51 protein-coding genes, 1 tRNA gene and 2 pseudogenes (1 of these 54 cut by a window edge) are annotated in these 57,671 nt (G+C 52.3%); 21 read left to right on the forward strand and 33 right to left on the reverse strand.

What is annotated here, in order from left to right; all coding sequences use genetic code 11:
• Positions 1-708, reverse strand: partial view of a LysR family transcriptional regulator gene (locus tag N7E69_RS10325; protein WP_000354962.1) — the 5' portion only. Its footprint begins 180 nt before the window's first position; 708 of the gene's 888 nt are visible here — the first part of the coding sequence; the start codon lies at positions 706-708; its stop codon lies beyond the left edge, outside the window.
• A 103-nt stretch (positions 709-811) separates the two neighbouring features.
• Between N7E69_RS10325 and N7E69_RS10330 the strand changes: the two genes are divergently transcribed.
• Together N7E69_RS10330 and N7E69_RS10335 are read left to right on the forward strand one after the other, a co-directional pair.
• Complete coding sequence (locus N7E69_RS10330; RefSeq protein ID WP_000257347.1) at positions 812-1,222, forward strand: CidA/LrgA family protein; 411 nt, start codon at positions 812-814, stop codon at positions 1,220-1,222.
• The gene (locus N7E69_RS10335) at positions 1,215-1,904 is read left to right on the forward strand and encodes an LrgB family protein (protein WP_001067093.1); all 690 of its coding nucleotides are present in this window, start codon (positions 1,215-1,217) and stop codon (positions 1,902-1,904) included. The genes N7E69_RS10330 and N7E69_RS10335 overlap by 8 nt, the downstream gene beginning before the upstream one ends.
• Positions 1,905-1,942: 38 nt before the next feature.
• Here the strand turns inward: N7E69_RS10335 and actP are convergent, their stop codons facing one another.
• From actP to acs, 3 genes are all read right to left on the reverse strand, one after another.
• A complete protein-coding gene (actP, locus tag N7E69_RS10340; protein WP_000832535.1) occupies positions 1,943-3,592 on the reverse strand; it encodes a cation/acetate symporter ActP in 1,650 nt (549 codons plus the stop codon).
• Complete coding sequence (locus N7E69_RS10345; RefSeq protein WP_000999620.1) at positions 3,589-3,903, reverse strand: DUF485 domain-containing protein; 315 nt, start codon at positions 3,901-3,903, stop codon at positions 3,589-3,591. Before N7E69_RS10345 ends, actP begins: the two co-directional genes overlap by 4 nt.
• Before the next feature lie 239 nt (positions 3,904-4,142).
• Positions 4,143-6,101, reverse strand: a complete 1,959-nt coding sequence (acs, locus tag N7E69_RS10350) for an acetate--CoA ligase (protein WP_000083868.1) — start codon at positions 6,099-6,101, stop codon at positions 4,143-4,145.
• Positions 6,102-6,532: 431 nt separating this feature from the next.
• Here acs and nrfA point away from each other — a divergent pair, with 431 nt between their 5' ends.
• From nrfA to gltP, 7 genes are all read left to right on the forward strand, one after another.
• A complete protein-coding gene (gene nrfA / locus N7E69_RS10355) occupies positions 6,533-7,969 on the forward strand; it encodes an ammonia-forming nitrite reductase cytochrome c552 subunit (protein ID WP_000101775.1) in 1,437 nt (478 codons plus the stop codon).
• A gap of 111 nt (positions 7,970-8,080) precedes the next feature.
• Positions 8,081-8,647 (forward strand): cytochrome c nitrite reductase pentaheme subunit, encoded by a 567-nt coding sequence (gene nrfB, locus N7E69_RS10360; protein ID WP_000115065.1) that lies wholly within the window; start codon positions 8,081-8,083, stop codon positions 8,645-8,647.
• Entirely contained in the window at positions 8,644-9,315 is a 672-nt protein-coding gene (gene nrfC / locus N7E69_RS10365) for a cytochrome c nitrite reductase Fe-S protein (RefSeq protein WP_001278035.1), read from the forward strand. Before nrfB ends, nrfC begins: the two co-directional genes overlap by 4 nt.
• Entirely contained in the window at positions 9,312-10,268 is a 957-nt protein-coding gene (gene nrfD / locus N7E69_RS10370) for a cytochrome c nitrite reductase subunit NrfD (RefSeq protein WP_000199624.1), read from the forward strand. The genes nrfC and nrfD overlap by 4 nt, the downstream gene beginning before the upstream one ends.
• Positions 10,261-12,483, forward strand: coding sequence for a heme lyase NrfEFG subunit NrfEF (gene nrfEF / locus N7E69_RS10375; RefSeq protein ID WP_000551708.1), 2,223 nt, complete (start codon positions 10,261-10,263; stop codon positions 12,481-12,483). The genes nrfD and nrfEF overlap by 8 nt, the downstream gene beginning before the upstream one ends.
• Positions 12,480-13,100, forward strand: a complete 621-nt coding sequence (gene nrfG, locus N7E69_RS10380; protein ID WP_000083223.1) for a heme lyase NrfEFG subunit NrfG — start codon at positions 12,480-12,482, stop codon at positions 13,098-13,100. The genes nrfEF and nrfG overlap by 4 nt, the downstream gene beginning before the upstream one ends.
• A 344-nt stretch (positions 13,101-13,444) precedes the next feature.
• Positions 13,445-14,755, forward strand: coding sequence for a glutamate/aspartate:proton symporter GltP (gene gltP / locus N7E69_RS10385; protein WP_000793278.1), 1,311 nt, complete (start codon positions 13,445-13,447; stop codon positions 14,753-14,755).
• Positions 14,756-14,912: 157 nt separating this feature from the next.
• Here gltP and yjcO read toward each other — a convergent pair whose 3' ends face one another.
• The 6 genes from yjcO to N7E69_RS10415 all read right to left on the reverse strand — a co-directional run bounded on the left by yjcO (position 14,913) and on the right by N7E69_RS10415 (position 20,942).
• Complete coding sequence (gene yjcO / locus N7E69_RS10390; RefSeq protein ID WP_000771454.1) at positions 14,913-15,602, reverse strand: Sel1 family TPR-like repeat protein YjcO; 690 nt, start codon at positions 15,600-15,602, stop codon at positions 14,913-14,915.
• Between the two features lie 176 nt (positions 15,603-15,778).
• The gene (locus tag N7E69_RS10395; protein WP_001575298.1) at positions 15,779-17,926 is read right to left on the reverse strand and encodes a formate dehydrogenase H subunit alpha, selenocysteine-containing; all 2,148 of its coding nucleotides are present in this window, start codon (positions 17,924-17,926) and stop codon (positions 15,779-15,781) included.
• 365 nt (positions 17,927-18,291) lie between these two features.
• Entirely contained in the window at positions 18,292-19,200 is a 909-nt protein-coding gene (lpxO, locus tag N7E69_RS10400) for a lipid A hydroxylase LpxO (RefSeq protein WP_000457029.1), read from the reverse strand.
• Between the two features lie 257 nt (positions 19,201-19,457).
• A complete protein-coding gene (phnO, locus tag N7E69_RS10405; RefSeq protein WP_001674343.1) occupies positions 19,458-19,892 on the reverse strand; it encodes an aminoalkylphosphonate N-acetyltransferase in 435 nt (144 codons plus the stop codon).
• Positions 19,893-20,043: 151 nt separating this feature from the next.
• Positions 20,044-20,487, reverse strand: coding sequence for a VOC family metalloprotein YjdN (yjdN, locus tag N7E69_RS10410; protein WP_001131305.1), 444 nt, complete (start codon positions 20,485-20,487; stop codon positions 20,044-20,046).
• 119 nt (positions 20,488-20,606) lie between these two features.
• Positions 20,607-20,942, reverse strand: a complete 336-nt coding sequence (locus N7E69_RS10415) for a zinc ribbon domain-containing protein YjdM (RefSeq protein ID WP_000056482.1) — start codon at positions 20,940-20,942, stop codon at positions 20,607-20,609.
• A gap of 467 nt (positions 20,943-21,409) precedes the next feature.
• Between N7E69_RS10415 and proP the strand changes: the two genes are divergently transcribed.
• Both proP and pmrR read left to right on the forward strand, forming a co-directional pair.
• A complete protein-coding gene (gene proP / locus N7E69_RS10420) occupies positions 21,410-22,912 on the forward strand; it encodes a glycine betaine/L-proline transporter ProP (RefSeq protein ID WP_261743244.1) in 1,503 nt (500 codons plus the stop codon).
• A 69-nt stretch (positions 22,913-22,981) separates the two neighbouring features.
• A complete protein-coding gene (gene pmrR / locus N7E69_RS10425; RefSeq protein ID WP_000844399.1) occupies positions 22,982-23,071 on the forward strand; it encodes an LpxT activity modulator PmrR in 90 nt (29 codons plus the stop codon).
• A 7-nt stretch (positions 23,072-23,078) separates the two neighbouring features.
• Here pmrR and pmrB read toward each other — a convergent pair whose 3' ends face one another.
• The 7 genes from pmrB to melR all read right to left on the reverse strand — a co-directional run bounded on the left by pmrB (position 23,079) and on the right by melR (position 32,569).
• Positions 23,079-24,149 carry a two-component system sensor histidine kinase PmrB gene (gene pmrB / locus N7E69_RS10430; RefSeq protein WP_077906656.1) on the reverse strand — a complete coding sequence of 357 codons (1,071 nt, stop codon included), beginning with the start codon at positions 24,147-24,149 and terminating at the stop codon, positions 23,079-23,081.
• A 9-nt stretch (positions 24,150-24,158) separates the two neighbouring features.
• Complete coding sequence (pmrA, locus tag N7E69_RS10435; RefSeq protein ID WP_000697899.1) at positions 24,159-24,827, reverse strand: two-component system response regulator PmrA; 669 nt, start codon at positions 24,825-24,827, stop codon at positions 24,159-24,161.
• The gene (gene eptA, locus N7E69_RS10440; protein ID WP_071591187.1) at positions 24,824-26,416 is read right to left on the reverse strand and encodes a phosphoethanolamine transferase EptA; all 1,593 of its coding nucleotides are present in this window, start codon (positions 26,414-26,416) and stop codon (positions 24,824-24,826) included. Before eptA ends, pmrA begins: the two co-directional genes overlap by 4 nt.
• A gap of 184 nt (positions 26,417-26,600) precedes the next feature.
• Positions 26,601-27,938 (reverse strand): arginine/agmatine antiporter, encoded by a 1,338-nt coding sequence (adiC, locus tag N7E69_RS10445; protein ID WP_000093130.1) that lies wholly within the window; start codon positions 27,936-27,938, stop codon positions 26,601-26,603.
• Positions 27,939-28,077: 139 nt separating this feature from the next.
• Positions 28,078-28,839: an AraC family transcriptional regulator gene (locus N7E69_RS10450; protein WP_001217074.1), complete on the reverse strand. Its 762-nt coding sequence runs from the start codon at positions 28,837-28,839 to the stop codon at positions 28,078-28,080.
• A 297-nt stretch (positions 28,840-29,136) separates the two neighbouring features.
• Positions 29,137-31,404: an arginine decarboxylase gene (adiA, locus tag N7E69_RS10455; RefSeq protein WP_001669297.1), complete on the reverse strand. Its 2,268-nt coding sequence runs from the start codon at positions 31,402-31,404 to the stop codon at positions 29,137-29,139.
• A 232-nt stretch (positions 31,405-31,636) separates the two neighbouring features.
• Positions 31,637-32,569 carry a transcriptional regulator MelR gene (gene melR / locus N7E69_RS10460; RefSeq protein WP_000106992.1) on the reverse strand — a complete coding sequence of 311 codons (933 nt, stop codon included), beginning with the start codon at positions 32,567-32,569 and terminating at the stop codon, positions 31,637-31,639.
• Positions 32,570-32,837: 268 nt separating this feature from the next.
• Here melR and melA point away from each other — a divergent pair, with 268 nt between their 5' ends.
• A complete protein-coding gene (gene melA / locus N7E69_RS10465) occupies positions 32,838-34,193 on the forward strand; it encodes an alpha-galactosidase (protein WP_001520868.1) in 1,356 nt (451 codons plus the stop codon).
• Between the two features lie 83 nt (positions 34,194-34,276).
• A complete protein-coding gene (gene melB / locus N7E69_RS10470; protein WP_000028070.1) occupies positions 34,277-35,707 on the forward strand; it encodes a melibiose:sodium transporter MelB in 1,431 nt (476 codons plus the stop codon).
• 101 nt (positions 35,708-35,808) lie between these two features.
• On the opposite strand, the gene fumA is transcribed toward melB, so the two are convergent.
• The 5 genes from fumA to N7E69_RS10495 all read right to left on the reverse strand — a co-directional run bounded on the left by fumA (position 35,809) and on the right by N7E69_RS10495 (position 41,968).
• The gene (gene fumA / locus N7E69_RS10475; RefSeq protein WP_000037191.1) at positions 35,809-37,455 is read right to left on the reverse strand and encodes a class I fumarate hydratase FumA; all 1,647 of its coding nucleotides are present in this window, start codon (positions 37,453-37,455) and stop codon (positions 35,809-35,811) included.
• 95 nt (positions 37,456-37,550) lie between these two features.
• Entirely contained in the window at positions 37,551-38,891 is a 1,341-nt protein-coding gene (gene dcuB / locus N7E69_RS10480; RefSeq protein ID WP_000899153.1) for an anaerobic C4-dicarboxylate transporter DcuB, read from the reverse strand.
• A gap of 146 nt (positions 38,892-39,037) precedes the next feature.
• A complete protein-coding gene (locus N7E69_RS10485; protein ID WP_024132416.1) occupies positions 39,038-39,304 on the reverse strand; it encodes a hypothetical protein in 267 nt (88 codons plus the stop codon).
• Between the two features lie 316 nt (positions 39,305-39,620).
• A complete protein-coding gene (gene dcuR, locus N7E69_RS10490) occupies positions 39,621-40,340 on the reverse strand; it encodes a two-component system response regulator DcuR (RefSeq protein WP_000611307.1) in 720 nt (239 codons plus the stop codon).
• Positions 40,337-41,968 carry a sensor histidine kinase gene (locus N7E69_RS10495; RefSeq protein ID WP_000682896.1) on the reverse strand — a complete coding sequence of 544 codons (1,632 nt, stop codon included), beginning with the start codon at positions 41,966-41,968 and terminating at the stop codon, positions 40,337-40,339. The genes dcuR and N7E69_RS10495 overlap by 4 nt, the downstream gene beginning before the upstream one ends.
• Positions 41,969-42,323: 355 nt before the next feature.
• Between N7E69_RS10495 and N7E69_RS10500 the strand changes: the two genes are divergently transcribed.
• The 4 genes from N7E69_RS10500 to N7E69_RS10515 all read left to right on the forward strand — a co-directional run bounded on the left by N7E69_RS10500 (position 42,324) and on the right by N7E69_RS10515 (position 46,828).
• A complete protein-coding gene (locus N7E69_RS10500; RefSeq protein WP_000403491.1) occupies positions 42,324-44,753 on the forward strand; it encodes a DMSO/selenate family reductase complex A subunit in 2,430 nt (809 codons plus the stop codon).
• Positions 44,754-44,766: 13 nt separating this feature from the next.
• Complete coding sequence (locus N7E69_RS10505; protein WP_000816143.1) at positions 44,767-45,393, forward strand: DMSO/selenate family reductase complex B subunit; 627 nt, start codon at positions 44,767-44,769, stop codon at positions 45,391-45,393.
• Complete coding sequence (locus tag N7E69_RS10510; protein WP_000544927.1) at positions 45,386-46,159, forward strand: dimethyl sulfoxide reductase anchor subunit family protein; 774 nt, start codon at positions 45,386-45,388, stop codon at positions 46,157-46,159. Before N7E69_RS10505 ends, N7E69_RS10510 begins: the two co-directional genes overlap by 8 nt.
• A gap of 75 nt (positions 46,160-46,234) precedes the next feature.
• Positions 46,235-46,828 (forward strand): molecular chaperone, encoded by a 594-nt coding sequence (locus tag N7E69_RS10515; protein ID WP_001575311.1) that lies wholly within the window; start codon positions 46,235-46,237, stop codon positions 46,826-46,828.
• A gap of 83 nt (positions 46,829-46,911) precedes the next feature.
• On the opposite strand, the gene N7E69_RS10520 is transcribed toward N7E69_RS10515, so the two are convergent.
• Positions 46,912-48,312: a DUF1996 domain-containing protein gene (locus N7E69_RS10520; RefSeq protein ID WP_000773791.1), complete on the reverse strand. Its 1,401-nt coding sequence runs from the start codon at positions 48,310-48,312 to the stop codon at positions 46,912-46,914.
• A 303-nt stretch (positions 48,313-48,615) separates the two neighbouring features.
• On the opposite strand from N7E69_RS10520, the gene N7E69_RS10525 reads away from it, so the two are divergent.
• Positions 48,616-49,521, forward strand: coding sequence for an SdiA-regulated domain-containing protein (locus N7E69_RS10525; protein ID WP_001268195.1), 906 nt, complete (start codon positions 48,616-48,618; stop codon positions 49,519-49,521).
• A gap of 293 nt (positions 49,522-49,814) precedes the next feature.
• On the opposite strand, the gene N7E69_RS10530 is transcribed toward N7E69_RS10525, so the two are convergent.
• From N7E69_RS10530 to N7E69_RS10550, 5 genes and pseudogenes are all read right to left on the reverse strand, one after another.
• Positions 49,815-50,084 carry a hypothetical protein gene (locus N7E69_RS10530; RefSeq protein WP_077906657.1) on the reverse strand — a complete coding sequence of 90 codons (270 nt, stop codon included), beginning with the start codon at positions 50,082-50,084 and terminating at the stop codon, positions 49,815-49,817.
• Positions 50,085-50,091: 7 nt separating this feature from the next.
• Entirely contained in the window at positions 50,092-50,307 is a 216-nt protein-coding gene (locus N7E69_RS10535; RefSeq protein WP_001595136.1) for a hypothetical protein, read from the reverse strand.
• A 22-nt stretch (positions 50,308-50,329) separates the two neighbouring features.
• Positions 50,330-50,617 carry a transcriptional regulator RtsB gene (gene rtsB / locus N7E69_RS10540; protein WP_001269916.1) on the reverse strand — a complete coding sequence of 96 codons (288 nt, stop codon included), beginning with the start codon at positions 50,615-50,617 and terminating at the stop codon, positions 50,330-50,332.
• A complete protein-coding gene (locus N7E69_RS10545) occupies positions 50,614-51,489 on the reverse strand; it encodes an AraC family transcriptional regulator (RefSeq protein WP_108610913.1) in 876 nt (291 codons plus the stop codon). The genes rtsB and N7E69_RS10545 overlap by 4 nt, the downstream gene beginning before the upstream one ends.
• Positions 51,490-51,752: 263 nt before the next feature.
• Positions 51,753-51,975: pseudogene (locus N7E69_RS10550) on the reverse strand (hypothetical protein).
• A gap of 316 nt (positions 51,976-52,291) precedes the next feature.
• On the opposite strand from N7E69_RS10550, the gene N7E69_RS10555 reads away from it, so the two are divergent.
• Together N7E69_RS10555 and N7E69_RS10560 are read left to right on the forward strand one after the other, a co-directional pair.
• Complete coding sequence (locus N7E69_RS10555; RefSeq protein WP_001110450.1) at positions 52,292-52,585, forward strand: DUF1778 domain-containing protein; 294 nt, start codon at positions 52,292-52,294, stop codon at positions 52,583-52,585.
• Positions 52,582-53,073 carry a GNAT family N-acetyltransferase gene (locus N7E69_RS10560; RefSeq protein ID WP_000625912.1) on the forward strand — a complete coding sequence of 164 codons (492 nt, stop codon included), beginning with the start codon at positions 52,582-52,584 and terminating at the stop codon, positions 53,071-53,073. Before N7E69_RS10555 ends, N7E69_RS10560 begins: the two co-directional genes overlap by 4 nt.
• Before the next feature lie 247 nt (positions 53,074-53,320).
• Here the strand turns inward: N7E69_RS10560 and N7E69_RS10565 are convergent, their stop codons facing one another.
• Positions 53,321-54,073 carry a non-specific acid phosphatase gene (locus tag N7E69_RS10565; RefSeq protein ID WP_000842432.1) on the reverse strand — a complete coding sequence of 251 codons (753 nt, stop codon included), beginning with the start codon at positions 54,071-54,073 and terminating at the stop codon, positions 53,321-53,323.
• A gap of 556 nt (positions 54,074-54,629) precedes the next feature.
• On the opposite strand from N7E69_RS10565, the pseudogene N7E69_RS10575 reads away from it, so the two are divergent.
• Positions 54,630-54,704 (forward strand): annotated as a pseudogene (locus N7E69_RS10575) (helix-turn-helix domain-containing protein); the annotation flags it as partial.
• Between the two features lie 79 nt (positions 54,705-54,783).
• Here the strand turns inward: N7E69_RS10575 and N7E69_RS10580 are convergent.
• The 4 genes from N7E69_RS10580 to cutA all read right to left on the reverse strand — a co-directional run bounded on the left by N7E69_RS10580 (position 54,784) and on the right by cutA (position 57,613).
• A tRNA-Phe gene (locus N7E69_RS10580) sits at positions 54,784-54,859 on the reverse strand.
• Positions 54,860-54,974: 115 nt separating this feature from the next.
• The gene (locus N7E69_RS10585) at positions 54,975-55,550 is read right to left on the reverse strand and encodes a transcriptional regulator (protein ID WP_001188509.1); all 576 of its coding nucleotides are present in this window, start codon (positions 55,548-55,550) and stop codon (positions 54,975-54,977) included.
• Positions 55,551-55,586: 36 nt separating this feature from the next.
• Positions 55,587-57,290, reverse strand: a complete 1,704-nt coding sequence (locus N7E69_RS10590) for a protein-disulfide reductase DsbD (RefSeq protein ID WP_000068885.1) — start codon at positions 57,288-57,290, stop codon at positions 55,587-55,589.
• A complete protein-coding gene (gene cutA / locus N7E69_RS10595; protein WP_000887832.1) occupies positions 57,266-57,613 on the reverse strand; it encodes a divalent cation tolerance protein CutA in 348 nt (115 codons plus the stop codon). Before cutA ends, N7E69_RS10590 begins: the two co-directional genes overlap by 25 nt.
• Between the last annotated feature and the right edge of the window lie 58 nt (positions 57,614-57,671).

Consider the following 57,671-nt stretch of genomic DNA (forward strand, 5'->3'; position numbering starts at 1 on the left):
ACCGACGCCCGCTTGCACCATGGCGGCGAGAAAATCCCATTGCCCGCTGCGCACGGCAATCCGTGGTTTTACGTCATGCTGGCTAAATAAGGTCATCAACTGGCGGCTCAGGGCAAAGTCTTCGTTATAGATAAGAAGAGGATGCTCCGCCAGAGCTTCAGGCGCGATGGAGTCGCAGGTTGTCCACTGACCGGAACGGGGAACCAGCACGCACAGCGGATGGCTGAACAGCGATAATGTCGTCAGCCCGCTCGCTTCTTCCACCGGGAGCGCGGTCATCGCAACATCCAGCTCGCCATTCATTACCGCCTGCTGTACCGTCAGGCCGCCAAACTCCGAAATTTTGAGTTCAACGCCAGGGTAGCGTTGTCGAAACAAACTGATTGGCCCGGCCATCAACATGCCGACCATCGGGGGAATACCCAGCCGCAGCACGCCCTTATTGAGATGGTTAATATCGCTCAACTCGGCCTCTAACTGGCGAAACTCAGCGAGGATCGCCAGACCGCGTTCAAACACCACGCGTCCGGTATCGGTCAGCAATAACTTACGTCCGTCGCGGATCAGTAGCGTACAGTTAAGCTCATCTTCAAGATTTTTCAGCATCTTGCTAATGGTGGGCTGGGTGACAAATAACTTCTCCGCTGCGCGGGTGAAACTTTGCTGGCGCACCACCTCGACAAAATAACGCAGCGTTCTGATATCCATGATTATTCCTTCCGACTATGCCTGCAATGATTTTAATTCATTTCTGCCCGTGACGGAGGTTCTCTATACTGGCGCTCCGTATTATTTTTCAGGACATTCCCTCATGGCTGTGGCGATAAGCCGCGTTACGCCTGCCGTTGTGCAACGACTCCAGGTACCGGTTCAGGTACTGCTCTATGCAGGTTTATTCATTTTTTCCCAATATCTTGTCTCCTGGCTGCACCTGCCGTTGCCCGCGAATCTGGTCGGCATGGTGCTTATGTTGGCGCTGATCGTTTGCCGGATTATTCCGCTTAGCTGGGTACGCGCAGGCGCACGCTGGCTGCTGGCGGAGATGCTGTTATTCTTTGTTCCCGCCGTCGTGGCGGTAGTGAACTATGCCCATCTGTTACTGGTGGACGGCTGGCGCATTTTCTCGGTGATAGCGATCAGTACCTTAATGGTACTCGGCGCGACGGCGTGGGTGGTGGATAAAGTGTATCGCTATGAGATGAGCAGGCTAAACCGTGAATAACGTTCAGTTAAGCGTACTGTGCCTGGTGATTACGCTGGGAATTTACTTCGCCAATAAGCGTCTGTATCGCCGTTTTCGCAAATTGCCGTTGATGCCATTAGTGTTGACGCCGGCACTGCTGGTGTTAATGCTGGTGTTCGGTCATATCTCCTGGCAAAACTACATTGGTGAATCGCACTGGCTATTGTGGCTGCTCGGCCCGGCGACTATTGCCTTTGCGGTGCCGGTGTACGATAACCTCGCGATTATCAAACGTCACTGGATGTCGCTCACCGCGGGCGTAGTGACGGCGACGGTGGTGGCAGTCACCAGTTCCGTTTGGCTGGCGCGTCTGTTCACGTTATCGGATGAGATTCAGCGTAGTCTGGCGGTACGTTCCGTTACTACGCTGTTTGCGCTGGCGGCGGCAGAACCCCTGGGCGGGCAGCCGGATCTGGTGGCGCTGTTCGTGGTCGTCACTGGCGTGTTTGGCATGGCGGTCGGCGACGCGCTATTTTTGCGTCTCTCTATCCGGGAAGGCATGGCAAAAGGGGCAGGATTCGGCGCGGCGTCACATGGGGCGGGCACGGCGCGTTCCTATGAACTTGGTCAGCAGGAGGGCGTCGTCGCCAGTCTGGTCATGATGCTGTCCGGCGTGGTGATGGTGCTGGCAGCCCCGCTGGTGGCGAGGGTGATGTTCTGATTTTCCTCCGACCCACGGGGCCGGAGGAAACGGTAAGATTAATGCGCACGCCCTTGTTCTACGCCGAATCCCGTTTGGGAGCGAATAAACTGAGCGCGGAACTGCTCACGTTCACGGTTGCCTTCTGCCGAGTTATCGGTGGCCGAGAAAAACCAGATCCCCAGGAACGCCACGCTGATAGAGAACAGCGCCGGATACTCATACGGGAAGATCGCTTTTTCATGGCCGAGGATCTGCACCCAAATGGTAGGGCCAAGAATCATCAGCACCACCGCTGTCAGTAAACCTAACCAGCCGCCCAGCATAGCGCCGCGCGTGGTCAGTTTTGACCAGTACATGGAAAGCAGAATGATGGGGAAGTTGCAGCTCGCGGCGATAGCAAACGCCAGGCCCACCATAAAGGCGATGTTTTGATTTTCAAACAGGACGCCGAGGATAATGGCGATCACGCCCAGCACCAGGACGGTGATTTTCGACACCTTCAGCTCTTCACGTTCGGTTGCGCCTTTGCGGAACACGTTAGCGTACAAATCATGCGACACCGCCGATGCGCCCGCCAGCGTCAGACCGGCGACCACCGCCAGAATGGTGGCAAACGCCACTGCCGAAATAAAGCCGAGGAACAGGTTGCCGCCTACCGCGTTGGCCAGATGCACCGCCGCCATGTTATTGCCGCCAATCAGCGCGCCCGCGGCATCTTTATAGGCTGGATTCGCCCCCACCAGCATGATAGCGCCGAAGCCGATAATAAAGGTCAGAATGTAGAAATAGCCCATAAAACCGGTGGCGTAGAACACGCTCTTGCGCGCTTCGCGGGCATCGCTGACCGTAAAGAAACGCATCAGAATATGCGGCAAACCGGCGGTGCCGAACATCAGTCCCAGACCCAACGACAATGCCGAAATCGGATCTTGCACCAATCCTCCTGGGCTCATAATCGCCGTGCCTTTCGGGTGTACCGCCATGGCTTCGGTAAACAGATTATTGAAGCTAAAGCCGACGTGTTTCATCACCATAAAGGCCATAAAACTGGCGCCAAACAGCAACAGGACGGCTTTGATAATTTGCACCCACGTTGTCGCCAGCATCCCGCCGAACAGCACGTACATCATCATCAGCACGCCGACCAGCACCACAGCGATGTGATAGTTGAGGCCGAACAGCAGTTCAATCAGTTTACCGGCGCCGACCATTTGGGCGATGAGATAAAGCGCCACCACTACCAGGGAGCCACAGGCCGAAAGAATACGGATTGGCCCCTGTTTCAGGCGATAAGAGGCAACGTCAGCAAAAGTATAACGTCCCAGATTACGCAGGCGCTCGGCAATCAAAAACAGGATGATTGGCCAGCCGACAAGGAAGCCCAGCGAATAGATCAGCCCGTCATAACCGGAGGTAAACACCAGAGCGGAAATGCCGAGAAATGACGCGGCGGACATATAGTCGCCGGCAATCGCCAGGCCGTTCTGGAACCCGGTGATATTGCCGCCAGCCGTGTAGTAGTCGCTACGGGAACGTACGCGTTTAGAGGCCCAGTAGGTAATACCGAGCGTAAAAACGACGAAAATCAAAAACATGATAATCGCCTGCCAGTTGGTGGGCTGGCGTTCAACCGCGCCGCTAATGGCATCCGCCGCATGAGCGGCGAAGGGGAGTGCGGCGGCAAGCGCCGTCAGAACTCTCTTCATAATGCTTTCACCTCATGCAGTACGGCGTTATTAAGACGATCGAATTCGCCGTTCGCCCGCCAGATATAAATTCCGGTCAACACAAAAGAAATCACAATCACCCCGACGCCAATGGGAATTCCTCGGGTGACGCTGGTTCCCGCATGTAGAGGCGTGCCCAGCCAGCCAGGCGCGAAGGCGATCAGTAAAATAAAGCTGATATAAACCGCCAGCATGATAACCGACAGAATCGTGGCAAACCGTTGCCGTTTTTCAACTAATTCCCTGAAACGCGCACTGTCTTCTATCCGCTGATAAATTTGGTCATTCATCACAGAGCTCTCCAGAGGTCCCCCTGCGTCTTTCGCGCTACAGGCGCGTTGGCCGCACTCGCGCGCCCCAGCCACATAGTGAACTATGCTGCTGAGGGTGTGCTCGCTTGCCGCCTTCCTGTAACACGAAATCCTTTGGGGGAGGGTTTTTTATATTTCCCTCTCCCGGTTTGAGAGAGGGCAGGGGTAGGGTCGTAGGCCGGATAAAACGCTTTCGCGTTGCCATCCGGCATTTATGGTTATGACGGCATCGCGATGGCCTGCTTCTCTTCGAGCAGTTTCTCCACCACGCCAGGATCGGCGAGAGTCGAGGTATCGCCCAGATTGCTGGTATCGCCCGCCGCGATTTTGCGCAAAATACGGCGCATAATTTTGCCGGAACGGGTTTTTGGCAGTGAGTCGGTCCAGTGCAGCACGTCCGGCGTCGCCAGCGGGCCAATCTCTTTACGTACCCAGTTGCGCACCTCCGCGTACAGTTCTGGCGACGGCTCCTCGCCGTGGTTGAGCGTCACATAAGCGTAAATCGCCTGGCCTTTGATAGCGTGTGGAATACCCACCACCGCCGCTTCGGCGATCTTCGGATGCGCCACCAGCGCCGATTCGATTTCCGCCGTACCCAGACGGTGGCCGGAGACGTTTAACACGTCATCCACGCGACCGGTGATCCAGTAATAGCCGTCCTCATCGCGACGCGCGCCGTCGCCGCTGAAATACATATTCTTAAAGGTAGAGAAATAGGTCTGCTCAAAACGTTCATGATCGCCGAACAGAGTGCGCGCCTGGCCCGGCCAGGAATCGGTGATGACCAGATTGCCTTCCGTCGCGCCTTCTTGCGGATGGCCTTCGTTATCCACCAGCGCAGGCTGTACGCCAAAGAAAGGACGGGTGGCGGAACCGGCTTTCAGTTCGATAGCGCCCGGTAGCGGAGTGATCATAAAACCGCCTGTTTCAGTCTGCCACCAGGTGTCGACGACCGGACATTTTTCCTTGCCGATCTTCTTCCAGTACCATTCCCACGCTTCGGGATTGATCGGCTCGCCGACGGAACCCAGAATGCGCAGTGAAGAACGGTCGGTGCCTTCAATGGCTTTATCGCCTTCCGCCATCAGCGCGCGGATGGCCGTCGGGGCGGTATAGAGAATGTTGACCTGGTGTTTGTCGACCACCTGGCACATGCGAGCGGGCGTTGGCCAATTCGGCACGCCTTCAAACATTAAGGTGGTCGCGCCGCAGGCCAGCGGGCCATACAACAGATAGCTGTGCCCCGTCACCCAACCCACATCGGCGGTACACCAGTAAATATCGCCAGGGTGATAATCAAAGACATACTTAAAGGTGGTCGCGGCGTAGACCAGATAGCCGCCGGTGGTGTGCAGCACGCCTTTCGGCTTGCCGGTGGAGCCGGAGGTATAAAGGATAAACAGCGGATCTTCGGCATTCATCGCTTCAGGCTGGTGCTCAGGGCTGGCTTTTTCAATCAAATCGCGCCACCACAGGTCGCGGCCTTCTTGCCAGTCAATGTCGCTGCCGGTGCGCTTCAGGACGATCACATGCTCAACGCTAGTGACATTCGGGTTTTTCAGCGCGTCATCGACATTCTTTTTCAGCGGGATACTGCGTCCGGCACGTACACCTTCGTCAGCGGTGATCACCAGCCGCGAGCTGGAGTCGATAATGCGTCCGGCGACGGCTTCCGGCGAGAAGCCCCCGAAGATCACCGAATGCACCGCACCGATGCGGGCGCAGGCCAACATTGCCATCGCCGCTTCCGGCACCATCGGCATATAAATCGCTACCACATCGCCTTTTTTAATGCCCAGATCCAGCAGTGTATTCGCGAAACGGCAGACATCGCGATGCAGTTCGCGATAAGAGATATGTTTACTCTGCGACGCGTCATCGCCTTCCCAGATAATGGCGGTGCGATCGCCATTTTCCTGCAAATGGCGGTCAAGACAGTTCGCCGCCAGATTCAGCGTGCCGTCCTCGTACCATTTAATCGACACATTGCCTGGCGCAAAGGAGGTGTTTTTCACTTTTTGGTACGGCGTGATCCAATCGAGAATTTTTCCCTGTTCGCCCCAAAACGTATCGGGGTCGTTAATAGACTGTTTATATTTAGTCTCATACTGCTCTGGATTTATCAGGCAACGATCCGCAATGTTGGCGGGAATGGCGTGTTTATGTGTTTGGCTCATGCTGTTGTTCTCCTTGTAGGATGTTAATAATATGTCGCATAAACGTTAAATGTAGGGTCTTAATAAGTTTTGTTTAGTATTTGGGCGACAGATCACGCAAAAAGGGAACTGTGCAAATAAGCAGCAATCTATTTTTTGATTGTGTCCCGCAAAATTAGATAAATTTTCGGGATAACATGACGTTATATGAAATTTTTAAAAAAAGTGATCCGTGTCCGGAAATCAGAAAAGAGAGGGAGTTTTGTCCAGGTTACTAACTCTAAAGTGGTATTTTACATACACTTACAATTGATTAAAGACAACATTTTAAGTGTGGTTATTTGTTACACATAGAGGAGAGCAATGTAATAACAGTATTTGTGCGGTTGCTGTTATGGAAAACGATAAAAAATCGCCATTAAAGATAATGGCGCAATCTGGATGAGACCTCTATGGCAAGGAAAACACTACGCGCACGCCGTTTCTTCAGCCTTATATTTCCTTTTTTCTTCATTACCTCTGTTTACGCTGAGCAAACGCCTGAATCCGCAAAAACCGTTACTGTTGAAGCGAAAAATGAAACGTTCGCGCCTCAACACCCCGACCAATATCAGTCATGGAAAGCGACGTCAGAACAGTCTGCCCGTGAAGATGCGCTGGCGGAAGACCCTCGTCTGGTGATCCTGTGGGCGGGCTATCCCTTCTCCCGTGACTACAACAAACCACGCGGCCACGCGTATGCGGTAACTGACGTGCGCGAAACGCTGCGTACCGGCGCGCCAAAAACGGCGGAAGACGGCCCGCTGCCGATGGCCTGCTGGAGTTGTAAAAGCCCTGATGTCGCGCGCCTTATCCAACAAGAAGGCGAAGACGGCTACTTCCATGGCAAATGGGCGCGCGGCGGCCCGGAAATTGTCAACGATTTGGGCTGTGCCGACTGTCATAACACCGCGTCGGACGATTTCGCCCAGGGGAAGCCAGCGTTAACGTTGTCGCGCCCCTATGCCGAACGGGCGATGGAGGCTATCGGCAAACCGTTTGATAAAGCGGGACGATTTGATCAGCAATCGATGGTCTGCGGTCAGTGCCACGTGGAGTACTACTTTGACGGTAAAAACAAAGCCGTTAAATTTCCGTGGGACGAAGGCATGAAGGTCGAAAATATGGAGCAATACTACGACGCCATCGCTTTCTCTGACTGGACTAACTCGCTGTCGAAAACGCCAATGCTCAAAGCGCAGCACCCGGAATATGAAACCTGGAGCGCGGGCATTCACGGTAAGAACAACGTGACCTGTATCGACTGTCACATGCCGAAAGTACAGAACGCCGAAGGCAAGCTCTACACCGACCATAAAATCGGCAACCCGTTCGACAATTTCGCGCAAACCTGCGCCAACTGCCACACCCAGGACAAAGCGTCCCTGCAAAAAGTGGTCGCCGAGCGTAAACAGGCGATTCATGACCTGAAAATCAAGGTTGAAGATCAGCTGGTACATGCGCACTTCGAAGCGAAAGCCGCATGGGATGCGGGGGCGACAGACGCGGAAATGAAACCGATTCTGAACGATATTCGCCACGCGCAGTGGCGTTGGGATCTGGCGATTGCGTCACACGGTATTCATATGCATGCCCCGGAAGAAGGTCTACGGATGTTAGGCAGTGCGATGGATAAAGCCGCGGATGCCCGTACTAAACTGGCGCGACTGCTGGCGACCAAAGGCATTACCCATGAAATTCCGCTGCCGGATATTTCGACGAAAGAGAAGGCGCAGAAAGCGATTGGTTTGAATATGCAACAAATCAACGCGGAGAAGCAGGACTTCCTGAAAACGGTCGTACCGCAGTGGGAAGATCAGGCGCGTAAAAACGGTCTGTTAAGCCAATAACCTCACATGTGACAAATTTGCCGGATGACAGCGCAAGCGCTTTATCCGGCCTACAGAAGTCTTGTAGGCCTTAAAGCTGCGCGCCATCAGGCATTATGTAATGGAGTGAATATGAGCGTATTACGTTCGTTATTAACTGCTGGGGTGCTGGCGTCAGGCCTGTTCTGGAGCCTGAGTGGAATTACTGCCACGCCAACGCCGCAGGAGTCGGATCAACGCTGGACGGTCACCCAGCAGCGTAATCCGGATGCTGCCTGTCTGGACTGTCACAAGCCGGACACCGAAGGTATGCACGGTAAACATACGGGCGCTATCAACCCGAACAATAAATTGCCGATAACCTGTACCAACTGCCACGGTCAACCGTCGCTTCACCACCGTGAAGGGGTGAAAGATGTGATGCGTTTTAACGACCCGATGTATACGGTAGAGCAACAGAACAGCGTCTGTATGTCTTGCCACTTGCCTGAACAACTGCAAAAAGCGTTCTGGCCGCACGATGTTCATGTTACTAAAGTGACCTGCGCCAGTTGCCATTCCCTGCATCCGCAGCAAGACACGATGCAGACGCTAAGCGAGAAAGGGCGGATCAAAATATGCGTGGATTGCCACAGCGATCAGCGTACTAACCCGCACTTTAACCCGGCGTCCGTTCCGTTGCTTAAGGAGCAGCCATGAGTTGCACCCGACGTCAATTTATTACCCGCGTCGGCGCGCTGGCGGTGGTCAGTGGGATGGCAGGACGCGTTGTAGCGAACACGTTGAATATTAACGGCGTGCGTTATGGCATGGTACACGATGAGTCATTATGCATCGGCTGCACGGCCTGCATGGATGCCTGTCGGGAAGTCAACAACGTGCCGGAAGGCGTATCGCGCCTGACGATTATTCGCAGCGAGCCGCAGGGGACGTTTCCTGATGTGAAATATCGCTTCTTCCGCCACTCGTGCCAGCATTGCGACCATGCCCCCTGCGTTGACGTCTGCCCGACCGGCGCATCATTCCGCGATGCCGCCAGCGGTATTGTCGACGTGAACCCGGACCTTTGCGTCGGCTGCCAGTACTGCATTGCCGCGTGTCCCTACCGCGTGCGCTTTATCCATCCGGTCAGTAAGACGGCGGATAAATGCGATTTCTGCCGGAAAACCAACCTGAAAGCGGGCAAACAGCCCGCCTGCGTTGAGTCATGCCCGACGAAGGCGCTGACGTTTGGTAATCTGGACGATCCCAACAGCGATATTTCCCGTTTGTTGCGGCAGAAAACCACCTATCGTTACAAGCTGGCGCTGGGCACAAAACCGAAGGTCTACCGCGTTCCCTTTAACTATGGGGAGGTGAGCCAATGACATCCGCTTCTGCATTTCATTTTGCATCACTGGTGTGGGACTGGCCCATCGCCATCTATCTGTTTCTGATTGGCATCTCCGCCGGACTGGTTACGTTGGCGATTCTGCTGCGCCGCTTCCATCCGGAGGCGGGCGGTTCGGACAGCACGCTGCTGCGCACTACGCTGGTGTTAGGGCCGGGGGCGATTATCTTCGGTCTGCTGATTCTGGTCTTTCACCTGACGCGCCCGTGGACCTTCTGGAAGCTGATGTTCCACTACAGCTTTACCTCGGTGATGTCGATGGGGGTGATGCTGTTCCAGTTGTACATGGTAGTGCTGGTGCTGTGGCTGGCGAAAATCTTTGAAAAAGAGGTGATTGCCCTGCAGCAGCGTTGGCTGCCGCGGTTAGAGATCGTGCAGAAAGTGTTGGCGCTAATAACGCCGTTTCATCGCGCGCTGGAGACGTTAATGCTGGTGCTGGCGGTCCTGCTCGGGGCGTACACCGGCTTTCTGCTGTCGGCGCTGAAATCCTATCCGTTCCTGAATAACCCGATCCTGCCGGCGCTGTTCCTGTTCTCCGGCATCTCCTCCGGCGCGGCGGTGGCGCTGATCGCTATGGCGTTACGCCATCGTAGCAACCCGCACAGCACCGAGGCGCGCTTTGTACATCGCATGGAAACCCCAGTGGTATGGCTGGAGATCTTCCTGCTGGCGGCCTTTTTTATCGGGCTGGCGCTGGGCGATGACGGCAAAATGCGCGCGCTGGCGGCGGCGCTGGGCGGCGGATTCTGGAGCTGGTGGTTCTGGCTTGGCGTCGTAGGGCTGGGATTGATTATCCCGCTGCTGCTGAAACCCTGGGCAAATCGTAGCGTCACGTTTCACGGCGTGCTGGCCGTTTGCGGCGCCAGTTTGACCGGCGTGCTGTTGCTGCGCTTTTTCATTCTTTATGCGGGACAGCTAACGGTTGCATAATCTGGACATCTTCCTTCCTGAAGCCGGATTTCTGGCGCTGTTGTTGAGTCTCGGGGTCAACGTGTTGACCCCGCTGGCGACGTGGTGCGGGATGGGGCAGCACTGGCGCGGCGTCATGCGCCTGACGACCTGCGGCGCGTGGACGGCGTTCACGCTGCTGCTACTGGCGTTTGCGATTCTGGTTAGCTGTTTTCTGACCAGCGATTTTTCGGTCGTTTATGTTGCGCAGCATAGCCATAGTCAGTTGTCATGGGGACTGAAACTGGCGGCGGTATGGGGCGGTCATGAAGGTTCGCTCCTGCTGTGGGCGCTGCTTCTTTCGGGGTGGACGGCGCTATTCGCCTGGCGCTCCCGGCATGAATCTGACGCGCTTTTTCCGCTGACCCTGAGCATCTTGTCCTTCATTATGGCCTCGCTGCTGCTATTTATTGTGCTGTGGTCCGATCCGTTCCTGCGTATTTTCCCTCCCGCCATGGAAGGGCGCGACCTTAATCCCATGCTGCAACATCTGGGGCTGATCTTACATCCGCCGCTGCTCTATCTGGGTTATGGCGGCCTGATGACCGCGGCGAGCGTAGCGCTGGCTTCGCTACTGTGCGGCGGCTTTAACGCCGCAACCGCCTGGGTTTGCTGGCGCTGGGTGTTACCGGGTTGGTGCGCTCTGACGCTGGGGATCATTCTCGGATCGTGGTGGGCATATTGCGAACTGGGCTGGGGCGGCTGGTGGTTCTGGGACCCGGTGGAAAATGCCTCGTTGTTGCCGTGGCTTGCCGCCAGCGCGTTGCTGCACAGTCTGTATGTCAGCCGCCAGCGCGGGAGCTTCCGCCACTGGTCGTTGCTGCTGGCGATACTGACGCTGATCCTCTCGTTGCTGGGAACGCTGATTGTGCGTTCCGGCATTCTGCTCTCCGTCCATGCTTTTGCGCTGGATAACGTGCGCGCGGTGCCGCTGTTTATCCTTTTTGCCGCGTTAAGTCTGGCATCGCTTGCTCTGTACGGCTGGCGGGCACGGGAGCCGTATCCGGCGACGCGTTTGGGCGGCGGAAAGTGCGAAACGCTCATTCTGACGACGCTGCTGCTCTTTAGCGCCGTCTTGTTGATCGTGCTGGTCGGGACGCTCTACCCCATGATTTATGGTTTGATGGGCTGGGGAAGGCTTTCGGTGGGCGCGCCCTATTTTAATCGCGTCACGCTGCCGTTTGGCCTGCTGATGCTGGTAGTTATCGTGCTGGCGACAATCAGAAGCCGCAAAGTCTCTGTGCGTTGTCAGCTTCCGGCATTGCTGGCGCATACGGGCGTATTTATCTTCGCCGCCGGGATCATGGTTTCCAGCGGTAGTCGGCATGAAATCAGCCTTAACCTCAACCCCGGCCAGCAGGTGGTACTGGCGGGCTATACCTTTCGTTTCGAGCGTCTGGATCTGGAAGCCAAAGGCAACTACACCAGTGAAAAAGCGCGGATCACGTTGTGGCGGAATGAAAAACTCATTGGCAGCCTGCAGCCTGAAAGGCGCTTCTATGCCGCGCGTCGTCAACAGATGATGGAGCCGGGGATTCACTGGAACCTGCTACATGACTGGTACGCGGTGATGGGCGAAAAAACCGGACCGGATCGTTACGCCATGCGCTTATACGTGCAGACCGGCGTGCGCTGGATCTGGGGTGGGGGATTGTTGATGGTGTGTGGAGCGCTGCTGAGCGGATGGCGGGGGAGGAAGCATCCTGAGTTATTGCCTGATGGCGCTGCGCTTATCAGGCCTACGAGTGAAAAGCATGGTAGGCCGGATAAGGCGTTTACGCCGCCATCCGGCAAGACGATGTTACTTGTGGCTTTTCTGATTTTTCTGCCTTTTACCACCCACGCCCAGGTGGTGGATACCTGGCGCTTTGACAATCCACAACAGCAGGAAAAAGCGCTATCTATTGCCAGTCAACTGCGCTGTCCGCAGTGTCAGAACCAGAATTTGCTGGAATCCAATGCGCCCGTGGCGGTCAGTATGCGCCATCAGGTTTACAGCATGGTGGCCGAAGGTAAAAGCGAAGCGGAAATCACCGCCTGGATGACCGACCGTTATGGTGATTTCGTACGCTACAACCCGCCGTTGAATGAGCAAACGCTGCTGTTGTGGGCGCTGCCGTGCCTGCTGTTATTGCTGGTGGGCGTGGTGGTCTGGCGGGTGAGAAAGCGTCAGCACGCAGAAGAGGGGGAACAATGAGCCAGTCTGAACACTCCACTGCGCCGTTACGTCCCATGCCCGTAAAGCATCTGGCGGCTGCGGCGGTGTTGATGGTGGCTGCCTGTGTCGGCGGCTATCTGTTGACGCCGAAATGGCAGGCTGTGCGTAGCGAGCAACAGCGTCTGGCCGATCCGCTACGTGACTTTACGAACCCGCAAACGCCAGAGGCGCAGCTTTCCAGGCTGCAAGAAAAAATCCGCGCCAATCCGCAGGATAGCGAGCAATGGGCACGGCTGGGCGAGTATTATCTCTATCGCAATGCGTATGACAATGCGCTGCTGGCATATCGTCAGGCGTTGCGTCTGCGAGGCGATAACGCGCAGCTTTTCGCCGCGCTGGCAACGGTGCTGTATTACCAGGCCGGGCAACATATGACGCCTGCGACGCGTGAAATGATTAATAAAGCGTTAGCGCTGGATGCGACAGAAGTGACCGCGCAGATGCTGCTGGCGGCGGATGCGTTTATGCAGGCGGATTATGCGCAAGCCGTGTCGCTGTGGCAAACCTTACTGGATGCCAACTCGCCGCGAGTGAACCGCGCGCAGCTGGTAGAGGCCATTAATTTGGCTAAATTGTTACAAAATCGGCAGAAATAATTTTTTCTTTTTTGTGACTTTTGTCATGTGTGCTGTTTAAAAAAACGGCGAATGAGACACAAGTAAAAATTAATTACCTCAGTGTATTATTCGTTTTTGACGAAGTAAAAAACTTTCCATAACAAATAGTTATTCATCATTAACGCCATAAACTCGCGTTATTATGCATAAAAACAGCCAAAAGCCCTGTTATGAAAGGGTTGCGCAAGACGCTATGCAAATGATACTGATTATGCGCGTTAAAAAACTCTACAAACCAACGCAACACAAATCATACCCTTTCAGTATGTATTGCTCTCATGCTTTCGGCGGAGAGCAACGCTTCATCGAGGAAGTCTGTTGTTATGAAAAATTTGAAAGTCAGCCTGGCCTGGCAAATTTTGCTGGCTATGGTGCTGGGCATTCTGTTGGGCAGCTATCTGCATTATCACAGTGACAGTCGTGAATGGCTGATTGCCAACCTGCTGTCGCCTGCTGGCGATATCTTTATCCATCTGATTAAAATGATCGTCGTGCCGATCGTGATCTCGACTCTGATTGTCGGCATCGCCGGCGTTGGCGATGCGAAACAGCTAGGCCGTATCGGCGCCAAAACCATTCTCTATTTTGAACTGATCACCACGGTGGCGATTATCCTCGGCATTACGCTGGCGAATGTCTTTCAGCCAGGCTCAGGCATTGATATGTCGCAACTGGCGACCGTCGATATTTCGAAATACCAGAACACCACGGCGGAAGTACAAAGTCATGCGCATGGGCTGATGGGGACGATACTGTCGCTGGTGCCGACCAATATCATCGCATCGATGGCCAAAGGGGATATGCTGCCAATTATCTTTTTCTCGGTCCTGTTTGGGCTGGGGTTGTCGTCCCTGCCGGCAACGCACCGCGAACCGCTGGTGACGGTATTTCGTTCCATCTCTGAAACCATGTTTAAAGTCACCCATATGGTGATGCGCTATGCGCCAGTGGGCGTTTTTGCGCTGATCGCCGTCACGGTGGCGAATTTTGGTTTCGCGTCGCTGTGGCCGCTGGCGAAACTGGTGCTGCTGGTACACTTTGCCATTATCTTCTTTGCGCTGGTGGTGCTGGGCATCGTGGCGCGCCTGTGCGGGTTAAGTATCTGGATTCTGATTCGCATTCTGAAAGATGAATTGATTCTGGCGTACTCGACCGCCAGCTCCGAGAGCGTACTGCCGCGCATTATCGAGAAGATGGAAGCTTACGGCGCGCCAGCCTCTATCACCAGTTTCGTGGTACCGACCGGTTACTCATTTAACCTCGACGGCTCCACGTTATACCAGAGCATCGCCGCCATTTTTATCGCGCAGCTATACGGTATCGACCTGTCGTTGTGGCAGGAAATTGTACTGGTGCTGACGCTGATGGTGACGTCGAAAGGGATTGCCGGCGTGCCTGGCGTTTCCTTCGTGGTGTTACTGGCAACGCTGGGAAGCGTGGGCATTCCGCTGGAAGGGCTGGCGTTTATCGCTGGTGTCGACCGTATCCTCGACATGGCGCGTACTGCGCTAAATGTGGTGGGGAATGCGCTGGCGGTGCTGGTGATCGCCAAGTGGGAACACAAGTTTGACCGCAAAAAAGCGCTGGCCTACGAGCGCGACGTGCTGGGCAAATTTGATAAGACCGCCCAATAACGGATTGCCGGATGGCGCTTTGCTTATCCGGCCTACAGCGAAAGAGAATGTAGGCCGGATAAGGCGTTCACGCTGCCATCCGACAACCTGCTCCGGTTTGCCTGATGGCGCTACGCTTATCAGGCCTACAACGACTACGTTCATCCGGCAATAAACATCAGCCATTTGTTAGCGTTTCGAACTCTTCGCAACCGGTATCAAACCCTTCCAGACAGCTTAGATTCAACCAATGCAACGCCTTTTGCTTGTTCTTTTCAATAAAGCCCGGTTCTCCGTTTAAAAACATCATTCCCGCCCAGTATTCTGAATAGCCGGTACGGGAAATAGCGGAACTGCGTTTGAAATACCAGGCGGCTTTTTCATCATCGGCGGCAATGCCCACGCCGTTGGCGTAAATCAGGCCAAGCAACATTTGCGCATCCACCGCGGAGTCGTTATCCAGATCTTCAGAGGCCTTTTGCAGCAGCGAGATGGCTTTTGGGTAGTCCGGGCGCCCGGCCTGGGTGTTGACCAGGATCCGCGCCAGCGTAATTTCGCCCGCTTTACTGCCCGCGTTAGCCGCCTTTTCAGCCAGCTTTTTCGCGTCGGGATAATCCAGGCTTACCGGATTAGTGATTTTGATTTGCGCCAGTAGCGCGCAGGCGTCGGCGTCGCCACTGTCGGCGGCTTTTTGCGCCCAGTATTCAGCTTTGTTCAAATCGCCATAGCTCAACCAACTGTCGGCCAGAAAATATTGTGCGCGTCTGTCACCTGCCTCTGCTGCCTGCAAATACTGGCTACCCGGCTCAGGATCTGCGGCATGGGCAAAGAATGTCATAAACAACATCAATGCAAGAAGTAGTTTCATTTTGAATTTTATTTAGGGTACGGAAAAGACAGTATAAAGAGATCGTATGGATAAAAAAACAGCCTCCGGACGGAGGCTGTTATAGGGAAAATGCCTGATGGCGATGCTAATGCATCTTATCAGGCCTACAGTAGACGCAGGCCGAATAAAGCATTCTGATGCCGCCATCCGGCAGATCAACCCATTGCGCTTTCGCGCAGGCGGGTTTTCAGCTTGTTGTACTCATCAATCACATACTGCTCGGCGGCTCGCTGATCGGCGATCGGCTCAACGCGTACGGCGCAGTATTTGTACTCCGGCGTTTTGGTAATCGGGCTGAGGTTTTCAGTCACCAGCTCGTTACAGGCGCCAATCCACCACTGGTAGGTCATGTAAATCGCCCCTTTGTTCGGGCGATCGCTGACCTGCGCGCGGGTGATGATTTTACCTTTGCGCGAATGAACCCACACCAGCGCTTCATCTTCAATGCCCAGACGCGCGGCGTCGGCGGTATTGATTTGCGCATAGCCCGGTTCATCGGCCAGCGCGGCCAGCGCCGCACAGTTACCGGTCATTGAGCGGCAGGAGTAGTGGCCGACTTCGCGCACCGTCGACAGTACCAGCGGGTACTCTTCGGTGAGTTTATCGATAGGCGCTACCCAGTCGCAGGTGAAGAACTGCGCCAGACCGTTGGGGGTATCGAACTTCTCTTTAAAGAGGTACGAGGTTCCCTGATCGGCATCCGACGTGTCGCGGCACGGCCACTGGATATAGCCCAGCTCGCCCATTTTCTCGTAAGTGGCACCGTAGAAATCCGGGCACAGATGACGCAACTCATCCCAGATCTCCTGGGTGTTGTTGTAGTGCATCGGATAGCCCATCCGGGTGGCTATTTCACTGATAATCTGCCAGTCGGTTTTCAGGTCCCACTTCGGCTCAACGGCTTTAAAGAAGCGCTGGAAGCCACGGTCAGCCGCAGAGAAGACGCCTTCATGCTCGCCCCAGGAGGTGGAGGGTAAAATCACATCCGCCGCCGACGCGGTTTTGGTCATGAAGATATCCTGCACGATGACCAGTTCCAGATCCTCAAACGCTTTACGTACCGCAGAGAGTTCCGCATCGGTTTGCAGCGGATCTTCACCCATAATGTACGCCGCGCGCACTTCGCCATGCGCCGCACGGTGCGGCAGCTCGCTGATGCGATAGCCGGTATGCGCAGGCAGACTTTCTACGCCCCAGGCTTTAGCGAACTTCTCGCGGTTTTCCGGGAACTTAACGTACTGGTAGCCTGGATAAGTATCCGGGAGCGCGCCCATATCGCACGCGCCCTGAACGTTGTTCTGGCCGCGAACCGGGTTAACGCCCGCGCTTGGCTTGCCGAGGTTGCCGGTCAGCATCGCGAGGCTGGTCAGTGAACGCACGGTTTCCACACCCTGATAGAACTGGGTGACGCCCATACCCCACAAGATCGCTGCGCTTTTCGCGCTGGCATACATCCGCGCCGCCTGACGAATTTCCTGTGCGCTCACGCCAGTGATCTCTTCGACGGACTCCGGCGTATAGCCTTCGACAATCTTACTGTACTCTTCAAAACCTTCGGTACGGCTGGCGACAAACGCTTTGTCGTACAGGTTTTCTTCAATAATGACATGCCCCATGGCGTTGAGCAGCGCGATATTCGAGCCGTTTTTCAACGCGATATGCATGTCGGCAATGCGCGCGGTTTCAATTTTGCGCGGATCGCAGACGATAATTTTCGCCCCGTTGCGTTTAGCGTTAATCACATGATTCGCCACGATAGGGTGGGAATCTGCCGGGTTATACCCGAAGACGAACACTAAATCAGTGTTATCAATTTCATTGATAGCATTACTCATTGCGCCGTTACCGACCGATTGGTGCAGACCTGCAACCGATGGGCCGTGTCAGACGCGAGCGCAGCAGTCAACGTTATTGGTACCAATAACGGCGCGTGCGAATTTTTGCATCACATAGTTGGTTTCATTTCCGGTACCGCGAGAGGAGCCGGTTGTCTGGATTGCATCCGGACCGTACTTCGCTTTGATGGCGCTCAAACGTTCAGCGACGTAATTGAGCGCTTCATCCCAGGAAACAGATTCCAGTTTGCCGCCACGCTGGCGACGGATCATTGGGGTTTTCAGGCGCGGGGTCAGGATCTGGGTATCATTAATAAAATCCCAGCCGTAGTAGCCCTTCAGACACAGGGTACCCTGGTTGGTTTTCCCCTGCGCCGCCTCAGCCCGGACGATTTTGCCGTTATCGACCACCAGATTGATTTTGCAACCTGATGCGCAATACGGGCAAACCGTGACGACTTTTTTCATCGGTTTCGCTCCAGTTAATCAAATCGCGCATACGCGCTGTCGCCCTCAGTATGCATGTTTTATGCCACTTTTTTAGTATGGGCTTTCCCTGATATTACGGGCGAATTTTGCTCAAAACCCTGACGAAAAACAGGCTATCGTCAGTTTTGACGTGTCGAAAGAAAATGCCGCATGACATTTATTATGGGGAGAAACGCGGAGCGCAGGCCAGATAAGGCGGAGCCGCCATCCGGCAATCGACTCTGCCTGAAGTGGGGGTTTTTAATAAATTATCCGGATGGATGGACTCAAGGCCAGGGAACGCTTTGAGACTAACGCCAGGATAGAACAGGCCGCGGCAGGCAGTTTCATACCGCGGCCCGGCTTCAGAGGAGGCTGAAAAGGATTATCGCGGCAAAAATAGCGGCAATAACGAGATATTTCAGCGCGTAATAGAGAGTGCGGTTTTTCTTTTTCAGCCGTTGCCCGGCATCGCGTGCTGCATGAACGTATTTAAAGATGCGATTAATCGCACCGGTGCGATCGTTCTCGTCGTTTGGCGAACTGGCGGCGGACATCAACGATGCGCCGACCCAGTGGTTTACGCTCTGCGCCCAGCGCCATTTCATTGGACGCTCAATATCGCAAAAGAGGATAATACGCGTCTGCTCAGTTTTATTTTCCGCCCAATGAACGTAGGTTTCGTCGAAGATGACGGCTTCGCCGTCGCGCCAGCTATGGCGCTGTCGATCAACTTCAATAAAACAGCGGTCGTCATTCGGTGTGCTTAATCCAAGATGGTAACGTACTGAACCGGCATAGGGGTCGCGATGTTTTCCCAGATAGGCTCCGGGAGGCAACTCGGCGAACATCGCCGCTTTGATAGAGGGGATGCTGTTGACCAGCTTTGTCGTTATCGGGCATAACGTTTCCGCCGACGGGTGGGCATCGGAATACCATTTAAGGTAAAACCGTTTCCAGCCGCGCTTGAAAAAGGTGTTGAATCCGGCGTCGTTATTGGCCTGCGCGGCTTTTATGTGATGCTGAAGCCGTAGCGCCTCTTCACGAATCACCTGCCAGTTTTCCGTCAGCTTCTGCAGCTCTGGAAATGCCGTGGTATCAAAGTACGGCTGCTTTGCCGGTAACGTTGAGAAGCGAGTCATGAACATATTGATCGGCGCCATAAACGTCGAGTGGTCAAAGAGTTGACGGGAAAGTTTTTGTTTTTCCACACCGCGTGAATGCGCATAAATGACGCTGATAATAAAAATACCGATAATGATTGCTGCGAACATAACGTCACTGTCCTTCTAAGAAAACCTCATCCCGGGATTTTCAGGCAACCCTCCCGGTGATGCCAAAGAGAAAAGTGTAGTTCGTTGACAATAAATTTACATTTCTACAACTTAAAAGGGCCATTTTTGCTAAAGAAGCGAGTCAGCCCGTTTAACCTTTATCCAGGCTTGCCGACAGTAGAATTGAGATGGCTCCGCTACTTCACCCGGTGACGGCTGATTACGTTATGCCTTATCTCCTGATGACGGCTGCCCGATCACAATGCTTTGGTAAACCGAAAATGACTTTGCTTGTAACCTTCGCGAAGATAAAAACGGTGTGCATCGCGGCGTTTAATATTTGTGGAAAGCTCCGTTAGCTCGGCACCAGCCTGACGTGCTTCTTCTTCTGCCCAGGCCAGAAGCTGACTGCCAATTTTTTGTCCCCGCATCGGCGGTAATACCACCAGCTCCTGAATTTCGCCAATCCAGTTGGCATGATGGAGATGAAACTGCATATGCAGGCTGATCATGCCGACTACCTCTCCGTTGCGTAGCGCTAAACGATAATGAAGGTTGGGGTCCAGTAAATTAGCGGCGAACCCATCCCTGAAAGCCTGATAATCAAGCTCCTTTTTAAGTAACTCACAGATAAGCGCGTAAACAGAATCGGTATCCTCTGTTGTCGCGTGGCGTAATTCACAGACTGGCATAATGTCCTCCTGACGCTTCATCAGGATCAACCATCTTTCGCCAGACTGTAGCAAACTACCGTCATTATTTATTCTATGGCAGCTAAACGGCGGATAACGTGCAGCCAAAGATCACTCTGATGGCAAGGGGGAGGGCGAGCCTCCCGGGGAGTTAGGTGGCAGGCTGATGTTTAACCACGTTAATCATCCACGGCACCCCGAAACGATCGCTGACCTTGCCGAAACCCTGCGCCCAGAAGGTCTCCTGCCAGTCCATTTCGATTTGCCCTTGTGCGGCAAGGTTATCAAACCAGCGCTTCCCTTCTGCTACATCCTGGGTATCAAGCACCAGCGTAAAGCCGGAATAATGCGCCGTTCCCGACGGGCTGGCATCACTCATCATGATATCGCTGCCGGCAATGCGCATGTTGGCGTGGGCGATAGCAGTATCGGGAAAGCGCATTCCTGACGGGCAGCCCTCTTCGTTATCCGCCGCCGAGGGGGGCATTTCACCGAAGCTGAGTTTATAAAGCAGTTCTGCGCCTAACGTTTGTTGATAATACGCGATGGCGTCGGCACAGTTGCCGGCAAAAGAGAGATAGGGACTTAACGGCATGATGGTTACCTCAGGTAAGAGATGCTCGTTAAGTGTAGTTCGAAATTGGCACAATATTGTCGGTGGCAGGGCCGCTCAGGCCCGGTAAGCGAGGCGCTACCGGGCAATGACACGGTAAATCAGTTCTTTTTCACGAACTCGGATTTCAGTTTCATCGGGCCAAAACCATCGATTTTGCAGTCGATGTTATGGTCGCCTTCAACCAGACGAATGTTCTTCACTTTGGTGCCGATTTTCAGCATGGAAGAGCTGCCTTTTACTTTCAGATCTTTCACGATGGTGACGCTATCGCCGTCCGCCAGCAGGTTGCCGTTGGCGTCTTTGACAATCAGCTCATCGCTCTCCTGAGCGGGTTCCGCATCGTTCCATTCGTGAGCGCATTCCGGGCAGATGAACATGCCGTTATCTTCGTAGGTATATTCGGAGTTACATTGCGGGCAGTGGGGTAATGACATGTTGGTATCCTCAAAAAGTCAGCGGGGGCAAACGCGCCCAAAAATGGCAGATCGCCGAAAAAGGCCGCAATTATACACAAAATCCTTAGCGTTGTCGGGACTATTGCCGCTTTTATAAAAGGGTCTGCGCCACGCCAGTCAGCAATGGTTTACACTCGAATAACCGCTTTTTTACTGTCACCACAGCGCATTAGGGCGTCCTTATTTACACCTTTTGACCGAATTGACATATATGTGTGAAGTTGATCACATATTTAAACCCTGTTAGGGTAAAAAGGTCATTAACTGCCCATTCAGGCGTCAACAGGTTCGGTTGTACAGTCCGTAACCGGACAGTGTAAGTAAACCTGCTACGCTTGTATGAGGGATAGCGTTCGCGCCCCTCCCTCCGCTCGACGGCGACGCTGGCGCGGTATGCCAGTGCCCGCCGTATATAGCGCTACAGGGCTTAGCCTATGAGGACAGCTATGCTGAAAAGGAAAAAAATAAAACCGATTACACTGGGCGATGTGACCATCATTGATGATGGTAAACTTCGCAAAGCGATTACCGCCGCCTCGCTGGGCAACGCGATGGAGTGGTTTGATTTTGGTGTTTATGGATTTGTTGCCTACGCGTTGGGTAAAGTCTTTTTCCCCGGCGCCGATCCCAGCGTCCAGATGATTGCCGCGCTGGCCACGTTTTCCGTTCCCTTCCTGATTCGTCCGCTCGGCGGGTTATTCTTTGGTATGCTCGGCGATAAATACGGGCGCCAGAAGATCCTGGCGATCACGATTGTGATTATGTCGATCAGTACCTTCTGTATCGGGTTAATCCCCTCTTACGCGACGATCGGTATCTGGGCGCCAATACTGTTGTTGCTGTGTAAAATGGCGCAGGGCTTCTCGGTTGGCGGGGAATATACCGGCGCGTCGATCTTTGTCGCGGAATATTCGCCGGATCGTAAACGCGGATTTATGGGAAGCTGGCTGGATTTTGGTTCCATCGCCGGGTTCGTGCTGGGCGCGGGCGTGGTGGTCTTAATCTCGACGATTGTCGGCGAGGAGAATTTCCTGGAGTGGGGCTGGCGTATTCCGTTCTTTATCGCCCTGCCATTGGGAATTATTGGTCTCTACTTACGCCATGCGCTGGAAGAGACGCCAGCGTTTCAGCAGCACGTGGATAAACTGGAGCAGGGCGACCGCGAAGGGTTGCAGGATGGGCCGAAAGTCTCCTTTAAAGAGATTGCCACCAAACACTGGCGTAGCCTGTTGTCATGTATCGGTCTGGTGATTGCCACCAACGTGACCTACTACATGCTGCTCACCTACATGCCGAGCTACCTGTCGCATAACCTGCACTATTCTGAAGATCACGGCGTGTTGATTATCATCGCCATTATGATCGGGATGCTGTTTGTGCAGCCGGTGATGGGGCTGCTGAGCGATCGTTTCGGTCGTCGTCCGTTTGTGATTATGGGCAGCATTGCGCTGTTCGCGCTGGCGATCCCGGCCTTCATCCTGATTAACAGTAACGTTATTGGCCTGATTTTTGCCGGTTTGTTGATGCTGGCGGTGATTCTGAACTGCTTTACCGGGGTGATGGCCTCGACATTGCCGGCGATGTTTCCGACGCATATTCGTTACAGCGCGCTGGCGGCGGCTTTTAATATCTCTGTATTGATTGCCGGTCTGACGCCAACGCTGGCGGCCTGGCTGGTGGAAAGCTCGCAGGATCTGATGATGCTGGCGTATTATTTGATGGTCATCGCGGTGATAGGCTTGATTACCGGTATTTCCATGAAAGAAACGGCCAATCGTCCGTTAAAAGGCGCAACGCCAGCGGCGTCGGACATCCAGGAAGCGAAGGAAATTCTGGGCGAGCATTACGATAATATTGAGCAGAAAATCGACGACATCGATCAGGAAATTGCGGAGCTGCAGGTCAAACGTTCGCGTCTGGTACAGCAACATCCGCGTATCGATGAATAAATTTCGCGCTTAAGGTTCGCTTAATCTCTCGCGGGCATACTCTCCTCCATACCTTTGGAGGAGAGCGTCATGAAAAGCTATATTTATAAAAGTTTGACGACCCTGTGTAGTGTGCTGATTGTCAGCAGTTTTATCTATGTGTGGGTCACGACGTATTAAACGCCTGTTATGCCTTTTTCAACAGCACCCAGGCACGGGTGCCTGTTCTTTCCGTACGGTTTTGCAGGAAAAACTGTCCCTGATGTAGTTGGGTGATGCGGCTGACGATACTCAGCCCCAGGCCAATTCCGCCATAACGGCTGTCCATCCGCACGAACGCTTCGCTTAGCTTCCCGCATTTGCTTTCATCAATACCCGGCCCCTCGTCTTCGACCGCCATAATAGCGTCGGGGTCGGCGCTAATGTGGATAGTGATATGGGTTCCTTCAGGGCTATAGCGATGCGCGTTTTCCACCAGATTTCGCAACAGCATACGCAGTAATGTCGCGTCACCGCGCACCACCACGTCCGCCGCGCTTTCCGGCAGCAACAGAGTTTGCTGGCGCGTTTCCAGCATGGTGTTCAGCTCATCGTAGGAGGGGAGGATCACATCTTCCAGCAGTTTTACTTCCTGATAATTCCCGGAAGAGAATGACTGGCCCACGCGCGCCAGTTGCAGAAGCTGGGAGACGCTATCCATCATCTGGTCAAGACGGGCGATAAGCGGCGCGACATCAACATTGTGGGTTTTTGACAATAATTCCAGATGCAAACGCACCCCCGACAGCGGCGTGCGTAGCTCATGGGCCACATCGGCGGTAAAAAGGCGTTCATTGTCGAGCGTGGTGGTCAAACGCGTAACCAGTTGATTGATCGCCGAGACGACGGACTCAATCTCAAGCGTGGAGCTGTGAATGGCGATCGGCGCCAGATTATCCGCCGTCCGCGCTTCCAGCTCTTTTTGCAGTTCGGCGAGCGGACGGGTAATACGCCGTACCGCCTGGTAACAAATTAGCAGCGTCAGGCTAACCATAAATACGCCGGGGACGATCAGGCTGGCGACCGCCTCGCGAATTTCGTGCATGATATGGCGATCGTTATTGCGATTATCCCGCAGCGCCTGCTCGAACAATTGGATTTGCTCAGTGCTTTCATGCCATAACCAGAAGGTACTGATTAACTGGAACACCAGCAGAATAAGACCAATTGTCAGCATTAAACGCTGGCGAAGGGGCATCGCTCTTCGCTGAAAACGCATCAGGCTCACTTAGCTTTCCTCAGTGGCAACCAGCATGTAGCCAAACCCGCGAACCGTGCGAATGCGCGACTTGCCGACTTTGTCGCGCAAATTATGTATATGCACTTCCAGAGTGTTGGTCGAGGGTTCGTTATCCCAGTTGTAGATATCGTTATAAAGAATTTCCCGGTGCACCGGACTGCCTGCCTTGAGCATCAACCGTGAGAGCAACGCGTACTCCTTAGGCGTCAGGGTCAGTTCCTGTCCATCCCTCCATGCCTGATGGCGGCCTATATTGAGCGTCAGATTGCCAACCGTCAGTTCACTTTCACCCTGGTTATTATGGCGGCGCAGCAGCGCGCGGATGCGGGCGTGCAACTCCTCCAGGGCGAAGGGTTTAACCAGATAATCATCTGCGCCGACATCCAGCCCGGTAATGCGGTCATTGAGCGTATCGCGGGCGGTCAGAATGAGTACCGGCAGGGTATATTTTTTCTGTCGGATTCGCGTCAGGAAATGCAGACCATCCTCATCGGGCAGCCCTAAATCCAGCACCATCAGACTGTAATGACCAGACTCCAGACTATGCTCGGCGGCACGCGCTGTCGAAACGCCATCACACGCATAGCCTTCGGTTTGCGCGGCGAGTATTAACCCCTGTAATAATAGCGTGTCGTCTTCAACAATCAGTATCTTCATTCGCTTAGTCTCCTGCACGGTTGCAGAATATCATCTGCGGCCTGGTAATACGTCGTTTGTACGCCGGTTAATCCCAGCATGGTTGAGAAAAGATTGTCCTGTGAATAATCCAGCGTGCTCGCCCGTTTTTGCAGGCAGGCCTGATCCACCTGATAACGGTGTTGATAATCTTTAGAAAGCCAAATGAGCATCGGGACATGTTTTTGCGTATCCGGCGCAATGGAATACGGCAAACCGTGTAAATAAACGCCATTTTCACCCAATGATTCGCCGTGATCGGAAAGATAGACCAGGCTGGTGGTGAATTTATCCTGATGAGATTTCAGCAGGTTAATGGCTTTATCTACAATATAGTCCACGTACAGCACGGTATTATCATAGGTGTTGATCAACTGCTGTTGGGAACAGTTCTGAATTTCGTTAGTGTCACAGGTTGGGGTAAATTTTTTAAACTGCGGTGGATAACGGTTGTAATAGGTTGGGCCGTGGCTGCCGATGGTATGTAATACAATAACGCCATCGCCTTTCAAATGGTCGATATAGTCTTCCAGACCGTGAAATAACACTTCATCGTAGCACTCGCCGTCGATACATTGTCCGGGCAGGTTTAGCTCGGTGACATTTTGATGCGGAACGCGATCGCATGCGCCTTTACAGCCGCCGTCATTATCATTCCACAGTACGTTAATCCCCGCGCGCTGGATAATATCCAGTAGCCCTTCCTGGTGATGCGCCAGCTCTTCGTCATAATGTTTGCGCGGCATATCAGAAAACATGCAGGGAACGGAGATCGCGGTCGCCGTACCGCAAGAGGTGGTATGCGGGAAATAGATCACATCGTCTTTCGCCAGCCGCGGATTGGTGTCGCGCGGATAGCCGCCAAGAGAGAAATCATCGCCGCGCGAGGTTTCGCCAACGATGAGAATCGTCAGGTTTTTGCGATCGCCTTTCAGCATTAATGGATTGCGATGGGCATCCTCGCCAATGCGTACCAGCGGCAAATTCGCCAGCCGTTGATGCGAATACCATGACCAACTGGCGACAATACTGTTCGATGGGCTTAACGCTTTGATCAACTGTTTATTATTTCGAAATAACGAGGCGTAATCTTTATAGAAAAAGGCGGCGACCAGAATAACTAATAAAATAGAGATCAGGACGCTGGCCAGGCGGTAAAGCCCGCTACGTAAGCGCGGCGTCGCCGGACGGATTTTGACCCAGAAGGCAATCACGGCTGCCAGAACGCCGCTTAATCCCAGCGTCAGCACCATTTGCGGCGTCATCAGCGCAAAGGTTTCCGCGGGCGTGGTATCCATCATATTGGCGATCATGGAGCGATCGATGATGATGCCGTAAGTCAAAATAAAATACTGCGCGGCAGCGCCGACCAGAATAAAAACGCAGGCCAGCAGTCGGTTTAGCCAAATAAATGAGGCCAGCGTCAGCACACTATTGACCACGCTAAACGCGACGACCGGCATGGAAATAAACACCAGCACATTGCGCAGCGAGTTTAACGGTAGGTCTTGTAGTACCTGCTTGTAGAACGCAATGTTCAGGCAGACGGCAATATAAAAGGAAAAAAGCAGAAGCTAGGCGATTTGCCCAAGAACAGGTCTTTTAAGAAAGCGCTTTAACATGTTGATGCGTCCATCGATTCGGTGACGCTAATCGTGACAAAGTAAAATTAAGTGAACCTTAAGAACTTAATGTTGGTGGCGGCCGGATAACCTGCGCTATCCGGCCTGTTGCGATAACATTAACTACACGTGGTCAATCCTGTTTAACCGGCGCATCCAGCGGATACGGGTTTTTGTGAATGCGGTTGTAGTTCAACGCATACAGCGCGGTGATCACCATCAACGTGACGAACGACCACATCACTTCTTTGGCGCCGGAACCGATGACCGCCCAGATGCAATACACAAACGCGACGAAGGTAATCAGCAGATACAGCGGGCGCGCTTTACCAAAGTGACCGTGGCCCAATAGCAACAGCGCGGCACAGGTGTAAAGATAAGGCACCAGGGTGAAGATAACCGACACGGAGGAGACCAGACCAAACTCTTTCGCGGCGTTCGGCGACATACTGCTGAACTGGAAGATAGTCATCAGCACGCCGACGATAAGCAACCCAGCCACTGGCGTACCGGCTTTATTAACCCGCGCGAAGATTGGCGGGAAGAGACCATCGTCCGCCGCCGCTTTTGCGGTTTGACCGGCAAGCAGCGTCCAGCCGCCGAGAGAGCCCAGGCAGCCTGCTGCCGCACAGAAGGAAACAATAGCCCCTGCGGTATCGCCCAGCGCCATACGCGCCGCGTCACCGAAAGGCGATGCCGACACGCGCAGCGCCGCGTTGGGGATCATCCCCATAATCGCCGTTGTGGAGAGCACATAGCAGACGGCGGCGATCAGTACCCCGCCGATGGTGGCGATAGGCACGTTGCGTTTCGGGTTTTTGACCACACCGGCCGCAACGGAGGCGCTTTCTACCCCGATGAATGACCATAGCGTGACGTTCAACGTGCTTTGAATCGCGCCGAAGGTATTCATGCCGCTCACGTTCCAGGCCGCCATATAGGTTTCGCCTTTAAACCAGAACCAGCCGAAGACCGCAATCCCTACGATAGGCACCAGCGCCAGTACGGTGGCGACGGCCTGTACGCGGGTAATCATTTTCGGCCCGACGATGTTCAGCAGCACAAAAATCCACAGCACCGCGACGCAGGTAAGCGTTAATACCAGTGGATCTTTCAGAATTGGGAAGAAATAGCTCAGATAGCCGACGCCGATAACGACCATCGCGATATTACCGATCCAGCATGCCAGCCAGTACAGCACGTTCGTTTGATAGCCCAAAAACGGCCCGAAGCAGCGGCGTGCGTAGGCATAGGAACCGCCGGGACTGGGATCTAAGGACGACATTTTGGCATAAACCATCGACAGCGCCAGGGCGCCGATGATAGTGACCAGCCATCCGTAGATTGCAATCCCGCCAGTGGCCGCCAGGTTAGCAGGGAGTAAGAATACCCCTGAACCCATAATATTCCCCGATACCATTAAGGTGACGGGGATTAGGCCCACTTTGTGAGCATCAGCATCCGAAGACATAATTTGGACTCCTGAAAAGGTGACTTCGTTACGATAAATTACGTCGTATCATACCCCCTCAGAATGCCGCTGAATTATGTCGGAGACGGGTTATCGCCAATGCTGCTATTATCGTGTCTTATCGTTGAGTGTAGAAAAATTAGGCAGCCGATCGTTCCCGATGTTGGCTAACATAATGCAGGGGGGTCATACCATAAAACTCTTTAAACACGGAAATAAAGTACGATGTGCTGTTATACCCACACAGCTGTGAGACTTGAGAGATATTCTTTCCGTCCATTAATAATTGGTTTACGGCATAACGCATTCGGCAGGTCGTGATTATTTGGCTATAACTGGTATTCTCGTTTTTGAGCTTTTTCTTTAACAAGCTTGGACTCAGGCACAGGCAACTGGCAACGGCGCTCAGATTCCAGTCTTTATGAATATCGCTCTGAATGATGTGGTAAACGCTGTCACTGATGCGGCTGCGCAGCATGTGCATTAACAAAGAAATAAATTTTTTGTGGTCAAGAAAGCGGGATAAAACGGTGAAAAGGAGCGCACGGGTACGTTCACTAACAATTTCATCCGGTGCTTCCATCGCGCTGTAGCGGGCGGCGACCCTGAAGATATCCGGCGTCAGACAGTTGGCGGTCAATAAGGGATCGGCGTTGCGTTGCCAGACGGGAAGGTGTGAGAGATCTTTATTCAGGAATTGTAAATAGTCTTTAATATTATTGCGACTCACTTGTATTACTAGCACGCTATTTAATGATGAAATGTCAATAACGTTATTTTCACAAGCCAGAATGGCCATATGATTCGCTTTTAAGCTGATTGGCTCCTTACCATTTACTCGTAACCATGTATCTTTTTCGGTTAATAACACTATGCAAGGTTCGTTGCTGCAAATCCTCATACCCGAACTCCTGGAATATGAACATAAAAGACCGGATCTCGCCAAACGGGAGAGATAACGGGGACTGAGTCAATTGTGTGATGAATTGAAACTGCACTAAAATAACTTTCCTGAATAATATTACAATATTTGTACGATGAATTAGGGTGTACAAAAAGTTGTACGCGAGTGGAAACTTGTCATTTTTGTATAAAAAAAGCGCGGGATGGGGCCCGCGCAAAAAGGTATGACAGTATTATTGTTTTGCAGCAATACTCAGGGAATACATGCCATCCTCAAAAAAAAGACTCTTTGTGATTAGGCTTTCACGCACATAACGTGATATACGCCATCAATAATTTCCGTGCCTTCGGTTTCATGCTCAAAGCCAGGGAAGTGATGATCCCAAGATTGCAGTGAGCGTAAGTAACCCACCTGCGGACTGTTTTCATCGCCAAAGTTTTCGCCGGAGAGCAGCATCGGGATGCCTGGCGGGTAAGGAATAACGGAGTTCGCCGCAATGCGACCCGGTAGATTTTCAATCGCCACCATTTCAATATTGTTGTTCACAATCGCGTTGTAGGCGTCGCGCGGGGTAATCTCCGCAACCGGCAGGGTGGAATAGGCGGCGTTGAGACGGGCGCCCGGGTTATTTTTACGTAGCCAGGCAAACATTTTATCGCCCAGGTCATGAATACCCATGTTCGCGTAAGTGTCAGGATAATCCTGCACCAGTTCCGGCATCACCTGCGCCAGCGGCGTATTAGCGTCGTAATGATGTTTGAAGGAGCACAGCGTGTTGATCAGCGTTCCCCATTTCCCGCGAGTTACCCCCATAGAGAACAGGAACATAATCTGAAAGTCGGTGGTGCGGGTCGGCACGATACCGTGGCGGCCAAGCCATGCTGTGACCAGCGCAGCGGGTACGCCGGATGCTTCCAGTTCGCCATCGTCGCCCATACCCGGCGCCAGGATACTGACTTTAATCGGGTCCAGCATACTCCAGTTATCCGGCAGGTCTTTAAAGCCGTGCCAGGTTTCCCCGGGGCGCATGACCCAGCAGTTCTGGTCGGTGGCTAGCAGTTTTGCCGGCGCGTCGGCGAAGTCATATGTTTTACCGGTTTGTGGATCGGTGACGACGTCTTTATTCCACGGTTTAAAGAACCAGTCGCCTTCATCGGTAAACTCTTTATAAAGACGCGCCATCGCCTGACGGAAATCAACCGCTTCGTCAATCACCTCTTGAGTCAGGGACAGGCCGCTGTTACCGTCCATCATCGATACCGCCACATCGTTGGATGCGCAGATGGCATATAACGGAGAGGTGGTGGCATGCATCATATATGCCTGGTTGAAGCGGGAGAAATTCACCGCGCCACGGCCTTCACGGACGTGAATGTAGGAAGCTTGTGAAAGCGCATTCAGTAGTTTGTGCGTGGAGTGGGTGGCAAACACGGTCGGACCGTTATGGTCGCCTGGCTCGCCGCGCATCGCGTAGTGATCGCAATAAATCGGGTTGAAGCGCGCATAGCCGTACCATGCTTCGTCGAAGTGAATGCGATCGCTGGTTTTTGCCAGCAGATCCTGCGCCTCTTTGGCGTTATAGCATACGCCGTCATAGGTACAGTTGGTCACTACGCTGTAAGACGGTTTCTGTCCGGCTTTAGTTTTGGTCAGTGGGCTGGCGCTGATTTTTTTCTGCAAGGTTTCAGGCTGCATTTCCTGCGGGTAGATTGGCCCGATAATGCCGTAACGGTTACGGCTTGGCACCATATATACCGGTTTGGCCCCAGTGAGGATCAGCCCCTGCTCGATGGATTTATGGCAGTTACGATCCAGTACAACGACATCATTATCCGTCATACAGGCCTGCATAATAGTACGGTTAGAACCGGAGGTCCCGACAACCACGGACCAGGAGCGGTCAGCACCGAATACGCGGGCGGCGTTTTTCTCGCTTTCGCCAAACGCGCCGGTATGGTCGAGGAGTGAACCGAGCGTGGTACGCTCAATCCCCATATCGCTGCGGAACAGGTTTTCGCCATAATAATCGTGATAAAAGCGACCGGCAGGCGTTTTAGTGAAACCGACGCCGCCCTGGTGTCCCGGCGCCGCCCATGAATATTCATGAATGTCGCTGTATTTCATCAACGCGTTAAACAGCGGCGGTAACAGTTGCTGGCGATACCGGGTCATGGCGGCAACGGCGCGTCCGGCGATAAAGTCAGCGGTGTCTTCCAGAATCCAGGCGAATTCATCGACAAGCTCCAGCAGGTCGCGGTCCAGCGATGCCGTCGCTTTTTCCCTGTCGCCTAACAGGAAAACGGGCACGTTTTGCTGACGCTCGTGAAGCTTACCGATCAATTGCCTGACGCTCAGGTGCTCATCCGGTTGTTCCATTTGGTAGCTAAACATCAGACAGTCAATGGCTTCGTTCGCGGACAAGATGGCATAGCCGTCATCGAAGGATGTCGATTTAATGACGGTAACATTTTGTTGGCTCAAGGCATCTGCCAGACGCTCAACCGCGTTGCCAACCCAGGTGTCCTGATGCAGAAACTCACTTTCAACAATTAATACTTTCATCATCTTTTACCCGGTTGTGGAGGCCGTGCAATTTACGCCTTGCCGACCCGCCGTATGAATGTGACGTGGGCAAGTATTACCCCGTCAAATAGGGGGTGTAAAGTGATGGAATAATGGTCGGTTATTGATATTATTGTTTAATAAACAATGGGTTAATTATTGATATCGAGCGATTTCACCTGCCGTTTATCGACAGGTGAATTATTTTTTTGGCTGATAGTGGTATCCGGCTTTAGCCGGGCATCGTCTGGCGTCGTTGCTGACTTAGCTTGCGGTATTGTTGCGGCGACATACCGACAAATTTGCTAAAAGTACTGTAAAAACGGCTGCTGGATCGGAACCCGGCAGTCAGAGCGACATCGAGGATCGTTTTGTCAGTATCGCTCAATAAGGCACGTACGTGATTGATGCGCATCGCCGTGATGTACTGCTTCATCGTCAATTGCATAACCCGCTGGAATATTCCCATCGCGTAATTAGCATTGAGTTTGACATGCTCCGCGACGTCGTTAATGGTGAGCGCCTGATCGTAGTTATCGGCAATAAATCCCAGCATCTGGCTTACGTAAAACTGCGCATGGCGTGAGACGCTATTCTTGTGGGTGCGTGATGTTTTATTGAGCAAAATGGGTTGCCAGCCGGAAAGGCTAAAGCGTTTAAGCATCAGGCCGATTTCATCGATCGCCAACTGGCGAATTTGCTCATTCGGGCTGCTTGTTTCCTGCTGCCAGCGCAACACTTCAAAGGTGCTAAGCTGCTGGGTCGCCAGTGATTTAACCACCATCCCGTGCGTGACGTGGTTGATAAGATCGCGATCCAGCGGCCAGGAGAGAAACAGGTGCATCGGCAAACTGAAAATCGCCATCTGGCGGCAGTTGCCGGGGCGGGTAAGCTGGTGTGGCGTACAGGCCCAAAACAGGGTGATATGCCCCTGCTTTATCTGCACGACTTCATTGTTGATTAAATACTCCACATCGCCGTCAAACGGAACATTCACTTCTACTTGCCCATGCCAGTGACTGCTGGCCATTCTGTGCGGCGGCCTCAGTTCAACGTCCAGTCGTTGATATTCGGAATAGAGCGACAGCGGGCTACGGGTTTGCTTTTCATCGCCGTTGCACATGTGCGGGTCGGGCGGGAGGAGGGATATTGCTTGCGTACTCATCGTCACTCCATTTCCTGAATTATCAGAATTATGCCCCTTTAGCCGGGAGGAAACCGGGAATCCGGACACAGAATCCGTCGATATTGTAGAGCGTAGCCTGACTATCAGGCCGAATACTCTGCTTTTTACGCCATTTTGTCCCAAAAACTCAGATCTCCCGCGCGCCAGCATACGATCTGAGTTTTCGGGAATGCTCATCGGGGAAGACGGAGGTTTTCACCGGGAACGCGTGCCACCATGAAGGTGTTCACTACTGTTCTGGAGAGTCATGATGACGGCACCCAAAATTACCTTTATCGGCGCAGGTTCTACGATTTTCGTCAAAAATATCCTCGGCGATGTGTTTCACCGCGAGGCGCTAAAGTCAGCGCATGTCGCCCTGATGGATATTGACGAAACCCGGCTGGAAGAGTCGCACATTGTGGTACGGAAACTGATGGACTCAGCGGGCGCTTCTGGCCGGATTACCTGCCATACCAACCAGAAAGCGGCGCTACAGGATGCGGATTTCGTGGTGGTCGCCTTTCAGATTGGCGGCTATGAACCCTGCACCGTGACCGATTTTGAGGTTTGTAAGCGTCATGGCCTGGAACAGACGATCGCCGATACGCTGGGGCCGGGCGGCATCATGCGCGCGCTGCGGACCATCCCGCATCTGTGGCGGATTTGCGAAGACATGACGGAAGTCTGTCCGAAGGCCACCATGCTCAATTACGTCAACCCGATGGCGATGAATACCTGGGCGATGTATGCCCGTTATCCGCATATCAAACAGGTCGGCCTGTGCCATTCGGTACAGGGAACGGCGGAAGAACTGGCGCGCGACCTGAATATCGATCCCACCTCGCTGCGCTACCGCTGCGCCGGCATTAACCACATGGCGTTTTACCTCGAACTGGAGCGCAAAACGGCTGACGGGACTTATGTCAATCTCTATCCTGAATTGCTGGCGGCCTATGACGCCGGACAGGCGCCGAAGCCCAATATTCACGGCAATGAACGCTGCCAGAACATCGTGCGCTATGAGATGTTCAAAAAGTTGGGCTACTTCGTCACTGAGTCATCAGAGCATTTTGCCGAGTACACGCCGTGGTTTATTAAACCGGGACGCGAGGATCTGATTGCGCGCTACAAGGTGCCGCTGGATGAATATCCGAAACGCTGCGTAGAACAACTGGCGAACTGGCATAAAGAGCTGGAGGAGTATAAAACCGCCGAGCGTATCGACATCAAACCGTCCCGCGAGTACGCCAGCACCATTATGAACGCTCTGTGGACCGGCGAGCCGAGCGTGATTTACGGCAATGTGCGTAACGAGGGGCTGATTGATAACCTGCCGCAGGGAAGCTGCGTGGAAGTGGCTTGTCTGGTGGATGCCAACGGCATTCAACCGACGAAGGTGGGGACGATCCCTTCCCATCTGGCGGCGATGATGCAGACCAACATCAACGTGCAAACGCTGTTGACCGAAGCCATCCTCACGGAAAACCGCGATCGCGTGTATCACGCGGCGATGATGGACCCTCATACCGCAGCGGTGCTGGGTATCGAAGAAATCTATGCGTTGGTTGACGATCTGATCGCCGCGCATGGCGACTGGCTTCCGGCCTGGTTACGCCGTTAATCTCCAGCCGCGCTGGACGGCAGATCCGGCGTTTAACCTCTACTAACAGAAGGCGGGCGCTGGTAACAGCGACCCGGTACCCTATGAGCATCTCTCTGACAACAAAGCTGAGTTACGGGTTCGGTGCGTTTGGTAAGGATTTCGCCATCGGCATTGTGTATATGTACCTGATGTATTACTACACCGATGTGGTGGGACTTTCGGTCGGCCTCGTCGGCACCCTCTTTCTGGTCGCGCGAATCTGGGATGCGATAAACGATCCCATCATGGGCTGGATTGTCAACGCCACGCGTTCGCGGTGGGGGAAATTTAAGCCGTGGATATTGATCGGCACCTTAACCAATTCGCTGGTGCTTTTCCTGCTGTTCAGCGCCCATCTTTTTGAGGGAACCGCGCAGGTTGTATTTGTCTGCGTAACCTACATCCTGTGGGGCATGACGTATACCATTATGGATATCCCATTTTGGTCGCTGGTGCCGACCATTACGCTTGATAAGCGAGAACGCGAACAACTGGTGCCGTTCCCGCGTTTCTTCGCCAGTCTGGCTGGCTTCGTCACTGCCGGTATAACGCTGCCGTTTGTGAACTACGTTGGTGGAGCGGATCGTGGGTTCGGCTTTCAGATGTTTACGCTGGTACTGATTGCGTTTTTTATCGCCTCGACTATCGTGACATTACGCAACGTACATGAGGTGTACTCCTCCGACAACGGTGTAACGGCGGGCCGCCCACATCTGACGTTAAAAACGATCGTTGGATTGATATACAAAAACGATCAGCTCTCTTGCCTGTTGGGAATGGCGCTGGCGTATAACATTGCCTCCAATATTATCAATGGCTTTGCGATCTACTACTTCACCTATGTGATTGGCGATGCCGATCTTTTTCCCTATTACCTTTCTTACGCCGGCGCGGCGAATCTGCTGACGCTGATTGTCTTCCCCCGGCTGGTGAAAATGTTATCGCGGCGGATATTGTGGGCGGGCGCCTCCGTGATGCCCGTTCTGAGTTGCGCAGGGCTCTTCGCGATGGCGTTGGCGGATGTCCATAATGCCGCTTTAATCGTGGCGGCGGGTATTTTCCTGAATATCGGGACCGCGCTCTTTTGGGTGCTTCAGGTGATCATGGTGGCGGATACGGTCGATTATGGGGAATTTAAGCTCAATATTCGCTGCGAGAGTATCGCTTATTCCGTACAGACGATGGTCGTGAAGGGCGGCTCGGCGTTTGCGGCGTTCTTTATCGCTTTGGTGCTGGGGCTGATTGGCTACACGCCGAACGTGGCGCAGTCTGCGCAAACCCTGCAGGGGATGCAGTTTATTATGATTGTCCTGCCGGTACTGTTTTTCATGATGACGTTGGTTCTCTACTTCCGCTACTACCGTTTGAACGGCGATATGCTGCGCAAGATTCAGATCCACCTGCTGGATAAATACCGGAAAACGCCGCCATTCGTCGAACAGCCGGATAGCCCGGCGATTTCTGTGGTAGCGACCAGCGATGTAAAAGCGTGAGCATGTTCTCTCGTGCGTGCAGGCCGGATAAGCCGGATAAGCGTAGCGCCATCCGGCAATTAACCGATAACGCGGCCCGGGAGAACGCCGGGCCTGCCAGGTTATTTCGCGCAGTTAGCGCACTGTTTGCTGACAATCTGCTGGAAGAAATCGTTGCCTTTGTCATCCACCAGGATAAAGGCCGGGAAATCTTCTACTTCAATTTTCCAGATAGCTTCCATGCCGAGTTCCGGATACTCGACGCACTCCAGATGCTTAATGCTCTGCTGTGCCAGTACCGCCGCCGGGCCGCCGATACTGCCCAAATAAAAGCCGCCATGTTTTTTACAGGCATCCGTGACCTGCTGACTACGGTTGCCTTTCGCCAGCATGATCATACTGCCGCCGTGGGATTGCAGTAGATCGACATAAGAGTCCATTCGGCCTGCGGTGGTGGGGCCTAATGAACCAGATGGATAACCTGCCGGGGTTTTTGCCGGACCTGCGTAATAGATGGGATGGTCTTTAATATACTGCGGCAGGTCTTCGCCGGATTCAATACGCTCTTTTAGCTTCGCGTGGGCGATATCGCGACCTACGATAATGGTGCCCGTCAGCGACAGGCGAGTCGAGACCGGGTACTGCGATAGCTGGGCGAGGATCTCTTTCATCGAACGGTTGAGATCGACTTTCACCGCGTCGCCTTCGCCCGCCTGACGCAGCGCTGGCGGAATATACTGGCCCGGATTGTGTTCCAGTTTTTCGATCCAGATGCCTTCGCGGTTGATTTTCGCTTTGATGTTACGGTCGGCCGAGCAGGAGACGCCCATCCCCACCGGACAGGAAGCGCCGTGACGCGGCAGGCGAATTACGCGAATATCGTGGGCGAAATATTTCCCGCCGAACTGGGCGCCGAGGCCAAGTTTTTGCGCTTCTTCCAGCAGTTCCTGTTCCAGGCGGAGATCGCGGAATGCCTGGCCGTGCTCGTTACCTTCCGTCGGCAGCGCGTCGTAATAGTGGGTGCTGGCGAGCTTAACGGTTTTCAGCGTGCTTTCCGCCGAGGTGCCGCCAATGACAAAGGCGATATGGTATGGCGGACAGGCTGCGGTGCCCAGCGTGCGCATTTTCTCAACGAGGAAGTTTTTCAGCTTGCCTGGGGTGAGCAGCGCTTTGGTCTCCTGATAGAGATACGTTTTGTTTGCTGAACCGCCGCCTTTCGCCACGCAAAGGAACTTGTACTCGTCGCCATCGACGGCATAGAGATCGATTTGCGCTGGCAGGTTGCTGCCGGTATTGACCTCTTTGTACATATCCAGCGGTGCGTTCTGCGAGTAGCGCAGGTTATCTTCGATATAGGTATTAAACACGCCTTTGGAGAGCGCGGCTTCATCGCCGCCGCCCGTCCAGACGCGTTGGCCTTTTTTACCCATGATAATCGCCGTGCCGGTATCCTGGCAGGTCGGCAGAATGCCTTTGGCGGCGATTTCGGAGTTTCTCAGGAATTGCAACGCCACATATTTGTCGTTTTCGCTGGCTTCGGGGTCATGGAGAATGGCGGCGACTTGCTGCTGGTGTTCAGGACGGAGCATAAAAGACGCATCATGGAAGGCCTGCTGAGCCAGCAACGTTAACGCCTGCGGCTCAACGTTGAGGATAGATTCTCCGTTGAATTCACTGACGCTGACATAATCGGAGGTGAGCAGATAATACTCTGTTTTGTCCTCTCCCATCGGGAAAGGCGCCTGATAGATAAACTCTTTTTTCGACATGTGCTTCCAGCCTAATAGTAAGAAAATGTATTAAGAACCTCATGGGCCAGGCTCTAAGTCGCGCGCCGCGCATAACCGGGCGGCGCGCGCGGCCATTACAGGAATCCGTACATTGCGGCAAAGATCCAGCCAAAGACGCAGGAGACGCTCACGCCAATCAAACCCGGCAGAATGAAGCTGTGGTTAATGACGAAGCGGCCAATACGGGTTGTGCCGGAACGGTCAAACTGAATCGCCGCCAGATCGCTTGGGTAGGTCGGCAGGATATAGTAGCCATAACATGCCGGCGCAGAGGCCACGATATACGCCGGATCGACACCGATAGCCAGCGCGACGGGAACAATCGCCGCCAGCGCCGCTGCCTGGGAGTTAACAAACTTGGAGACCAGCAGCAGAACGATGGCGTAGGCCCACGGATACTCTTTGACCATTTCGCCCAGCACGCCCTGAATTTCCGACATATGCGCGCCGAACATGGTTTCCGCCATCCAGGCGATCCCGTATACCGCGACAATCGCAATCATACCGGAACGAAAAACTTCGTTTTTTGAGATAGACGCAGGATTGGTTTTGGTCAGGATGATAATGAGCGCCCCGGTCAGCAGCATAAACATCTGAATGACCAGCACCATCGACAACGGTTTGCCGCCGAAGGTTGGACGTAAGTCGGAGTCCGCGCCCAGGAGAGCGACCACGGCAATCGCCGCCAGGAAGATCCACATCGCCAGCCAGTTGCTTTTCGGCAGTTTTTTATCCAGCAGCGTCGCGGTATCGCCGTACACGTACTGACGGTTTTCCGGTACGGAAATAAATTTCTGAAACGCTTCGTCTTTATCCAGATCTTTACCGCGGAACCAACTAAAAATACCGATTGCCAGGATACCGAGCAGGGTAGACGGGATGGTGATCGACAGCAGATCGAGGAACTCCAGATGTTTTCCGTCAAATGTCACGTTGCCCAGCATCGCTACCAGAGAAACCACGGCGACGGAAACCGGACTGGCGATGATGCCCATTTGCGCGCCGATAGAACTGGCCGCCATTGGACGTTCCGGACGGATATTATTCTTGATCGCCACGTCATAGATAATCGGCAAAATGGTGTAGACCACGTGGCCTGTCCCACACAGAATCGTCAGGGTACAGGTGACGAACGGCGCCACAATAGAGACGTATTTGGGGTTGCGACGCAGCAGCTTTTCGGCAATCTGCAGCATCACATCCAGCCCGCCTGACGCCTGCAACGTCGCCGACGCGGCGACTACCGCGATAATGACCAGCATTACGTCAACGGGCGGTTTGCTTGGCTGGAGATGGAAAACAAACACCAGAATGACCAGACCGATACCACCCAACAACCCGAGCGCGATCCCGCCCTTTCGGGCACCATAAAACAGACATATTAATATTATGAGAAGCTGTATACTAAATAACATTTTTATTTATCCTCGCGATAAACCCAGTCAATTTTGATAAATGGATCACAGCCATCTTCTGATTTTTGTGAATGAGCATCAGGAAATGGCGAATATTCAATGCGCCAGTGGCGACGATTAACGATTAAGCTTTTTACAGAGTTGCTTTAAGTAATTATTTTCTTGCGATGGTGATGTTCAGAGGGAAGCACCCTCTGGCGATGGGCAGGTGGAGTCAGCGAGAGCAGTAAATTATGATTTGTCTGTTTTAAAAACAGGCGTTTATTATTTGATTTTTGTGTCTCGCCATCAGGTAAATCACGAGATAAAGCGAACAGCATGTGACTTATGTGATCATTGTCACGCCATTTTTTTAAATTATTAGTATGGTGTGTGGAGACGCGTATCTGCTCACCAATATACGTATTGTCCATAGGCGTAGCACAAGCTCCATTGCTACAAACATAATTTTATTTAAGTGTCAGGAAAATTCCGGACAAATCCCTTTTTTAATAAAAATACACACTCTCGGCATGGGATAATACTTAATTAACTTTTGTTAGCGTTTTGAAATTAAAAACAGCGCAGAGCGCTGTAATAATAGAAAATAACGTTAACAGGCCTGGGGTGAGTATATTTGATCTGACACAATTTCCCAGGTTTGTTATTAATGTGATAGCGTTTTTATTGGCATTGTTATAATAAATGTTACCAGGATATAACGCTTCGCGTCGGCTTTATGCGGTATCCTTACTGACAATATTGTTTCAGTAAAGAGTAATGTTCCGGCTGAACGCGGTAGCGGTAAACCGGCCTGCCGGTCACGCCGTAATGAATACTGGTAAACAAGATATGGCAATTCACCAGCCAGATAAGATATTTACGGCAGGAGACGCGCGAGATATTCACTTCGTTGGCCAACTCGTCGGTAGAAAATTCCTGCTCCTGATGCGCATCAATCCACTGGCATAAGGTGCGTAGCGTTTGCTGGGTCAGCCCTTTTGGCAGCCGACGAGGCTCCTGCTCGCTGGATGAATTACCGTGAATGAGCAGGTCAAGCTCAGACTGTTCGTAATACTGGCGTTTTTCCATCGCCGTTTTCTTACGTAGCCAGCCGGTCAACGCTTCTTCAAAGCGCGTGGCCTGAAAAGGCTTGATCAGATAATCCACCACGCCGTAGTGAAGCGAATCTTTAATGGTGGCGGCGTCAGCGGCAGAAGAAATGACAATAACGTCGCTTTTGCAGCCTGCGCTGTGCAGGACAGGCAGCAGATCCAATCCGTTTTCCTGCTGCATATAGATATCCAGCAGGATTAGGTCAATGTGATTTTCACTGTTGAAGATAAACTCTTTCGCTTTTTCCAGCGTCGAAGCGGTTCCACAACAATGAAAACCGGAGATTTGCGCGACATAGCGGCGATTTAACTCCGCGACCATCGCATCGTCATCGACAATTAATACATTGATCATAGGCTGGTCCTTTTTCCATCCCAGGGTAACTGTACAAAAAATTGTGTGAAGATCCCAGGCTCGGACTCCACGGAAATTACGCCGCCAAGCGCTTCAACCTGCTGTTTAACCAGCGCTAAACCGACGCCGCGTTCGGCGCCTTTCGACGAGACGCCTTTTTCAAAAATCGCCTCGATGCGCTCAGATTCGATACCCGGACCGTCATCGCTCACTTCGCAATGCAGCCAGCCATGACGGTAGTGTAACGAGACGCTGATTTCGCCGCCGGATTCCTGGCTCAACGCTTCCAGAGCGTTTTCAATCAAATTACCCAGCGCCGTAATCAGCACCGTAACCTGATCTTCATTGTTATTATCCGGTAACTGGCTGTCGCTACTTATCACCAGGCTGTGCCCGAAATCAGAGGCGCGAGTAATCTTACTGAGCAAAAAGCCAGCGATAATCGGCGACTTTATTTTACCCAGCAGCAAACCGATCTCTTCCTGATAGTTATTGGCCGTCTTGATAATATACGCTTCAAGCTGCTTATAACTCTTCAGGTGCAATAATCCCAGAATCACATGTAATTTGTTCATGAATTCGTGGGATCGTTCACGGAGCGCATCCGCGTAGTTCACCATCCCGTCCAACCGCTGCATCAGTTGGCGAACTTCTGTTTTATCCCTGAAGGTGGATATCGCGCCGATAATTTCGCCGTTGCTGCGCACCGGAACGGTATTCACCAGCAGCAGGCGGCCTTTGACGATGATCTCTTCATCGCGGCGCGGCGTACCGTCACGCAACACTTCGCTAATGTCCACCACCTGCGACCAGGCATGACTCAGGGTGGATAATCTGGCGTCATCCTGCGTTTTTCGATAATCGAGCAGCGCCTGCGCCGCATGGTTAATCAACGTGACTTCGCCGCTATCATCCACGGCGATAACGCCCTCTTTGATTGACTGCAGCATCGCCTGGCGTTGTTCAAACAGGGTTGAGATCTCATAGGGTTCGAGGCCAAACAGGATACGTTTTAGCACCTTGACCAGCGCATACGTGCCTAATAACCCCACCAGAGCGCCGAACAGAATGGACCAGATAATACTGCCGCGGCTATTGTTGATCTGCTGCGTAACGTGACTGAGTTCCAGGCCAATAGCTACCACGCCGATCTGCCGGTGGCGTTCATCATAAACCGGTGTGAAAACGCGCAGCGCTTTGGCAAGAAAGCCGCGATTAATGGCAACGTTTTCCTTTCCCTGCAGCGCGAGCAGAATATCATCGCCTTTGAACGGTTGGCCGATTCGCTGCGTTTCTGGGTGCGAATAACGGATGCCCTGCATATTGGTCACCACAATAAACAAAAAGCCATTATGCTGGCTCACCGCTTCGGCGAGCGGCTGAATGCCGCTTTCCGCAGGCGGTTTTTTCAGCCCCTCGCGAATTGCCGGAGAGTCCGCCAGCGAGCGAGCCACCGCCAGCGCTTTATCTGCCAGCGCGTCGCGCGTCATGCTGCTGATTTGCGAAAAATAGATCAGATGGACCACAACGAGCACCGAAAACAAAACGGCGCTGACCATCAGAATGACGGTAGTGCCGAGTTTCATGGGGCGTTTGCGTAACGCCCGGCATGGCAGGGAGTGTTTCATAGTGGACCTGAGCGGACGAATCGTAAGGTTATTATCCCTGATGAGACGTCTAATTCAAAGGCATAGGCGATGTTGCTCCAGTGTTGAAAAGCCCGTCTGGTCTTGCAGGGCGCGCTACCTGCTCATGTCGTTAATTAATATCGCCGGATACCGTGATGGGTAATTTATTTTCATCAGAATTACATAAAATAATTTTTCATTAATTTTTATAATAACGTATGCGGTATCACATTTTATTTTTACTGACGTTCAGAATGCGTTTGATCACAATCAATCAGCACAAATATTTAATCTATTATGATTAGTTTTCATTACATATTATTAATAATTATGGAAGCAATGTGAGAAATAAAAAATGGAAATAAAAAAATGGCTGAACACAACCATAACCCGACGTGATGCTATTGTCGCTACCGCAAAAGTAGGGGCGGCGGTGACGCTAAGCCAGGCGATTACGCTGCCTTTTGCTACCACTGCCCAGGCGCAGGATACCCCGACACCGAAGGATGCCAACGGCGAAACCGTCAGGCACAGCGCCTGTCTGGTCAACTGTGGCAGCCGATGCCCGCTTAAGGTTATCGTGAAAAATGATCGCATTGTGCGTATTGAACCGGAAGACGCGAAAGATGACGCGGTATTCGGCGAGCATCAGATTCGTCCCTGCCTGCGCGGGCGTTCCAGTCGCTGGCGGGTCTATAGCCCGGATCGCATTAAGTATCCGATGAAAAGAGTGGGAAAACGCGGCGAAGGAAAATTTAAACGTATTTCATGGGATGAGGCCACGGCCTTTATTGCGGCGGAATTAACGCGCGTTAGCGAAAAATATGGCCGAGAAGCTATTTATTATAATTATCAATCCGGCGCGTATTATCACACGCAGGGTAGACCCGCCTGGATAAGATTACTAAATCTCACCGGCGGTTATTTAAATTATCACAACACCTATTCCACGGCGCAAATCGCCACCGCCACGCCTTATACCCACGGCGATTATGTCGGTAGCCATTTTACGCAGATCGCGCATTCCGATCTGGTGGTGCTATTTGGCCTGAATCTCTCAGAAACGCGGATGTCCGGCGGCGGTCAGGTTGAAGAGCTGCGCCGGGCACTGGAGACCTCGAAAGCCCGAGTCATTATTATCGATCCGCGCTATACCGATTCGGTGATTACCGAACACGCCGAATGGCTACCGATTCGCCCAACCACGGACGCTGCGTTAGTCGCCGGCATAGCGCATACGCTGATTACCGAACAGCTTCTCGACGAGGCGCTGGTAAACCGCTATTGCGTCGGCTATGACCGTAGCACATTGCCGGACACGGCTGCGCCTAACGCCAGCTATAAAGATTATGTTCTTGGCACGGGCGATGACGGTATCGCGAAAACCCCGGAATGGGCGGCGGATATCACCGGAATTCCTGCAACGCGTATTCGCCAACTGGCGCGCGAAATCGCCTCGGCGCGCGCCTGCTATATTTGCCAGGGCTGGGGGCCGCAGCGTCATGCCAACGGCGAACAAACCGTGCGTGCTATTCAGACGCTGCCTGCGTTAACCGGCCACTTCGGGCGGCCCGGCACCAACAATGGCAACTGGCCTTACGGTACGCCGTATGGCGTGCCATTGTTGCCTGTCGGTAAGAATCCGATCACAACCTCTATTCCTTGCTATTTGTGGACGGACGCCATTCAGCATCCGGAGAAAATGACCGCGACGACAATGGGCGTAAAAGGCGCGGACAGGCTAAAAACCGGGATTAAGCTGTTTTTCAACCAGGCCGGTAATACTTTGCTTAATCAGCACGGCGAAACAAACCGCACCCGTCAAATTCTCGCGGATGAATCGCTGTGTGAAACCATTATCGTGATTGAAAACCATATGACGCCCAGCGCGATGTATGCGGATCTGCTGTTGCCGGAGACCAGCTATCTTGAGGCGGAAGACCTGGTGGACAGCTCCTATGCGGCGGGATCGCATAACTATATGATTGCGATTCAGAAAACCGTTAAACCGATGTGGGAAGTGCGCAGCACGTATGACATCTGCGCGGATATCGCCGGGCATCTTGGACTGCGCGAGCAATATACCGAGGGCCGAACGCAGGCGCAGTGGGCGGAGATGCACTATCAGCAGATCCGTGAAAAACGTCCATACCTGCCGGAGTGGAGCGTGGCGAAAGAGATGGGTGTGATTGACCAGCGTATCGCTACCGAGCAGCAGAGCCTTGCGTTTGCCGATTTCCGCGCCGACGCCGAGGCTAATCCACTCTCCACGCCGTCGGGCAAAATTGAAATTTACTCCCAGGCGCTGGCGGATCTGGCGCAAGCGTGGACGTTGCCAGAAGGCGAGCGAATTCCCGCATTGCCGGAATTTTGTCCGGCGAAAGAGTCGCACCTTAACAAAGCGCTGACGGCGAAGTATCCGTTGCAGTTAAGCGGCTTCCATACCAAAGGGCATACCCACTCGACCTACAGCAATGTGCTGATGCTGCATGAGGCGGTGCCGGATGAAGTCTGGATTAACCCGATTGACGCCAGCGCCCGCCAACTGAAGTCCGGCGATCGGGTGCATGTATTCAATGACCGCGGCGTGGTGGAGCTTCCCTGTAAAGTGACCCAGCGCATTTTACCCGGCGTGGCGGCGATGCCGCAGGGCGCGTGGACGCAGCTTGACGGCAACGGCGTTGATGTCGGCGGCTGTATCAATACGCTGACCAGCCACCACCCTTCGCCGCTGGCGAAAGGCAATCCGCAGCATACCAATCTGGTTGAAATTAAACGCGCTTAAGGAGTGATGTACGATGAAACAGTATGGCTTTTATGTTGACTCCTCGCGCTGTTCAGGCTGTAAAACCTGCCAGGTAAGCTGCAAGGATAATAAAGATCTGGATGTCGGTCCGAAACTGCGCCGCGTCTATGAATATGGCGGCGGAAGCTGGGTGAAAGAGGGGGAAAGCTGGCATCACGACACCTTTACCTACTACCTCTCTATTGCTTGTAACCATTGCGATGAGCCGGTATGTGTCTCCGGCTGTCCGACCGGGGCGATGCATAAACGCAAAGAAGATGGTCTGGTCGTGGTGGATGACAGCGTATGCGTCGGCTGTCGTTATTGTGAAATGCGCTGCCCCTACGGCGCGCCGCAGTTTGATACGCAGGCGAACGTGATGCGTAAGTGCGACGGTTGTCTTGACCGACTGGAGAACAATCTGCGCCCTATTTGTGTGGATTCTTGCCCGCAGCGAGCGCTGGATTTCGGCCCTGTCGATGAATTACGGGCAAAATATGGCACGGAGAATCAAATCGCGCCGCTGCCTTCGGCGTCGTTCACCCATCCTAACCTCATTATTAAACCGCATCCGAAAGCGAGACCCACGGGCGATACGGAAGGCGCAATCATGAACATTCGGGAGGTGCGCCATGCATGAGTTACCGCTGGTCTTTTTTACGGTCTTTACCCAGAGCGCGGTCGGCGCGTTTATTCTGCTGCTGATTGGCGGCGCAATGGGGCTGGTCGCGCCGCGGCGTAAGGCTATCGGTCTGTTCTCGGTGATGTGCCTGTTTGGGCTGGGCGTCATTGTCGGCACCTTCCACGTCGGGCAACCGCTGCGTGCGCTGAATATGCTGCTGCGCGTCGGACATTCGCCGATGAGTAACGAGATTGTCCTGTCGGCGGCTTTTGCGGCGCTCGGCGGGCTGGGGGCGCTCGGTTTGTTGCTGAACCGGGCGACGCCGCTGTGTAACGCGTTGGTCTGGTTGGCGGCGATAGTCGGAGTAGTCTTCTTATACGCCGTTCCGCAGATTTACCAACTGCCGACGGTGGCGACCTGGCGTTCATCTTACACCACGGCAATGATGATATTGACGCCGTTGATTGGCGGCGGCGCGTTGGCGGCATTGTTTGGCGTGCGCCGTCTGGGGCTACTGGTCAGCGTGTTGGCGATTTTGGTGAGCTTTTGTCTGCGCCCGGGCTATATGGCGACGCTGATGAGCGCCGATAGCGCTCTGACCGCCGCGCAGCATAGCTGGTTTACCGCCCAGGCGATATTGCTGGCGGCGGGCGTGGTCGGGGTGGTGATCTGCGCGCGCCTGAAATCGAGCGCTGCGGTGCTGGCCATGACGGCTGTGGTGGTTATCGCGGCGGAGTTGGCGGGTAGGATTGCGTTTTACAATCTGTGGACGCTGCCAATGTAGTTTTTTGCCCGGTTTATGCCATGTAAGCCTGATCAGCGTAGCGTCATCAGGCGAAATATTTCAGGAGCTATTGCTATGCTTTCCCGTGCTGTTTTGCCGCGTATCCTCGGCGCACTGTTTTACTACTCCCCTGAGAGGCCGGAGGTGAAAGCGTTGTTCGATTGTTTGCCAACGTTGCCTGAGCTTTACCCCTGGCGCGATCGCGGACATATTGAATCACTGTGTGCGTCATGGTCGCTACCGGATGATGATGCGCTTACATGGCAATTTTCTGTGTTGTTTGAAGGCCAGGGAAAGATGCCCGTCCCGCCCTGGGGATCGGTCTATCTGGAAAAAGATAATTTGCTGATGGGGGAAACCACCGCCGATTATCGAGCTTTTTTACAGTCGCAGGGAATGGTATTCACTGGCCGTGAACGCGAGCCGGAAGATCAGTTTGGCCTGATGCTATTGGCCTGTAGCGATCTGCTGGCACGAGGCGACAACGTGGCGGCCAACCGGTTACTGGAGGCGCATCTGCTGCCCTGGGGATTCCGCTATCTGGAATTGCTGCAACGCAATACCGTTAGCGCCTTCTATGCCCGGCTTGCCGTCGTAGCGACCTGTTATCTGCAGGATGTTCAGCAGCAACAGGGACTACAGCCTGAGAATAAACGGTTGTTTTTCTGAGGTATTGGTCGGGTTTTGATGGCGTGCCGTAATACTTGTGCCGCCATTGTGCCCGCTGTTGCGTCAGCGGGCACAGTTTACTATTACAGCTCCGGCGTCTTTTTGAAACCGGTCAGCATCAGCACCAGGCTCTGTTTTGAGTTCGCTGGCGTAAAGTCGTAGTGATTTCCCTGACGGTCGCCGCCGATATACCAGGATATTTCCGTTTTCCCTTCCGCCAGCGCTTTGCGCACCGCTTTATCGACATCAACCATGCGATACTCATGTGAATGGTCCAGATATAACACGGCATCGGAACGGTAGTTGATCGCCGGTTTATTGTTCCAGGACACGGTACTGACGTGCCAGTCACTGCTGGTCGGGTAGAAGAAAATTTGATCGGCGCCGTTCGTTTCCGTTTTGCCGCCAAAAAGGCGAATACGGTATTTGAATAGCGAAGCGTCCATATTGCCAGGCAGGGGCGGGATCTTAAATTTCACCAGCGTGAGCGTTTCCGGGTGCTGCGTGCGTCCGCCATTTGTCCAGTCATCCTGTACGTACAAGGTATCGACGCTGGCATGAGGCTTGTCGTCTTCGCTGCTTACCCAGGTATTTTCTTCCGCTTTACTGTAGGCGTAAGGAACCGTAGTGCCGCAATCCAGCCCCTGATTCATACACAGATCCGTCATAAACTGCGCGCCATCTTCCGTCCAGCCATTCATAAAATCGGCATGGGCGGTATAAAGACTTCCCCAGCGCTCTTCCCGGGTTTCGCCATGCATTACCGGGTCCATCGACAATTCCACTTTAGACGTATCCAGCGAGGAGATCTGCGGGAGTACCCAGGCGATGTTCATATTCACCGTTGGGATTTTTACCGGATAGTCTGCGGAACATTTCCCGTGGTCGGCATAGATAGCGTTATTGTGGCTATGGGTTGGTTTCAGGTTGACGCCATCCCAACAGTTGGGGAAAGCGATCCCGATATTAAACTGGACGGCATCGCCCGCTTTACGCAGGCCGCATATTTCGCCTACCTTGTTGGTGTAACCTTTGCCGTTGGCACATAAAAAGGTGATTGCGGTACTGGGGCCAGTACCGTGATGGTCGCCGGCCAGTAACTCCAGCCCGGCCGGGAATGGATGGAGCGGATATTGCGCTACATTTGTGGATTGATAATAGGTCTTTTGGTAGGCCGGATTTACGATTTCACCATCAGGTAATTTCATGGACGGCGCCCAGTAAGCGGAGCTGTCGGCTTTATTATCACAGGTGGTATCGGGTTGCGCGCGCAACGTCTGGTAGGTAGAGACCGCATCGGTGTGGGTGTTGCCAAAAAAGTCATGCCACATCGCCTGATTCGCTTTACCAAACATCATAATCGCGTCATCGCCCAGCGTGTGGTGATAGCCGCACACGACATGCGCCTGAGGACCGGCATGGGCCGGGAATGCGCCAGCGGCAACGAGCGTAGCCAGGCTGACGGTAATAAGGTTGAGTTTCATTTTTTTGCTGCCCGGTTGAATAGAAGTGGGAGCAGCAATAGCAGATCAAATTGCGGTGTTACATCTCATTAATTATCACTTTTTGTCATTTGCCCTGCATACAGGGGCGAATTTGCAGACGTACTATTTAAATAATTAGCCGAAACTACCCTCCTCTTGATTATGTCAATTTACAAAAAGGGTACGTTAGTGATTAAAATCGGGCTTTTTGTGATAACCCTCACTATTTCATTTTGCCTATGCTAATGGCGCTCGCCATAACCGAATAACGATTCTATCGGACATCGGCTTTATTTTTAAGAAATGCGTTACGACATCAGTCGTGACGCGATCTGCTATGGATTTTTTATGAGATTGCTAAAACGCGTTATTGTGGTTGTACTCTTGGGCGTGATTTTATTTATGGTCAGGGACGATATACGCTATGTTTATCAACTGATCCTCAAATATGGTGATAAACCCTCGGCGCTAGCACTGAGTAGCTATAAAGCGGTTATTCAGCAAAAACCAGTCGCAGGAGTTAAGAGTAACCTTTCAGGTTTGACCTACTCCGCCGAAGACAGGATGCTTTTCGCCGTTATTAATAATCCCCCTGAACTGGTCTGGTTAACGACAGAAGGGCAGCTGGTAGGGCGGATGCCGCTGCAGGGTATCCACGACCCGGAGTCTATTGCATGGAGTGGGGGCAACCAGTTCCAGATAGGCAGTGAGAAAGATGGCGCGGTCTATAAAACACAGGTGGATATTCAGCGCGGCGCCATGCAGATAATCTCCATGGTGAAGCTTGAGGGCTATGACAAAGCAAAAAATAAAGGGCTGGAAGGTACGGCATGGGATGCGAAAAATGAGAGATTATATGCCGCAAAAGAAAGAAAACCCATTATGATCAAAGAAGTAGAGATGAGCAAAAATGGTATCACCAGAGCGTTGCCTTCTGCCATCACTGCGAGTGTGAGCGATGTCTCCGGACTTGAATACCATGCCCCAACGGATTCGCTGCTGGTGTTGTCGGACGAGTCAAAAATGATTCTGGAGGTCAGTTCCGAGTGGCGGGTGCGCGATCGATTGTTCCTGACGGCGGAGTGGTCAGGGCTCAGAGACGATATCCCCCAACCAGAAGGGATTGCCATGGATAATGAAAATAATTTATATATTGTGAGTGAACCAAATCTGTTTTATAAATTTTCGTGTGATATACAGAATGACTAAAATCTATTTTTACTGTCATAGTATGCTAAAACAGAACAAGGTTATTAATACCATGATTTGACGATTGCTTGATTCGTTGATTCATTGTTGGGGATATTTATGTTTTACTTACCTCAGTAACGGATTACTTTGTGGTGTAGCGTAACGGTAATTGTCCTCCTCATATTTGCGGCAGCGTAGTCTGCCGCTTTTTTTTATAAATTAACTCTCCATGTAATAATTAACAGACAATGAATATTATTCTGTTTTTTCAGCAGGCCTCCGAAGAGGCCTCGCAGGGTGATGTTTAGTTATCAGGCATGATTTTCTTCATCAACACTTACCGAATGCCATGTCGCCTCGCTAAGTGAAATCATTTCATCTACGCCGGAACTCTTGTTAACCGGGGTTTCCGTCGGCGATGTACCTGTAAATGTTCCACTGGCGGTATAGTCCGTATCGTTGACCGTGACCTTCACCTGAATATCCTGATGCGCCTCCACGACTCCCTTAAGGGTGACGGTGTTATCCAGACTGTTAACAGTCGATCCCAACGTTGGTTCGGCGGACGGTTGTGTATCAATAGTCAGCTTAATTGTTGCGTGAGCTTCTAAGCGACCCGATAAAGGTCGGTGTATTGATGTTAGTGATATTATCGCCTCCGGCGCCGATATCACTATTATCCTCCATGGAACGTACTGGCGGTGTAGAGTCTATCGTCAGCCAGCCGATAGACAGCGAAGAATTATCCATAGCGTTTGCGGAACGATCTCTGAAGATGATATCCAGAGTTGCCTTGCCTACCACTCTACCAACATTTTAGGAAAAATTACGTAATATCGACTGATATGTAAAACTCATTCAGCATCAAATGGATTAATTCAACATCAGTAGTAATATCCATTTTTTTATAGGCTGATCTCTTTTGTGTTGAAATCGTTTTTATATTTCGATCTAATAAATTTGAGCAACTTTTAACAGATAATCCTGCTGCCACGTAATAAATAACTTTTTTTTCGCTCAATGTTAGGTCGAATTTTTTAGCGAGCAACAGAATCCCATCTCTTATATTAATATGTTTGGCTTTGTTCTTATACTGCATTGTCAGATATCTCAATTAACATATTGATGACGAGAGGAAGATAAAAACGCTAAAAATTCCGATGGTGTAGTTTTGAAATGTTTTTTAAAAACGCATGTAAAATAAGAAGCACTATCATAACCACACATATAAGCCACTCGAGTAATATTATATTCACTATTGCGTAGAAGTTTTGTCGCTTTATTCATTCGCGCATTAAGGTAAACTTCGCTGAATGAGGTGTGCTCTTGTTTCAATTTCCTTTTTAATGTGGAAAAACTCATATAGAGTGAGTCAGAAATATCCTTGAGCGCCCATTTTCGACTTATGTCGCTTATAATAATATTATAGATGTTTTCGGCTAATGTATTTTGCGATAGTTCTCTGAAGAGAGCAAATGCTTCAGGTTCATAGATGAACTCTGAAAGTAGAAATCTTATTAAATATTCCTTTTTATCTTGGGATAATTTCTGGCTTTTATTTGAAGAGTGTAAAAGGTTGAATACTCTTGCTACGCCTGTTTCTATTGGCGCTAACAGATGTTTTGTCGTCGGTTTTGTTAATGGGTCCGAAAAGTCTGCATGTTCATACAGAAAAAAATTATAAGCATTTTTTATTGACGCTGAATCTAATTCAATTAAATTATAATTTAACTGTTCATGAGTCTCTTCCATTGTGATATGAATGGTTTGATCTTTAGCTAAAAATATTAACATTGGCCCTGATGCCGTAATATACTCCCCGGACGATGTCGTAATTGAAATTTTACCCGTGGTGAGCTTGATGAGCACGGACTGCAGTAAATTTAATCCCTGAAGTGATAAGGATTTCCTCTGCCAGTTTTGCGCTGATTGTAAACATTCAATGCTCCCCACCTGGACAGGTGAGGGATTAAATACTTTTAGCATGATAATTTCCTTTTATTAAATGTGCGTGTAAATCAAAAATTATTCTGAAAAATATTTCAAAAAAACTAATATATAGCTATATAATTATTTGCGAACTTAAGGTATCAGGTGGCGATCTTTTCATTTTCTATGGAAAATGCTATTTTATATTGCATTTCTACATATTATAGTATCGTTAAAAAACTATGTCGCGTATAAAAAAAAGATGGAAATTTACAAGAATTGGCTCATGTTATTATCAAATTATCTCTTTAAAATTTGAATTAAGTAATAGTTTCCTTTAATCTTTTAGAGAATAGCTCTTTAATTTCATGGAGGTAGTTAGCATGAGGTATAAGATCTGATTTTAATTTGTGATAAGGTTTATCCTGGAGGTAAATATTAACGTTCTCGGCCAGGAAAGGCATACAACGCGGTAAATATATACTGCGGCGGGTAGATGGCGTAGCGATATCCGGAAGTTTGAGGGGGAGGGGACGCATTCAATCGTATGGTTGGCTTTATGAAAAACGGTGTAACACGTTATTGGGGTTCTTACTGTGCGTATCCGTTAGGTTTATGCTTTCTGATTATATAATGTTGCGTGTTTTGGCGCGGCAGTATTGAATCTTTTGCTGCGTCGGCCCCGAGGAGGAATCACTCACAGCGAATGCCAGCGCACAGCCTGGTACTGAATCTCTAAATGAGTAGAAAACCTTTCGGTTCGATACTCCGGTTCTATTCCTTCTAAATTTATCGTAATGACATCTGCGTTACGCGTGTTGTATACTTAATATCCACAGAAGTACAAGAGGACAACACTATGCCAGCCGCAAACAGTATGGCGATGAAACGCGAAACCCTGAACCTGCGTATCAAACCCGCCGAGCGCGATCTTATTGATCGAGCGGCGAAAGCCAGAGGGAAAAACCGCACTGACTTTGTGCTGGAAGCCGCCCGTGCTGCCGCCGAGGAAGCGCTGATCGAACAACGCATCATTATGGCCGATCCAGAGGCCTATCAGGAATTTCTGGCTCGTTTGGATCAAACACCTTCACCTAATGCCGCACTGCGTAAAACCATGCAGACCCCTGCGCCGTGGGAGCAGGAAAAATGATCTCCTCCCCTGAGCCGCTTCATGCCGGACATATTCTTACTCCGTTTTGCTGCGGTGTGGATTCTATGGATAACTGGCTGAAACAGCGGGCGATGAAAAATCAGACCACTGGTGCGTCCCGTACCTTTGTGTGTTGTGGCAGCGATTCGAGCGTACTGGCCTATTACTCGCTGGCGTCCAGCGCGGTCACGACGAATACCGCCCCCGGTCGCTTTCGTCGCAATATGCCTGACCCGATTCCGATTGTGGTATTGGGGCGTCTGGCGGTGGATAAATCGCTTCATGGGCAGGGCGTTGGTCGGGCGCTGGTACGCGACGCAGGGCTGCGGGTTATTCAAGTGGCGGAGACTATCGGCATTCGTGGGATGCTGGTTCACGCCCTGTCGGATGAAGCGCGGGAATTTTATCAGCGGGTGGGGTTTGTACCGTCGCCGATGGATCCGATGATGTTGATGGTGACGTTGGGGGATTTGGTGGAGAGTGTTTAAACTCCAGAACGCATCCCTTAGCTTCTGATGGCCGGAATTCGCTGTGGATAGTCAGTGAGCCAGACCGGTTTTACCGCTTCAGCCGGACAACGACGTCATGACGGTCTGGACGGACTGCAAACGGGGGAAGGGGGCGTTGAATTCATGCGAATCGGGGAAACCAAAGGCATTCTCCACGCCCGGCCGCTCCTACGCAGTTGCACTTCCTTTCATTTGCTGTGGCCAGTTTGCGGGAAGACTTTCACCTTCAGTAATTAAGTTCGGGGTGATCTTCTTTACTCAATAAATTATTTTTGTCGTTCAGCTCCTCACGGACTTTTGCCAGTGACTTCTGAAATGCCGGGATTGTTTGCAGTCTTGCAAACTCTACTGCTCCCACATAACGACCAGCATCAACATCGCTTTGCCAGTGAGCACCGCATATCACTCTGCTTTGCCCGAACTCCCATCCTCGTCTGGCGAGCTCCTGCGCGCGTTCCGGTCTGGCCTCGGATAATACTAATGCCAGAAGTGTACCATAAGCAGTATGCCCGGAAGGGTAAGAGCCATCTTTTCGCAAAGTATTCTCATCTTCAGGACGGCAGGTGGAATGATTAAATAAGACAAAGGGACGAGTGCGCATATAATATTTTTTTGCCGAAGCAGTAGCGTAGTAGCCGCCCATTGTCAGAAGATTCTGTAACATATTCCAGGTTTCTGGCGTATCTTTGGGATTAATTTTAGCACCCACTACTGGCGAGAATATTCTGGCTATATTTTCCACGCTTACATCTGCATCCTCAGCAGCTTGTTTCCATCGCGGGGAACCCTTTATCGCATAGCCCTTAAAATAAGCCTCCTTATCATAGCGGAAAGCCGGATCATCATTACCTGGCGGTGGTGGTAAGTAGAACTGACTGTTCACTGATTCTTCAGGAGAATGAAAGGGTTGCACTGTTTCTGCTGATGTATATTTAGCTACGATCAGTGGTAGAAAAAATACTAAATAACGACTTTTCATAAAGACTCACTCCGGATCAGGCAATAATAAACAGATGTAATCCTATAATGATTTATTGCAATGGTTATTCAACATACAGGTAAAAAAGCAGGACGCTGCACTGGTATTATTGTCTGTCCATACCGGACTGACTGTAGCGGACAACAGAACAATACCGGTACTTCCGGCTAACAGCATTTTGTTTAAATTTTCTCCCCGGTTGTTTTTTATCTGCGTGCCTGACTGACACGCATTAGGTTAAAATCTTTCCGTAATAACAAACTATGAATAAGTATTTTAAAGTATGTGCTCTGTTACCCCGGTAACTACCATCAGTCATGATGTGCTGAGTATTAATTTATGATTATGAACAAGAGTCGGAAACAGTATTTAAGAATAAAGAAGCCGACAAAGAAAAAATGCCAAAACTGGCGAAGGGATTATTGTTTTCAGTGATGAAAAAGTTCATGGCGGAGATATTGGACTCACTTGTCGGGGTTAGCGAACCGTCAGATGAAGTGATAGGCGTTATTACTGGTAATAATCTCCCTGTAGCTAAGTAAGCTTTTGACCCTAGCCCAAAGGTGAGCGGCTGATCGACGAAGCGCTGGGCGTTGCGCCAGAGAAAATCTGGCCTTCTCGTTATAGCTAGTCAGACCAGAGATGGGGGCTACGGATTTCCATTCCCAGAAAAGCAAAAACCCAGCCATAGGCTGGGTTTTCTGAATAAGTGGTGCCCGGACTCGGAATCGAACCAAGGACACGGGGATTTTCAATCCCCTGCTCTACCGACTGAGCTATCCGGGCAACGGGGCGCATTAAACCGTAAAGGGGCGCGGTCGTCAACGGCTTTACACGAAAAAAGTGATAAAAGCGCGCTGACTGCCTGCTTTTCAGGCAAAATGCATAAAATCAGTACCCGTCAGGTGAGCGCGCCACCCTGACGGCACTGTGCAAAACGCAGAATATCTTCCGCCAACCGCTGAGCGGTATCTACATCAGCCTGACTGCGGTTGACCAGCATTCGGCTGAGACAACCTTCCAGCACCAGCTCCATCTGCCTTGCGACCATCGCCGGATCGTCAATTTCCAGCGTGGTCAGTAGCTCATGGGTAAAATCATGTGCCGCGCGTTTTTGTTGATTGGCCAGTTGGTGAATAGGATGGGTTGGGTCGGGATAAAACGTACAGGCGGCAATGAACAAGCAACCAGGATAACGGTTATTACTGACACATTCCGAAAGCGCGCTGTAGCGTGCCAGTAGCTTTTGTTCAGCAGAAAGCGTCTCATCAAGAAGAAGCTGGCGTCGCCAGATATCTACCTGCTGACTCAGATAACGTAGCGCGTCATATAAAATGGCTTCTTTATCTGGCCAGAAACGCTGTAATGTGTCGAGTGGGCGATTTACGCGCTCCGCCACCATTTCCAGCGTAGTATCGGCTATCCCTTGCGTCTCCAGTAATTTCAGGGCTTCTCCCAGAATATCTTCACGTTGCACGGTATTCTCCTCCGTCTTTGCTTTTGCAAGTGTCGCTCACGGTTGGCGATCGTGCAAATGCGCGCTAAAGGTGGCGGCGTCCATAAAGCCGGTGACTCGCGATTGCGGCTGTTCCTGGCCTTGGGCATTAAAGAACAGAATGGTGGGCAGCCCGAGGACTTGCAGATGCTTTAACAGCGCGACATCCTGCGCATTGTTAGCGGTGACGTTAGCCTGCAAGAGCACCGTGTCGCCGAGCGCCTGCTGGACCCGCGGATCGCTGAAGGTATACTTTTCAAACTCTTTACAGGCCACGCACCAGTCGGCGTAGAAATCCAGCATAACGGGTTTGCCTTTGGCCTGCGCCAGCGCCTGATTGAGTTCGTCCACGGTAGAAATAGCCGTGAAATTGAGGTGCGCTGGAGCTTGCGCGGATGGCGATCCGAACGCCCAATCCTGTAGAGGCCGCACGCTAATGAGCGCTGCCGCCAGCAGGATAATCTGTACGATACGCATCCACGCTCGTCTGGCCTGAAGGCTGGTGATAAAGGCCCAACCAAAGAAAGCGACGCCCAGCAGCGACCACAGACGTAAACCCCAAGCCTCGCCAATAATCCGCTCCAGTAAAAAGACCGGTAACGCGAGGATCACGAAACCAAAAGCGGTTTTAACATGCGCCATCCACGGGCCGCTTTTCGGTAACAGGCGGTTGCCAAACACGGTGACCAGCATTAGCGGCAGACCCATACCTAATGCATACAAATACAGCGTGCCGCCGCCCAGCCACATGTTGCCGCTCTGAGCGATATAAAGCAGAATCGCGCTTAACGGCGCTGTAGTGCAGGGCGAGCAAATTAATCCGGCAATCGCCCCCATAACAAAAACACCGCCGGGCGAGCCGCCTTGCTGACGATTACTCATTAATGTCAGCCGGGTTTGCAGTGAGGAGGGGAGCTGTAGTGTGAACAGGCCAAACATCGACAACGCAAGCAGGGTGAACACGATGGCAAGGCCGATTAACACATAAGGGTGCTGCAGCGCCGCCTGAAACTGTAATCCCGCTGCGGCGACGACCAGACCCAGTGCGGTATAGGTCAGCGCCATTCCTTGTACATAGATAAAGGCCAGCAGCAGTGCGCGCCCCGTCGACAAACGTTGCCTTCCCCCCAGGACAATACCGGAAATCAGCGGATACATGGGTAAAACGCAGGGCGTAAAGGCGATGCCTATGCCGATCAGCAGTGCCCAGAGCGCGGAAAAAGGTAGCTGGGCGGCGGGTTTTGACGTCTCACTCGTCTGGGTGACAGCAGGCGTCGGCGTGGCGTCTATTGCCGCGGCGACTTCACTTAGCGGCACCGTTTTCGTTTCCGGCGGATAACAGAATCCCGCATCGGCGCACCCCTGGTACGTTATCGTTAATGTCGCGCCAGCCGCCGCCTGGTTAACCGTTACCGGAACGTTTAGCCGCTTACGGTAGATTTCGCTTTTCCCGTAGAACTCATCTTCATGCCAGACGCCTGCCGGGAGTTGGACTGCTGCGATATCCGCTTTCGTCGGCGTGATACTGATTTGTTTACGGTAAAGGTAGTAACCCTCTTTTACCTGCCAGGAGAGGGTAAGATCGTGTTGATTTTGCTGAAAATCAAAAACAAACGCCCGGTCGGCAGGGACGAACTGCGAGCGACCCGGCGCGTCGAATAATCCGGCGAAGGCGGATGTGCTGCACAGCAGCAGGATCAGCGTAAAGATGCGTTGAGCCATGAGAGGTAATCAGTATCTCCGTGAGTAACAGGTAAAACCAGAAGTTCAGGCGTTTGATACGGGTGATGAGACTTCAGGCAGTCGATAAGCGCTTGCTGATGTGAAACGGTGGTTTTTAAGATCATTTGAACTTCATACTCCTGCTCCAGTTTGCCTTCCCAGTAGTACAGCGATGTCGCGCCGGGGAGGAGGGTGGCGCAGGCGGCCAGTTTTTCCGCCAGCACTTTGGCGGCCAGATCCTGGGCGGTAGCTTCATCCGGGGCGGTACAAAGCACCACAACGGCCTCGGGGATGGAAATATCCTGACTCTTAACATCAAGCATAAACACCTCGAAAGAACAAAAAGACCCGCAAGTGAACGGTCACTATACAACGGACGAG

The sequence above is a fragment of the Salmonella sp. 3C genome, assembly GCF_025426275.1.
Lineage (GTDB): Bacteria > Pseudomonadota > Gammaproteobacteria > Enterobacterales > Enterobacteriaceae > Salmonella > Salmonella enterica.

Coding starts and splice junctions, on each gene's coding strand:
- N7E69_RS10330 (WP_000257347.1), top strand. CDS start 812: ATGGCTGTGGCGATAAGCCGCGTTACGCCTGCCGTTGTGCAACGACTC.
- actP (WP_000832535.1), bottom strand. CDS start 3,592: ATGAAGAGAGTTCTGACGGCGCTTGCCGCCGCACTCCCCTTCGCCGCT.
- N7E69_RS10345 (WP_000999620.1), bottom strand. CDS start 3,903: ATGAATGACCAAATTTATCAGCGGATAGAAGACAGTGCGCGTTTCAGG.
- acs (WP_000083868.1), bottom strand. CDS start 6,101: ATGAGCCAAACACATAAACACGCCATTCCCGCCAACATTGCGGATCGT.
- nrfA (WP_000101775.1), top strand. CDS start 6,533: ATGGCAAGGAAAACACTACGCGCACGCCGTTTCTTCAGCCTTATATTT.
- nrfB (WP_000115065.1), top strand. CDS start 8,081: ATGAGCGTATTACGTTCGTTATTAACTGCTGGGGTGCTGGCGTCAGGC.
- nrfC (WP_001278035.1), top strand. CDS start 8,644: ATGAGTTGCACCCGACGTCAATTTATTACCCGCGTCGGCGCGCTGGCG.
- nrfD (WP_000199624.1), top strand. CDS start 9,312: ATGACATCCGCTTCTGCATTTCATTTTGCATCACTGGTGTGGGACTGG.
- nrfG (WP_000083223.1), top strand. CDS start 12,480: ATGAGCCAGTCTGAACACTCCACTGCGCCGTTACGTCCCATGCCCGTA.
- gltP (WP_000793278.1), top strand. CDS start 13,445: ATGAAAAATTTGAAAGTCAGCCTGGCCTGGCAAATTTTGCTGGCTATG.
- yjcO (WP_000771454.1), bottom strand. CDS start 15,602: ATGAAACTACTTCTTGCATTGATGTTGTTTATGACATTCTTTGCCCAT.
- lpxO (WP_000457029.1), bottom strand. CDS start 19,200: ATGTTCGCAGCAATCATTATCGGTATTTTTATTATCAGCGTCATTTAT.
- phnO (WP_001674343.1), bottom strand. CDS start 19,892: ATGCCAGTCTGTGAATTACGCCACGCGACAACAGAGGATACCGATTCT.
- yjdN (WP_001131305.1), bottom strand. CDS start 20,487: ATGCCGTTAAGTCCCTATCTCTCTTTTGCCGGCAACTGTGCCGACGCC.
- N7E69_RS10415 (WP_000056482.1), bottom strand. CDS start 20,942: ATGTCATTACCCCACTGCCCGCAATGTAACTCCGAATATACCTACGAA.
- proP (WP_261743244.1), top strand. CDS start 21,410: ATGCTGAAAAGGAAAAAAATAAAACCGATTACACTGGGCGATGTGACC.
- pmrR (WP_000844399.1), top strand. CDS start 22,982: ATGAAAAGCTATATTTATAAAAGTTTGACGACCCTGTGTAGTGTGCTG.
- pmrB (WP_077906656.1), bottom strand. CDS start 24,149: ATGCGTTTTCAGCGAAGAGCGATGCCCCTTCGCCAGCGTTTAATGCTG.
- pmrA (WP_000697899.1), bottom strand. CDS start 24,827: ATGAAGATACTGATTGTTGAAGACGACACGCTATTATTACAGGGGTTA.
- adiC (WP_000093130.1), bottom strand. CDS start 27,938: ATGTCTTCGGATGCTGATGCTCACAAAGTGGGCCTAATCCCCGTCACC.
- N7E69_RS10450 (WP_001217074.1), bottom strand. CDS start 28,839: ATGAGGATTTGCAGCAACGAACCTTGCATAGTGTTATTAACCGAAAAA.
- adiA (WP_001669297.1), bottom strand. CDS start 31,404: ATGAAAGTATTAATTGTTGAAAGTGAGTTTCTGCATCAGGACACCTGG.
- melR (WP_000106992.1), bottom strand. CDS start 32,569: ATGAGTACGCAAGCAATATCCCTCCTCCCGCCCGACCCGCACATGTGC.
- melA (WP_001520868.1), top strand. CDS start 32,838: ATGATGACGGCACCCAAAATTACCTTTATCGGCGCAGGTTCTACGATT.
- melB (WP_000028070.1), top strand. CDS start 34,277: ATGAGCATCTCTCTGACAACAAAGCTGAGTTACGGGTTCGGTGCGTTT.
- fumA (WP_000037191.1), bottom strand. CDS start 37,455: ATGTCGAAAAAAGAGTTTATCTATCAGGCGCCTTTCCCGATGGGAGAG.
- dcuB (WP_000899153.1), bottom strand. CDS start 38,891: ATGTTATTTAGTATACAGCTTCTCATAATATTAATATGTCTGTTTTAT.
- N7E69_RS10485 (WP_024132416.1), bottom strand. CDS start 39,304: ATGGACAATACGTATATTGGTGAGCAGATACGCGTCTCCACACACCAT.
- dcuR (WP_000611307.1), bottom strand. CDS start 40,340: ATGATCAATGTATTAATTGTCGATGACGATGCGATGGTCGCGGAGTTA.
- N7E69_RS10495 (WP_000682896.1), bottom strand. CDS start 41,968: ATGAAACACTCCCTGCCATGCCGGGCGTTACGCAAACGCCCCATGAAA.
- N7E69_RS10500 (WP_000403491.1), top strand. CDS start 42,324: ATGGAAATAAAAAAATGGCTGAACACAACCATAACCCGACGTGATGCT.
- N7E69_RS10505 (WP_000816143.1), top strand. CDS start 44,767: ATGAAACAGTATGGCTTTTATGTTGACTCCTCGCGCTGTTCAGGCTGT.
- N7E69_RS10510 (WP_000544927.1), top strand. CDS start 45,386: ATGCATGAGTTACCGCTGGTCTTTTTTACGGTCTTTACCCAGAGCGCG.
- N7E69_RS10515 (WP_001575311.1), top strand. CDS start 46,235: ATGCTTTCCCGTGCTGTTTTGCCGCGTATCCTCGGCGCACTGTTTTAC.
- N7E69_RS10520 (WP_000773791.1), bottom strand. CDS start 48,312: ATGAAACTCAACCTTATTACCGTCAGCCTGGCTACGCTCGTTGCCGCT.
- N7E69_RS10525 (WP_001268195.1), top strand. CDS start 48,616: ATGCGTTACGACATCAGTCGTGACGCGATCTGCTATGGATTTTTTATG.
- N7E69_RS10545 (WP_108610913.1), bottom strand. CDS start 51,489: ATGCTAAAAGTATTTAATCCCTCACCTGTCCAGGTGGGGAGCATTGAA.
- N7E69_RS10555 (WP_001110450.1), top strand. CDS start 52,292: ATGCCAGCCGCAAACAGTATGGCGATGAAACGCGAAACCCTGAACCTG.
- N7E69_RS10560 (WP_000625912.1), top strand. CDS start 52,582: ATGATCTCCTCCCCTGAGCCGCTTCATGCCGGACATATTCTTACTCCG.
- N7E69_RS10565 (WP_000842432.1), bottom strand. CDS start 54,073: ATGAAAAGTCGTTATTTAGTATTTTTTCTACCACTGATCGTAGCTAAA.
- N7E69_RS10590 (WP_000068885.1), bottom strand. CDS start 57,290: ATGGCTCAACGCATCTTTACGCTGATCCTGCTGCTGTGCAGCACATCC.
- cutA (WP_000887832.1), bottom strand. CDS start 57,613: ATGCTTGATGTTAAGAGTCAGGATATTTCCATCCCCGAGGCCGTTGTG.